Origin of the sequence: Vreelandella aquamarina (assembly GCF_900110265.1) — a bacterium.
Classification (GTDB): Bacteria; Pseudomonadota; Gammaproteobacteria; order Pseudomonadales; family Halomonadaceae; genus Vreelandella; species Vreelandella aquamarina.
The window spans coordinates 1-55,501 of record NZ_FODB01000021.1 but is presented as its reverse complement, the minus strand read 5'-3'; the positions used below and the strand labels follow the sequence as shown (position 1 = coordinate 55,501).

General features: G+C 58.4%; 50 protein-coding genes, 2 pseudogenes and 1 riboswitch. Of the genes and pseudogenes, 27 read left to right on the top strand and 25 right to left on the bottom strand.

Translation table 11 applies throughout. From position 1 onward, the window contains the following. Positions 1 to 219: pseudogene (locus BMY49_RS07685) on the bottom strand (IS1380 family transposase); the annotation flags it as partial. Positions 220 to 231: 12 nt separating this feature from the next. On the opposite strand from BMY49_RS07685, the gene BMY49_RS07680 reads away from it, so the two are divergent. The 4 genes from BMY49_RS07680 to BMY49_RS18245 all read left to right on the top strand — a co-directional run bounded on the left by BMY49_RS07680 (position 232) and on the right by BMY49_RS18245 (position 4,312). After that, on the top strand, positions 232 to 1,125 hold the full coding sequence (locus BMY49_RS07680; protein WP_244154935.1) for an integron integrase: 894 nt from the start codon (positions 232 to 234) through the stop codon (positions 1,123 to 1,125). A gap of 91 nt (positions 1,126 to 1,216) precedes the next feature. Further along, a riboswitch (TPP riboswitch) is annotated at positions 1,217 to 1,348 on the top strand. Between the two features lie 85 nt (positions 1,349 to 1,433). Beyond that, complete coding sequence (gene tenA / locus BMY49_RS07675; RefSeq protein WP_089675344.1) at positions 1,434 to 2,102, top strand: thiaminase II; 669 nt, start codon at positions 1,434 to 1,436, stop codon at positions 2,100 to 2,102. A gap of 25 nt (positions 2,103 to 2,127) precedes the next feature. Further along, a complete protein-coding gene (thiC, locus tag BMY49_RS07670; protein ID WP_089675343.1) occupies positions 2,128 to 4,044 on the top strand; it encodes a phosphomethylpyrimidine synthase ThiC in 1,917 nt (638 codons plus the stop codon). 4 nt (positions 4,045 to 4,048) lie between these two features. Beyond that, positions 4,049 to 4,312: a hypothetical protein gene (locus BMY49_RS18245; RefSeq protein ID WP_457853252.1), complete on the top strand. Its 264-nt coding sequence runs from the start codon at positions 4,049 to 4,051 to the stop codon at positions 4,310 to 4,312. Here the strand turns inward: BMY49_RS18245 and BMY49_RS07660 are convergent. The 4 genes from BMY49_RS07660 to BMY49_RS07645 form a co-directional block, all read right to left on the bottom strand. Then, complete coding sequence (locus tag BMY49_RS07660; protein WP_058575968.1) at positions 4,290 to 5,348, bottom strand: DUF2955 domain-containing protein; 1,059 nt, start codon at positions 5,346 to 5,348, stop codon at positions 4,290 to 4,292. The genes BMY49_RS18245 and BMY49_RS07660 overlap by 23 nt on opposite strands. A 49-nt stretch (positions 5,349 to 5,397) precedes the next feature. Beyond that, positions 5,398 to 6,459 (bottom strand): HlyD family secretion protein, encoded by a 1,062-nt coding sequence (locus tag BMY49_RS07655; RefSeq protein ID WP_044629023.1) that lies wholly within the window; start codon positions 6,457 to 6,459, stop codon positions 5,398 to 5,400. Positions 6,460 to 6,644: 185 nt separating this feature from the next. Next, positions 6,645 to 7,154 carry a porin family protein gene (locus BMY49_RS07650; RefSeq protein WP_058575966.1) on the bottom strand — a complete coding sequence of 170 codons (510 nt, stop codon included), beginning with the start codon at positions 7,152 to 7,154 and terminating at the stop codon, positions 6,645 to 6,647. A 132-nt stretch (positions 7,155 to 7,286) separates the two neighbouring features. Continuing rightward, positions 7,287 to 8,207, bottom strand: a complete 921-nt coding sequence (locus tag BMY49_RS07645) for an EamA family transporter (RefSeq protein WP_058575965.1) — start codon at positions 8,205 to 8,207, stop codon at positions 7,287 to 7,289. Between the two features lie 153 nt (positions 8,208 to 8,360). Here BMY49_RS07645 and BMY49_RS07640 point away from each other — a divergent pair, with 153 nt between their 5' ends. Further along, positions 8,361 to 9,545, top strand: coding sequence for an acetate/propionate family kinase (locus tag BMY49_RS07640; RefSeq protein ID WP_062374788.1), 1,185 nt, complete (start codon positions 8,361 to 8,363; stop codon positions 9,543 to 9,545). After that, entirely contained in the window at positions 9,542 to 11,725 is a 2,184-nt protein-coding gene (pta, locus tag BMY49_RS07635; RefSeq protein WP_089675342.1) for a phosphate acetyltransferase, read from the top strand. Before BMY49_RS07640 ends, pta begins: the two co-directional genes overlap by 4 nt. A gap of 116 nt (positions 11,726 to 11,841) precedes the next feature. Here the strand turns inward: pta and cyoE are convergent, their stop codons facing one another. From cyoE to BMY49_RS07605, 6 genes are all read right to left on the bottom strand, one after another. Then, positions 11,842 to 12,765 (bottom strand): heme o synthase, encoded by a 924-nt coding sequence (gene cyoE, locus BMY49_RS07630; RefSeq protein ID WP_089675341.1) that lies wholly within the window; start codon positions 12,763 to 12,765, stop codon positions 11,842 to 11,844. Further along, a complete protein-coding gene (gene cyoD / locus BMY49_RS07625; RefSeq protein ID WP_044629017.1) occupies positions 12,723 to 13,049 on the bottom strand; it encodes a cytochrome o ubiquinol oxidase subunit IV in 327 nt (108 codons plus the stop codon). Before cyoD ends, cyoE begins: the two co-directional genes overlap by 43 nt. A gap of 1 nt (position 13,050) precedes the next feature. Further along, positions 13,051 to 13,662, bottom strand: coding sequence for a cytochrome o ubiquinol oxidase subunit III (gene cyoC, locus BMY49_RS07620; protein WP_058575962.1), 612 nt, complete (start codon positions 13,660 to 13,662; stop codon positions 13,051 to 13,053). Continuing rightward, entirely contained in the window at positions 13,662 to 15,689 is a 2,028-nt protein-coding gene (gene cyoB / locus BMY49_RS07615; RefSeq protein WP_089675340.1) for a cytochrome o ubiquinol oxidase subunit I, read from the bottom strand. Before cyoB ends, cyoC begins: the two co-directional genes overlap by 1 nt. A 2-nt stretch (positions 15,690 to 15,691) precedes the next feature. Then, on the bottom strand, positions 15,692 to 16,738 hold the full coding sequence (cyoA, locus tag BMY49_RS07610) for a ubiquinol oxidase subunit II (RefSeq protein ID WP_089675339.1): 1,047 nt from the start codon (positions 16,736 to 16,738) through the stop codon (positions 15,692 to 15,694). A gap of 289 nt (positions 16,739 to 17,027) precedes the next feature. Continuing rightward, positions 17,028 to 17,795 carry a DeoR/GlpR family DNA-binding transcription regulator gene (locus BMY49_RS07605; RefSeq protein WP_044629013.1) on the bottom strand — a complete coding sequence of 256 codons (768 nt, stop codon included), beginning with the start codon at positions 17,793 to 17,795 and terminating at the stop codon, positions 17,028 to 17,030. Between the two features lie 280 nt (positions 17,796 to 18,075). Between BMY49_RS07605 and BMY49_RS07600 the strand changes: the two genes are divergently transcribed. From BMY49_RS07600 to cdd, 7 genes are all read left to right on the top strand, one after another. Then, positions 18,076 to 18,921, top strand: a complete 846-nt coding sequence (locus BMY49_RS07600; RefSeq protein ID WP_044629012.1) for an outer membrane protein OmpK — start codon at positions 18,076 to 18,078, stop codon at positions 18,919 to 18,921. Positions 18,922 to 18,955: 34 nt separating this feature from the next. Beyond that, positions 18,956 to 20,239: a NupC/NupG family nucleoside CNT transporter gene (locus BMY49_RS07595; protein ID WP_089675338.1), complete on the top strand. Its 1,284-nt coding sequence runs from the start codon at positions 18,956 to 18,958 to the stop codon at positions 20,237 to 20,239. A gap of 83 nt (positions 20,240 to 20,322) precedes the next feature. Continuing rightward, positions 20,323 to 21,129 carry a deoxyribose-phosphate aldolase gene (deoC, locus tag BMY49_RS07590; protein ID WP_089675337.1) on the top strand — a complete coding sequence of 269 codons (807 nt, stop codon included), beginning with the start codon at positions 20,323 to 20,325 and terminating at the stop codon, positions 21,127 to 21,129. Beyond that, positions 21,130 to 22,482 (top strand): thymidine phosphorylase, encoded by a 1,353-nt coding sequence (gene deoA / locus BMY49_RS07585; RefSeq protein WP_089675336.1) that lies wholly within the window; start codon positions 21,130 to 21,132, stop codon positions 22,480 to 22,482. Continuing rightward, a complete protein-coding gene (locus BMY49_RS07580; protein ID WP_089675335.1) occupies positions 22,482 to 23,726 on the top strand; it encodes a phosphopentomutase in 1,245 nt (414 codons plus the stop codon). The genes deoA and BMY49_RS07580 overlap by 1 nt, the downstream gene beginning before the upstream one ends. A gap of 93 nt (positions 23,727 to 23,819) precedes the next feature. Then, positions 23,820 to 24,545, top strand: a complete 726-nt coding sequence (gene deoD, locus BMY49_RS07575; protein WP_089675334.1) for a purine-nucleoside phosphorylase — start codon at positions 23,820 to 23,822, stop codon at positions 24,543 to 24,545. A 37-nt stretch (positions 24,546 to 24,582) separates the two neighbouring features. Continuing rightward, entirely contained in the window at positions 24,583 to 24,990 is a 408-nt protein-coding gene (gene cdd / locus BMY49_RS07570) for a cytidine deaminase (protein WP_044629006.1), read from the top strand. Between the two features lie 139 nt (positions 24,991 to 25,129). Here the strand turns inward: cdd and BMY49_RS07565 are convergent, their stop codons facing one another. The 5 genes from BMY49_RS07565 to BMY49_RS07545 form a co-directional block, all read right to left on the bottom strand. Further along, positions 25,130 to 26,113, bottom strand: coding sequence for a LacI family DNA-binding transcriptional regulator (locus tag BMY49_RS07565; protein ID WP_089675333.1), 984 nt, complete (start codon positions 26,111 to 26,113; stop codon positions 25,130 to 25,132). An 84-nt stretch (positions 26,114 to 26,197) separates the two neighbouring features. Further along, positions 26,198 to 27,460 (bottom strand): ABC transporter substrate-binding protein, encoded by a 1,263-nt coding sequence (locus tag BMY49_RS07560; RefSeq protein ID WP_089675332.1) that lies wholly within the window; start codon positions 27,458 to 27,460, stop codon positions 26,198 to 26,200. Between the two features lie 63 nt (positions 27,461 to 27,523). Next, positions 27,524 to 28,573, bottom strand: coding sequence for a Gfo/Idh/MocA family protein (locus BMY49_RS07555; RefSeq protein ID WP_054641373.1), 1,050 nt, complete (start codon positions 28,571 to 28,573; stop codon positions 27,524 to 27,526). Further along, positions 28,570 to 29,349 (bottom strand): ThuA domain-containing protein, encoded by a 780-nt coding sequence (locus BMY49_RS07550; protein WP_089675331.1) that lies wholly within the window; start codon positions 29,347 to 29,349, stop codon positions 28,570 to 28,572. Before BMY49_RS07550 ends, BMY49_RS07555 begins: the two co-directional genes overlap by 4 nt. A gap of 140 nt (positions 29,350 to 29,489) precedes the next feature. After that, complete coding sequence (locus BMY49_RS07545; protein WP_044629001.1) at positions 29,490 to 30,899, bottom strand: hypothetical protein; 1,410 nt, start codon at positions 30,897 to 30,899, stop codon at positions 29,490 to 29,492. Between the two features lie 111 nt (positions 30,900 to 31,010). Between BMY49_RS07545 and BMY49_RS07540 the strand changes: the two genes are divergently transcribed. Together BMY49_RS07540 and BMY49_RS07535 are read left to right on the top strand one after the other, a co-directional pair. Continuing rightward, positions 31,011 to 32,024 (top strand): DnaJ domain-containing protein, encoded by a 1,014-nt coding sequence (locus tag BMY49_RS07540; protein WP_089675330.1) that lies wholly within the window; start codon positions 31,011 to 31,013, stop codon positions 32,022 to 32,024. A 31-nt stretch (positions 32,025 to 32,055) separates the two neighbouring features. Continuing rightward, entirely contained in the window at positions 32,056 to 32,487 is a 432-nt protein-coding gene (locus BMY49_RS07535; protein WP_054641371.1) for a hypothetical protein, read from the top strand. Here the strand turns inward: BMY49_RS07535 and BMY49_RS07530 are convergent. Then, positions 32,404 to 34,830, bottom strand: a complete 2,427-nt coding sequence (locus BMY49_RS07530) for a mechanosensitive ion channel family protein (RefSeq protein ID WP_089675329.1) — start codon at positions 34,828 to 34,830, stop codon at positions 32,404 to 32,406. The two genes, BMY49_RS07535 and BMY49_RS07530, sit on opposite strands and share 84 nt — an antisense overlap. A gap of 126 nt (positions 34,831 to 34,956) precedes the next feature. On the opposite strand from BMY49_RS07530, the gene BMY49_RS07525 reads away from it, so the two are divergent. Beyond that, positions 34,957 to 35,955 carry an amidoligase family protein gene (locus tag BMY49_RS07525; RefSeq protein ID WP_089675328.1) on the top strand — a complete coding sequence of 333 codons (999 nt, stop codon included), beginning with the start codon at positions 34,957 to 34,959 and terminating at the stop codon, positions 35,953 to 35,955. After that, a complete protein-coding gene (locus BMY49_RS07520) occupies positions 35,948 to 36,616 on the top strand; it encodes a gamma-glutamyl-gamma-aminobutyrate hydrolase family protein (RefSeq protein ID WP_089675327.1) in 669 nt (222 codons plus the stop codon). The genes BMY49_RS07525 and BMY49_RS07520 overlap by 8 nt, the downstream gene beginning before the upstream one ends. Here BMY49_RS07520 and tpx read toward each other — a convergent pair. Continuing rightward, a complete protein-coding gene (tpx, locus tag BMY49_RS07515) occupies positions 36,613 to 37,116 on the bottom strand; it encodes a thiol peroxidase (protein WP_044628995.1) in 504 nt (167 codons plus the stop codon). The genes BMY49_RS07520 and tpx overlap by 4 nt on opposite strands. A 112-nt stretch (positions 37,117 to 37,228) precedes the next feature. Between tpx and BMY49_RS07510 the strand changes: the two genes are divergently transcribed. After that, the gene (locus BMY49_RS07510; protein WP_089675326.1) at positions 37,229 to 37,939 is read left to right on the top strand and encodes a glutamine amidotransferase; all 711 of its coding nucleotides are present in this window, start codon (positions 37,229 to 37,231) and stop codon (positions 37,937 to 37,939) included. Here BMY49_RS07510 and nfi read toward each other — a convergent pair. After that, positions 37,923 to 38,645, bottom strand: coding sequence for a deoxyribonuclease V (gene nfi, locus BMY49_RS07505; protein ID WP_089675325.1), 723 nt, complete (start codon positions 38,643 to 38,645; stop codon positions 37,923 to 37,925). The genes BMY49_RS07510 and nfi overlap by 17 nt on opposite strands. A gap of 144 nt (positions 38,646 to 38,789) precedes the next feature. Continuing rightward, on the bottom strand, positions 38,790 to 40,502 hold the full coding sequence (locus BMY49_RS07500; protein WP_089675324.1) for a DEAD/DEAH box helicase: 1,713 nt from the start codon (positions 40,500 to 40,502) through the stop codon (positions 38,790 to 38,792). 571 nt (positions 40,503 to 41,073) lie between these two features. Here BMY49_RS07500 and BMY49_RS07495 point away from each other — a divergent pair. Continuing rightward, complete coding sequence (locus tag BMY49_RS07495; protein ID WP_044628991.1) at positions 41,074 to 41,556, top strand: PRC-barrel domain-containing protein; 483 nt, start codon at positions 41,074 to 41,076, stop codon at positions 41,554 to 41,556. A gap of 81 nt (positions 41,557 to 41,637) precedes the next feature. On the opposite strand, the gene BMY49_RS07490 is transcribed toward BMY49_RS07495, so the two are convergent. After that, positions 41,638 to 42,630, bottom strand: coding sequence for a glutathione S-transferase family protein (locus BMY49_RS07490; RefSeq protein ID WP_044628990.1), 993 nt, complete (start codon positions 42,628 to 42,630; stop codon positions 41,638 to 41,640). 81 nt (positions 42,631 to 42,711) lie between these two features. Beyond that, positions 42,712 to 43,632: a LysR family transcriptional regulator gene (locus BMY49_RS07485; RefSeq protein ID WP_044628989.1), complete on the bottom strand. Its 921-nt coding sequence runs from the start codon at positions 43,630 to 43,632 to the stop codon at positions 42,712 to 42,714. 593 nt (positions 43,633 to 44,225) lie between these two features. Here BMY49_RS07485 and BMY49_RS07480 point away from each other — a divergent pair. Further along, a complete protein-coding gene (locus BMY49_RS07480) occupies positions 44,226 to 45,920 on the top strand; it encodes a peptidoglycan DD-metalloendopeptidase family protein (RefSeq protein ID WP_089675323.1) in 1,695 nt (564 codons plus the stop codon). Between the two features lie 101 nt (positions 45,921 to 46,021). Here the strand turns inward: BMY49_RS07480 and BMY49_RS18095 are convergent, their stop codons facing one another. Continuing rightward, positions 46,022 to 46,261, bottom strand: a complete 240-nt coding sequence (locus tag BMY49_RS18095) for a hypothetical protein (protein ID WP_332102945.1) — start codon at positions 46,259 to 46,261, stop codon at positions 46,022 to 46,024. An 11-nt stretch (positions 46,262 to 46,272) separates the two neighbouring features. Next, positions 46,273 to 47,652 carry a L,D-transpeptidase scaffold domain-containing protein gene (locus tag BMY49_RS07475; protein WP_332102944.1) on the bottom strand — a complete coding sequence of 460 codons (1,380 nt, stop codon included), beginning with the start codon at positions 47,650 to 47,652 and terminating at the stop codon, positions 46,273 to 46,275. A 172-nt stretch (positions 47,653 to 47,824) separates the two neighbouring features. Between BMY49_RS07475 and BMY49_RS07470 the strand changes: the two genes are divergently transcribed. The 7 genes from BMY49_RS07470 to BMY49_RS18165 all read left to right on the top strand — a co-directional run bounded on the left by BMY49_RS07470 (position 47,825) and on the right by BMY49_RS18165 (position 54,317). Next, complete coding sequence (locus BMY49_RS07470; protein ID WP_089675322.1) at positions 47,825 to 48,544, top strand: murein L,D-transpeptidase catalytic domain family protein; 720 nt, start codon at positions 47,825 to 47,827, stop codon at positions 48,542 to 48,544. A 175-nt stretch (positions 48,545 to 48,719) separates the two neighbouring features. Continuing rightward, positions 48,720 to 49,142 (top strand): hypothetical protein, encoded by a 423-nt coding sequence (locus BMY49_RS17785; RefSeq protein WP_244154934.1) that lies wholly within the window; start codon positions 48,720 to 48,722, stop codon positions 49,140 to 49,142. Then, complete coding sequence (locus tag BMY49_RS17780) at positions 49,139 to 49,816, top strand: CZB domain-containing protein (protein WP_244154933.1); 678 nt, start codon at positions 49,139 to 49,141, stop codon at positions 49,814 to 49,816. The genes BMY49_RS17785 and BMY49_RS17780 overlap by 4 nt, the downstream gene beginning before the upstream one ends. Positions 49,817 to 49,903: 87 nt before the next feature. Beyond that, complete coding sequence (locus tag BMY49_RS07460) at positions 49,904 to 50,923, top strand: patatin-like phospholipase family protein (RefSeq protein ID WP_044628984.1); 1,020 nt, start codon at positions 49,904 to 49,906, stop codon at positions 50,921 to 50,923. 316 nt (positions 50,924 to 51,239) lie between these two features. After that, positions 51,240 to 52,592: a NarK family nitrate/nitrite MFS transporter gene (locus tag BMY49_RS07455; RefSeq protein WP_044628983.1), complete on the top strand. Its 1,353-nt coding sequence runs from the start codon at positions 51,240 to 51,242 to the stop codon at positions 52,590 to 52,592. Positions 52,593 to 52,671: 79 nt separating this feature from the next. After that, positions 52,672 to 53,928 (top strand): nitrate regulatory protein, encoded by a 1,257-nt coding sequence (locus BMY49_RS07450; RefSeq protein ID WP_044628982.1) that lies wholly within the window; start codon positions 52,672 to 52,674, stop codon positions 53,926 to 53,928. Positions 53,929 to 54,017: 89 nt separating this feature from the next. After that, a complete protein-coding gene (locus BMY49_RS18165; protein WP_371827819.1) occupies positions 54,018 to 54,317 on the top strand; it encodes an SDR family NAD(P)-dependent oxidoreductase in 300 nt (99 codons plus the stop codon). On the opposite strand, the pseudogene BMY49_RS07440 reads toward BMY49_RS18165, so the two are convergent. Further along, positions 54,232 to 55,179, bottom strand: a pseudogene (locus tag BMY49_RS07440) (IS256 family transposase); the annotation flags it as partial. The gene BMY49_RS18165 and the pseudogene BMY49_RS07440 sit on opposite strands and share 86 nt — an antisense overlap. Between the last annotated feature and the right edge of the window lie 322 nt (positions 55,180 to 55,501).

Sequence of the window (55,501 nt, the reverse complement as noted above, 5' to 3'; positions counted from 1 at the left end):
GTCGCGGCGGAAGTTCTCGACAGCGTCATAGTCGCTCATGCCCAGACACAGCAGGCCCAGGTAGCTCTTGATCACGTCACTGGTGCGCATGCCCAGCGTGGTGGGGAAGCGGCTGTCGATGCTGTCGACGCCAGCGATCTCGAAGCATTGCCCGATGATGGACAGCCCGGCGTGGCTGGTGAGGGTGCGGCAACTGGCGCGGAACTTTATGTTGGGCATGGCACTGTCTGGGTGAATGGCGATAATGGCTATATTGCCATGCAGGTCAGTGGGTTAGAAGTGCTTCCGGGGGCCGGTCTCACGGATTCAGGAGGTCATGAAGTACGGCAATTTTTGGAATATCTGGCAATCGAAAGGCACGTGGCAGCGGCTACACAGAATCAAGCACTCAATGCCATCGTCTTCCTTTATCGCCATGTGCTGGACCAGCCGCTTGGCGAGATTGGTCAATTTAGCCGAGCTAAGCGCCCTCAGCGCTTACCAGTGGTGCTTTCCCATCAGGAAGTAATGGAGGTATTTCAGCACTTGTCTGGCTCTATGCTTCTCATGGCCTCACTTATGTACGGCTCAGGTTTACGTGTCTCCGAAGCTTGTCGGCTTCGCGTCAAAGATATTGATTTCTCAAGGCAAATCATCACGGTGTATGCAGGCAAAGGCAACAAAGACCGCACCACGCTACTGCCGCCTTCTTGCGTCCAGCCATTACATACGCATATACAAATGGCAGAACAACAACTGAACGCTCGCCTTGAAGCCAACGCTACTCCTGTGTCACTGCCATATGCTCTGGACCGTAAATACCCGAACGCGGGTATTTCACTTGCATGGCAGTGGCTTTTCCCTTCCTCTAGGCCTTGCTTCGATGAGAGGGGGCGCGTCGTTCTACATCACATTCATGCCTCTGCCGTCCAAAAAGCCGTCAAATATGCCATGCGCTCATCTTCTTTAACACGCCCTGGCTCATGCCACTCTTTGCGGCACAGTTTCGCCACTCAGCTACTAAGCCAAGGTACTGACATTCGCACTGTTCAAGAGCTGCTGGGCCATAAAAGTATCGAGACCACCCAAATATATACCCATGTGCTAGGCAATGGGTTTGCGGGTGTCAGAAGTCCATTGGGTTAGTGAAGGGCAGTTATGCTTCCATGAACCCCGTGTGTTCGATCAAGCTAACGCCCCTTGCATCTCCCCCTCTCGCCTCCTACACTGCGCTGAATACTGCTTGACGGGGTGCCGGTGGAACCGGCTGAGATCGCTATACGGCTGGCTGCTGCAGCAAGTCGTCACGGCGGGGCCCGTTGAACCTGATCCGGCTAGTACCGGCGTAGGAATCAAGCGGTGGTTGGGGTGCGCCGTGTTCACCTGATACCTTGCCCCAACTCACTCTCCCTTCGCCCGTGCGCCGGTTCGCTGTACCACCGGAGGCATCCAATATGGGCTACCGCTTTACCGATCTCACCACCGCTTGCGAGCAAGATTGGCGCGCGTATATCGAGCACGATTTCGTGCACCAGCTGGGCAACGCCACGCTGCCTGAGGCATCGTTTCGCCACTACCTGAAGCAGGATTACCTGTTCTTGATCCACTTCGCCCGTGCTTACGCGCTGGCCGCCTACAAAAGCCCCACCCTGGCGGATCTACGCCAAGCCCACGAAGGCATGAAAGCCATCGTGGATGTAGAGCTGGGCCTGCACGTGGGCTTTTGCCAGGAGTGGGGGATTTCCGAGCAGGAGCTTGCCGAACTCCCCGAAGCCCGCGCTACGCTGGCCTACACCCGCTATGTGCTGGATACCGGCAACCGCGGCGACCTGCTCGATTTGCACGTGGCGCTGGCCCCGTGCCTAGTCGGCTATGGCGAAATCGCCAACTGGCTGAACGCGCAGCCTTCCACGCTGCGCGGCGCGCAAAACCCGTTTGATGCCTGGATCGCCATGTACGAAGGCGAGGAGTTCCAGGCCGCCATGCAGGCGGAGCTTGCGTGGCTCGATGCCCGCTTGGCGGATGTCACCCCCGCCCGCTTTGCTGAGCTAAGCAAAATCTTCCGCGATGCCACCCGTCTGGAAATCGACTTCTGGCAGATGGGTTTAGACCTTTCTGAATAATCTCCTACAACATAGAGCAACCGTCATGACCAAGACCGTCAAAAGCAACACCGCACACTTTTTAGCCGAAACCGCCCAGGTCGATGCCGCCGCCGTGGCGCCGCTGCCCGGCTCGCGCAAGGTGTATGTGGAAGGCTCGCGGCCAGATATTCGCGTGCCGTTTCGGGAAATCACTCTCTCGCCCACCAAAACCAGCGGCGTGGATGAACAGAACCCGCCGCTGCTGGTGTACGACACCTCCGGCCCCTACACCGATCCCAGCGCCAATATCGATTTGCGCCAAGGCCTGCCGGAGCTTCGCCGGGCCTGGATCGAAGAGCGCAACGACACCGAGTTTTTGGATGGCCCTACCAGCCAGTACGGCCAGCGCCGCGCCAACGACCCCACCCTTGCCCAGCTGCGCTTTGATTTGACCCGCACACCCCGCCGCGCGAAAGCAGGCAAGAACGTGACCCAGCTGCACTACGCCCGCCAGGGCATCATCACGCCGGAAATGGAGTTCATCGCCCTACGGGAAAACCAGCGCCGCCAGGCGTTGGGTACGGCGGAGGTGGAGCGCATTCTGGGCCATCAGCATGCAGGCCAGAGCTTTGGCGCCAGCCTGCCCAAGGAGATCACGCCGGAGTTCGTGCGCGATGAGGTGGCCCGTGGCCGGGCGATCATTCCCAACAACATCAACCACCCGGAAAGCGAGCCGATGATCATTGGCCGCAACTTCCTGGTGAAGATCAACGGCAACCTGGGCAACTCGGCGGTCACCTCTTCCATCGAAGAGGAAGTGGACAAGATGACCTGGGGCATCCGCTGGGGGGCGGATACCATCATGGATCTCTCCACCGGCCAGAACATCCATGAAACCCGCGAGTGGATCATCCGCAACTCGCCGGTGCCGATTGGCACGGTGCCCATTTATCAGGCACTGGAGAAGGTCAACGGCATTGCCGAAAACCTCACCTGGGAGATCTTCCGCGATACGCTGATCGAGCAGGCGGAACAGGGGGTGGATTACTTCACTATCCACGCCGGGGTACTGCTGCGTTACGTGCCGCTCACCGCCAACCGCGTCACCGGTATCGTCAGCCGTGGCGGCTCCATCATGGCGAAGTGGTGTTTGTATCACCATCAGGAGAGCTTCCTGTACACCCACTTCGAAGAGATCTGCGAGATCTGCAAGCAGTACGATGTGGCGTTCTCCCTCGGCGACGGCCTGCGCCCCGGCTCGATTGCCGATGCCAACGATGAAGCGCAAATGGCGGAGCTGAAAACCCTCGGCGAACTCACCCACATTGCCTGGAAGCACGATGTGCAGGTGATGATCGAAGGCCCCGGCCACGTGCCCATGCACCTGGTGAAAGAGAACATGGACAAGCAGCTGGAGTACTGCGACGAAGCGCCCTTCTATACGCTTGGGCCGCTGGTGACGGATATCGCCCCCGGCTACGACCACATTACCTCCGGCATTGGGGCGGCGATGATCGGCTGGTTTGGCTGCGCCATGCTCTGCTACGTGACGCCGAAAGAGCACTTGGGCCTACCCAATAAGGACGACGTGAAAACCGGCATCATCACCTACAAGATTGCCGCCCACGCGGCGGATTTGGCCAAGGGCCATCCGGCGGCGCAGCGCCGTGATAACGCGCTCTCTAAAGCGCGCTTCGAATTCCGCTGGGAAGACCAGTTCAACCTGGGCCTGGACCCGGACACCGCCCGGGAATTCCACGATGAAACCCTGCCGAAGGACTCCGCTAAGGTGGCGCACTTCTGCTCTATGTGCGGGCCGAAGTTCTGCTCCATGAAGATCAGCCAGGAAGTGCGCGACACCTACCGCGACCGCACGCCGGAAAACGCCAGCGAAAGCGATGCCGAAGCGGTGAAACGCGGTATGCAGGAGCAGGCGGAGAAGTTCCGCCGGGAAGGCAGCGAGCTGTACCAGGAGGTGTAGCCCTGTGACACCCCAACCGGAGCCATGGGCTCCGGTTGTTCCTTTTGCGCAACAAGCATCACTTTTTCTTCTTGTTCTTCTTGGCCCCTTCCTTGGCATCGCCTTTACCTTTTTGCAGTTCGCCTTTGGCTTGCTGGGCTTTGCCTTTGACTGCGGCTTTGCTGCTGCCGGTGGCCTTACCGGCGGCTTCTTTAGCTTTCCCGGCGGCTCTTTTCAGCGTAGTCCGTCGTTAAAAATCACCTCAACTACTTTTCGAGCAGGCGAGTAGGTTCCCAGCGGTTGAGCAGATAGTGCAGACAAATCATCACCGATAGCGTGCCGATCAGCGCTATGCTCATGGACGAAAAGCGATACAGCGCGCTGTAGACCAAGTCCTGCTGTGGCCCCAACGACTGGCCGAACAGAATGCCCATGGTGGTGAGCCCGCCAAACCCGATGCCGGAACCGCCGCCTTCCAAGATGTGCTCCCGCGCAAACAGCATCAAACCCAGCCAATAAAGCAGAATCACCAGCACAAAGTGGTGGCTTTGGGTGTAGAGCGCCAGCTGCATCACCAGCGCGAGGTTACAGCCCAAGAGCGTGCCCACCGCGCGCTTGGCCGCCGACACCTGCGCGCCAAAGTAGCCCAGCGTAAACAGAATCAAGATGGTGGCCATTTGCGCCGAGAGCGACCCGCGCAGATCGAGCACCTGAAACACTACGAACGAAAGCGTGGCGGTGATGCCGCCAATCAGGGTTTCATGGCGGATTTGCGCCGTCGATTTGCTGCCTCTGGGTGGCGGTTGGCGGGGTTCCCTATCGGGGAACAGGGTGTACATCAGCATGGCGATGAACACCGCCAGCACACTGGCCATGAGGTTGCTGGCCAACAGGTCGCTCAAATCCACACTGGGGTAGCTGGCAAAGTGCAGCAGTATGCTGAGCGTCAATACTCCGTTGGCACCAAACAGAAACAGCGGGCCTTTGGCCATTAAGTTGAAACGCAGCAAAAACAGCCCCAGCACTACCAGCGTCATCACCACGGGCATGTGTTTTAACAGCCCGACCACCAGGCTCACCTCCAGCACGTTGAGGCTCACGTTGGAGAGAAACTGGCGAATGATCGAGCCATTCAGCACCGGCACCAACCCCAGCAAGAACATCGGGAATACGGTAAAGAAGACGCCGTAATTCCAGCCCATCAATTGGCTGATGATGAACCCCAAGGTGCCGCCGCCCGCGACCCGCAGGCACTGGCGCAGTCCGTTTTGGCTAAGTCCGTTCTGGCTAAACCCATTCTGACTGAGCGCCGAGGAAGCGGGCACTGAGCGCGTAGCGGATGTTCCCGTACGCGCACTTGATTGAGTAGGCGATTTAGTAGACATAATGAAGCCAGCTCACGAGCCGAGCCTGCAGCCAGGCAAACGGCTTGGCCAGCGCGTGCTCGCCGGGCACTAGCTGCACCGTGGCCCGCGCGCCGCTGGGCGGAAGCTCGTCCAAAGGCTCGTCCAGCGTGATGTGAATACGCACCCGCTGGGCATCGCGCACCCAGCGGTCGGAGGTCGGAATGTCCACCAGCTGCCCGTCGGCCACTTGCTGCCCTTCCCGCACACCGGCATCGAACGCGCTCACGTGGCCTGCCAACAGTCGTCCCGGCAGCGCATCGAACACCACCGTTGCTTCGTCGCCTTCCTTCACGTGGCGCAAGCTTTTCTCGCGAAAATCGGCCACGACGTCGACACGGCTGGCCACCAGCGCCACGGCGGGCTGGCCGGCCTGTACGTAATCCCCCGGCTGTAGCTGCAGGTTGGTGACTTCGCCCGCCTCCCGCGCTCTTACCGTGGCACGGGCCACGTTTAACTCGGCTTGGGCGAGCGCATTGTCGGCCTGGCGCAGCCGCAGGTTGGCGTCGCCCTCTTCACCTAGCTGCACTTCTAGGCTATCGATTTGCGCGCGGGCAAACGCCACGGCAGCTTGGGCCGTATGCTCGGCGGCCACTTGCTGCTCGTACTGCTGGCGGGAGATGCCCTGCCGCCCTAACAACGCCTCAGCGCGGTGGCGCTCACCGCTGCGCTCTTCGAACGTGGCTTGAGCTGATGCCAGCGAGGCTCGCGCCGCCGCCAATTCGGCGGTTAGCCGAGCGTTCTCCTGCTCGGCCTGCTCGCGATTCAGCGCAGCCTGCTGGCGTGCCAGCTCGAACGGCGTCGTATCTAGCTGAAACAGCACATCGCCCGCGTTCACCCGCTGATGGTCCCGCACCACCACGTCTTTCACCGGCGCGCTGAGCTCCGGCGCAATACGCGTCACGGGCCGCATCGCGCGCGCTTCCGGAGTCATGGGCATAAAGCTATCGGCGAGTAAGAAATAGACGAACAGCACTACAAACGCCGCCAGGGCTATTTTCACCCAGCGGGTAAATCGTTGATCAGGGGTCATGGGTATTACTCGTTCACTGGCCCCCAAGCGGTCACGTGCACTCGGGGTAGCGTTAGATGGAATACCTTAGTCTAACAAATTTATTAGCACGCTAACAATAATCGTAAAAAAACCCCGCTGCCGAGTCTGTGCTCGGTCAGCGGGGTCCTATTCCCTTGATGAATAAGCGCTAAACGCTTGCCGTGTTAGAAGCGGTAGCGAAGGCCTACGCTCGCCGCATCGAAATCGTAGGCGGACTCGTCCAGGTAGCGCATGTAGTCGGCACCAATCGAGACGTTGTTAGCAATATCCATCTCGGCACCCGCGCCGTAAGAGAGACCACTTTCGCGATTATCGCTGATCTCGACCTCGGAGAAACCCGCTAAACCGTAAAGACGGAAGTTGGGCGCTACCGGGAGGATGCCTTTAGCATACGCACCCGCCAGATGGTCTAGATCGGCGCCGCGATCCGAACCGCCGGTGCCTAGGTGGCCCTCGAGGGCGAAATAATCGTTGAATTGGGCACCACCGCGCAGGCGTAGGCCGACATCGTCACGGGAGTCGCCACGGTCAGGGTTGAGGCTCCAAAACATGGCATCGCCACCCACGTATCCTTGTGGGTATTGGAAAGATTCTTGGGCTTGGGCGGATGCCGCAAACGCACCTGCACCTAACAGAAGCGCTGCAGAGGTCAGTGATAGTACGGTCATCTTCATGGGGATCACCTCAGTTAAAAAAACAGTGTTTCCTTACGCTTTCGAAGTGTGGCCTAGGCCCATGAAGAACGCAATTCACCTACTGGCACTTGCATCGAGTTTCCTTTTTTCTTGCGCTGTTGATGACGTTTTCTAACGCCCTTTGGAAAGGCTCAGTACGACGATGCCCCCAACCACCACCGCGCCGCCCACGAGTTGGCTAGGGCTGAGCATTTGGCCCAGTACCAGATAGGCTATCAACAGCGACGCCACCGGCTCGAAGTTCATCACTGGAGCGTTGCGGGCCATATCCAGCCGGGGTACGAAAATAAACAGAATCGAGAACCCGCTACCGTACAGCAACGCCAGCAGCGTTAGACCTACCCAGCCGGTGCTGTTGTCCGGCAGGCTCATACCGCCCGGCACCGCCCCTAAAAACCCACCAATAATCATGGCGATAAACACGGTTTGCATAGTCAGCAGGCTGCGCAGCGTGCTGCCTACCCCGGCCAAGCGATGCTCGGTCACCCACAGCGCACAGGCAAACGCGAACGCGGCAAACAGACCAAAGCCAATGCCTGCCAGCCACTCCGGCCCCATGGCATCGGCGTTGGCCACCCAGCTAGGAATATCCAGCACCACCAACAGGCCAATCAGAATGGTGCCCATAATCAAGCAACTGCGCAGCGATGGCCGAGGGCCGCCCAGCGCCCAACTAATCAGCGCCAGTTGAATAGGAAAGGTATTCACTAGCAGCAGCGCAATCACCACCGGCAAGCGCGCCACGGCGGAATATAAGCTGACACTTTGCAGCGTAATAAGAAGCCCCACCGCGAGCTGCCAGCGCCACGCTCCCGGAGGCAGCCAAAGGCGTTTTTTCTGAAGAATCACCAAGGAAAGCAGAATCAAGCAAGCCACGCCTGAGCGCATCAACACCGCTAAGAGCAATCCTGTGCCATTATCAAACGCCAGCCGAGCTGAGACGTGGTTAGCAGCGAACATCGTCGCCACCGTCATCATCAGCAGAATAGCGAGATGTCGGGGTAGCAGTGTGGGGCTTGAAATTGAGGACATAGGAACAAAACGGCTCACGATTGGTTATATAAGGAACAGGATGCCGACATTTTACATAGAAGGCTAACTAAATTCTTCGCTGATTTTCCGCGTCGCAGCATGTTAAACTAAAGTCTATTCCCTTAACTTCCTCATTACGTTACAAAGGTGGTTATGAACGCACCGGTGCTGGTCATTAACTGTGGCTCTTCTTCTATTAAATACGCTTTGATCGATGCGGACCCGCAGGCACCACGCTTGGCCGGGCTAGCGGAGCGCTTAGGCAGCAGCGACGCCCGCTTGAAAGGTAAAGACAGCGCCGGTGAAAGCTTTACCCAACCGCTGCCGAATGCTGACCACGCCGACGCCTTGAACGCCATTCTTCAGCGTTTGGAAGGTCGCGTACCGGGGGCCGTGGGCCACCGCATCGTTCATGGTGGCGAGCACTTCACCCAAGCAGCGCTGATCGATGACAGTGTGATCGAGGCCATCGAGACCACCGCTGCCTTAGCACCGCTGCATAACCCCACCAACCTAGCGGGCATTGCCGCGACTCGTAAGGTGTTTCCGGACCTGCCTCAGGTGGCCGTGTTCGATACGGCGTTCCACCAGACGCTGCCGCCCCGCGCCTATCGCTATGCACTGCCGGAAGCGCTGTATACCGAGCACGGCATTCGCCGCTACGGTTTCCACGGTACCAGCCACGCCTTTGTTAGCCAGCGCGCTGGCGAGCTGAGCAGCCGTGGCGCAGGCGGCTGGCTTACCGCTCACCTGGGCAACGGCTGCTCCACCAGCGCCGTGTGGAACAACCAGAGCCTGGATACCAGCATGGGCCTTACCCCGCTGGAAGGCCTGGTGATGGGCACCCGCAGCGGCGACGTGGATCCCGGCCTGCATGCGCATCTGCACCGCCAGTTAGGTTGGTCGCTAGATGAAATCGATAACGTACTGAACAAGCAGAGCGGCCTGCTGGGGCTTTCCGGCCTGACCAACGATATGCGCGAAGTAGAAGACCAAGCCATGGCCGGGCACCCTGGCGCCAAGTTGGCGCTGGACGTCTTCTGTTACCGCATTGCCAAATCCCTGGCGGCGCTGTCTTGTGCATTACCTAAGTTAGACGGCGTGATCTTCACTGGCGGTATTGGCGAAAACTCGCCTATCGTACGTCGTGAAGTGCTGGCCCTGCTGCCCCACTTTGGTTTCAGCTTAGATGAAGCGGCCAATGAAGCCACCATCCGTGGCAAAGAGGGCAAGCTGGATAGCGCTGGTCATCAAGGCCCGGAAGTGTGGGTGATCCCCACCGATGAAGAGGGCCGCATTGCCATGGAAACCCGCCACTGCGTGGAGACCCCTGAATGAACAGCTCCCCCGAGCAACCCCAAGCCATTCTGCTTGTCCCCACCAGCATGGGGGCAGGCTTGACCTCGGCCTGTCTGGGCCTGATTCAGGCGCTGGACACCATTGGCCTGAAAGCCGGCTTTCTGAAGCCGTTCATGCAGAACGAGCTGAACGGCCCGGGCCTTGACCGCTCGACGGCGCTGGTCTCGCGGACGCTGAACCAGCGCCCGCCCTCGCCTATTTCCCAGGCACGCCTGGAGCGGCTGCTGCGCGACGACCAAACCGACGAGCTGATGGAAAACGTCATCGAGCTCTACGAGCAGGTGGTGCAGCAGGCCTACCGAGACGGCAGCGCGCTGGATCTGATCGTGGTGGAAGGCGTCGTGCCGACCCAGCACACCACCTACGCCACTCAAACCAATGTGCAGCTCGCTCATGCGCTGAACGCGCGGATCATTCTGGTGGGCTCCGGGGATCTCAACGAGCCCCAGACGCTGGCGGAAGAGCTGGATATGCACGCTCGAAGCTTTGGCGGCGTCAGCTCCAGCCGCACCTTGGGCGGCATTCTGATGCGCATGAAAAACCTGCCCTACGGTCAAGAGGATGACCTTTCGGCCGCGCCGGGCACCATCAAACCGCAGTTGGAAGAGCCGGTACTCAACGAACTGCGACGCTACTCCCCGGCGCTAGCCACCGACCGCTTCCACCTGATTGGCGTGGTACCCTACAGCAAGACCCTGAGCGCTCCGCGCACGCTAGACGTAGCCCGGGCGCTGAATGCCAAGATGCTCAACGAAGGCGAAGCCGCCAGCCGCCGCGTGCTATCTACCAGCCTGTGCGCCCGAAGTGCGGCCAATGCGCTGCATATCTTCACCCCGGGCAGCTTGGTCGTGGCCTCCGGCGACCGTGACGATGTGGTGCTGGCCTCCGCGCTGGCCACCATGAACGGCACCCAGCTGGCGGGCGTTTTACTCACCAACGGTTTCTTGCCCAACGAGGGCATGATCGAGATGTGCCGCCCAGCGCTGAAAACCGGCTTGCCGGTGCTGGCGGTAGAAACCGACAGCCTGACCACGGCGCAGAACCTGAGCCAGCTCAGCACTGAAATCCCCATGGATGACTTCGAGCGCGCCGAGCAGGTGGCCCGCTTCGTGGCGGCACACATGGACCTGGAGTGGCTGAAAGCCAAGCTGAGCCGTAGCTACACCCGCCGCCTCTCGCCGTCGGCGTTCCGCCACCAGTTGGTGAAGCTTGCTCAGCAAGCCAAAAAGCGCATCGTGCTGCCGGAAGGCGACGAGCCGCGCACCATCGAGGCGGCAATCATCTGCCAGCGCCGTGGCATTGCCGACTGCGTACTGTTGGGCAAACGCGAAGATATCGAGAGCGTCGCCCATCACCGTGGCCTCACGCTGCCCGATGCGCTGACCATCATCGACCCGGAAAGCACCCGCGCCAGCTACATTGGCCCGATGGTGGAGCGCCGTCGCGGCAAGCTCAACGAGCTGACCGCCGAAGCGCAGCTTCAGGATAACGTGGTGCTGGGCACCATGATGCTGCAGCTCGATGAAGTGGATGGCCTGGTGTCTGGCGCGGTTCACACCACTGCCAACACCGTTCGCCCGGCGTTTCAGCTGATCAAAACGGCCCCTGAGTACAATCAGGTATCGTCGATCTTCTTCATGCTGCTGCCGGAGCAGGTGGTGGTGTACGGCGACTGCGCGGTGAACCCAGACCCGGATGCCGAAACGCTTGCCGAAATTGCCCTACAAAGCGCCCGCTCTGCCGAGGCCTTCGGCATCGAGCCGCGCGTGGCGATGATCAGCTACTCCACCGGCGACTCCGGCACCGGCGCCGACGTGGATAAAGTGCGCGAAGCGACCCGCATCGCCAAGGAGCGCGCGCCGCACCTGGCTATCGACGGCCCGCTGCAGTACGACGCCGCCGCCATCGAAAGCGTGGGCAAGCAAAAAGCCCCCGACTCCCCCGTAGCGGGCAAGGCCACCGTGTTCGTGTTCCCCGACCTCAACACCGGCAACACCACCTACAAAGCCGTTCAACGCAGCGCCCGAGTGGTCAGCGTGGGCCCGATGCTGCAGGGTTTGAACAAGCCGGTGAACGACCTGTCCCGCGGCGCCCTGGTGGATGACATCGTCTACACCATCGCCCTCACCGCAATCCAGGCCAGCCAGCGGCAAGGCTAGGCACTCGCCGAGCCCTGTATACGTATCCGCTGAAAGCCACGCTAAAAAGAACGCCCCGAACAGTTCACTGTTCGGGGCGTTTCAGGTTTTGCGTCAGGTTCAATCGTTGTTAGGCATTACACCCACATGGGCACCATGGCTTCCAGCACCATCACCAAACTCATCGCGGTGATCGTCAGAATAGAGACCCCAAACACTTTCCTGGCCCAACGAACATCGTCATCTAACCGATAACCGCGCAGTGCGAGGTAGAGCCAGTAGCCGCCCATGACCAGCGCCACACACAGATACCCCATCCCTGCCTGGCTGGCCAGGACCAGCGCCAGCGAGGCGGGAATGAACGCCACGATATAGCCCAGGATGTGATGCTTGGCCATTTTGATCCCGTGCACCACCGGCAGCACCGGAATTGATGCCCGCTGATAATCCGCATAGCGGAAAATCGCAATGGCATAGGAGTGCGGCATTTGCCACAGGCAGAAAATCACCAGTAGCATCAGCGCACCGCTATCGAACTGCCCCGTGACGGCACAGTAGCCCACCACAGGGGGCATGGCCCCGGAAAGGCTGCCCACCAGCGTGCCGTACTCGGAGTGGCGCTTCATGTAGAGGCTGTAGACCCCGACATACACGCCCCAGCCAATCACCGCCAGCGCCACCGTCAAGCCATTGGTGCCCAATGCCAGGCACACGATCCCCGCCACGCCCAGCAGCGCCGAAATACCCAGTGCCTGGGTAATCGAGATACGCCCCTTGGCGAGCGGGCGATGGCGCGTACGCGCCATCAGTGCATCGATATCCCGGTCGATGACGTTGTTGCAGGCACAGCCCGAGGCAATGACCAGCGCAATGCCCAGCATCACCGAGGCAAACGTGACGACATCGAAGGTGCCGTGGGCGGCTAGAAAATAGCCCCCCAGCGTGGCGATCAAGTTGCCACCAATGATCCCCGGCTTGGTAAGCGCCAGCACGTCGCGCCAGCGGCTCGGCGCCACGTTTAGCCGATCATCATGTTGAGATGCAGATGCTGCATGATCCATAACGAGCCCCCTACCACCAGGACGAGTATCGTCAGTGTGAAAACGAAGGACATCACGTTCCAGCCTTCGTCGGCTTTGGTATTCATATGCATAAACATGACCAGCTGGACCAAAATCTGCAGCACGGCTGTTATAGCGATGACCACCACCGTCGTGGCGGTGCTCAACGCACCGCTCATAACGACCGCGAACGGAATCACGGTTAGCACTAAAGATAGCAGAAGCCCCGTCACATACGATTTAACGCTGCCGTGGGAAGACGTTGAAGATGATGAATGACTCATGTCACAGCACTCCCATCAGATAAACGAACGAGAACACGCAGATCCACACGATGTCCAGGAAGTGCCAGAACAGGCTCAGGCACAGAATCCGCGGACGTGTCATCGGGGTGATGCCCATGGTCGAAAGCTGCACCAGCATCACTAGAATCCACACCAAACCAACGGTCACGTGGAGGCCGTGGGTGCCGACCAAGGTAAAGAAGGACGAGAGAAACGCGCTCTGATCAGGGCCGTAGCCCTGATGAATCAAGTGCTGAAACTCGTACACTTCCATACCGACGAACGCGGCACCGAGCAAGAAGGTGATCGCCAGCCACGCTTTTACTTGGCCGACGCGCTCGGCATTCATCGCCAGTACGCCCATGCCAAAGGTGAAACTACTGAACAGCAGCAGAAAGGTTTCCACCAGCACAAAGGGCAGCTCGAAAATATCTGCCGCCGTTGGCCCGGCGGCCGTGCCTTTCATCAGCACGGCGTAGGTAGCGAACAGTGACCCGAAGATCACCAGGTCACTCATCAAGTAGACCCAGAAGCCAAATACTTTCGTGCCGGTCGCGTCGTGGTGCTCATGGGGCTCGGACGCGGCGCCATGATGTAGGGTATCGGTGGCCATTACGCGCGTGCCTCCACATAGTTGGTCTGTTCACGGTCAGACGCTGCGCTGCTCGGCGCAGACGTTTTGCGCTTTTCATGCGCGCGCTCGATGCGCGCCACTTCGGCGGCGGGCACGTAGTAGTCGATATCTTCGTTGAATACACGGGCGATGAAACTGACGACGACGCCCAATGCACCCACGGCTGCCAGCCACCAGATATGCCACACCAGCGCAAAGCCTAGAATCAGCGCGAAGAAGCTGATGACCGGCCCCGCCACGGTGTTACGCGGCATGTGAATATCGGTGTAGGGCGCTTCGTCCAACTGCTCGTTACCCCGCTGCTTTTGCGACCAGAAGCTGTCGATGTCACCGACTTCCGGCAGGCGAGCAAAGTTGTAGAACGGCGCAGGAGAAGAGGTCGACCACTCCAGCGTGCGGCCATCCCAGGGGTCGCCGGTTAGATCTGCATTCAGCTTGCGGTCGCGGATACTGACCCAGAACTGAATGATGGTGCAGGCAATCCCCATCATGATGATCACGGCACCTACCCAGGCCAGAATCATCCAAGGTTGCCACTCAGGATTGGCGTAGGACTGCATACGGCGCACGGCACCGAAGAAGCTCAAGACATAGAGCGGCATGAACGCGACGTAAAAGCCAATGAACCAGCACCAGAACGAGCGCTTGCCCCACTTCTCGCTCAGCGTGAAGCCGAACGCTTTCGGGAACCAGTAGGTCAGGCCCGCCATCATGCCGAACACCACGCCGCCAATGATCACGTTGTGGAAGTGGGCAATGACGAACAGGCTGTTGTGCAGGACGAAGTTGGCTGCTGGCAGCGCCAGCATCACGCCGGTCATACCGCCTAGAGTAAAGGTGATGATGAACCCCAGGGTCCATAGCACTGGCGAGGTCAGCTCCAGGCTGCCGCGGAAGATGGTAAACAGCCAGTTGAACACCTTCACCCCGGTGGGGATGGCAATGATCATCGTCATGATGCCGAAGAAGGCATTGACGTTGGCCCCTGCACCCATGGTGAAGAAGTGGTGCAACCAGACGATGAACGACAGCAGCGTAATGGCCACCGTGGCCCAGACCATGGTTTTGTAACCAAACAGGCGCTTGCGGGCGAAGGTGGCGATGACTTCAGAGAACACGCCAAAGGCCGGCAGAATCAGAATGTACACTTCCGGGTGACCCCAGGCCCAAATGAGGTTGACGTACATCATCATGTTGCCGCCAAAGTCATTGGTGAAGAAGTGCATGCCGAAGTAGCGATCCAGCGTCAGCAGGGCAATGGTCGCGGTCAGAATGGGAAACGAGGCAATGATCAGGATATTGGCGCACAGCGATGTCCAGGTGAAGATCGGCATGCGGAACAGCGTCATGCCTTTGGTGCGCATTTTCAGGATCGTGACGAAGAAGTTGATACCGGTGAGCGTCGTGCCTATCCCGGATATCTGCAAGGCCCATATCCAGTAATCGACCCCCACCCCAGGGCTGAACTCTATCCCCGATAAAGGCGCATAAGCGAGCCAGCCGGTCTTGGCGAACTCCCCTACCACAAGGGAAATATTAACCAAAATAGCTGAGACAGCGAACAGCCAGAAACTCAGGTTATTCAAAAACGGGAAAGCAACGTCGCGGGCGCCGATTTGCAGCGGCACCACCAGGTTCATCAGGCCGATGACCATGGGCATCGCAACGAAGAAGATCATGATTACGCCGTGGGCGGTAAAGATCTGATCGTAATGTTCAGGAGGGAGATAACCTGCGGCACCCCCGGCCGCCATGGCCAGTTGGGTACGCATCATGATGGCATCGGCAAAGCCACGCAGCAGCATGACCAAGGCCACCACAAAGTACATAATGCCGAGCTTTTTGTGGTCAACGGAGGTGAACCACTCGTTCCACAGCCAGCCCCATTTTCGGTAGTACGTCAGTGCGCCTAGTAGCGCGGCACCCCCAATCGCCATAAAGGCGGCAACGACCATAATGATCGGTTCGTGGTATGGAATGGCTTCTAACGTGAGTTTTCCAAACATGCTTAACCCCCCGCTTCAACGCTTGTGGGATGGCCGCCCATGGCGTGTTCATCACCCGCATGCTGATTGGTAACATGGCCGATCGCGGCCTGCTGTTGAGACGCGCTGGCGCTCTCTAGCTCGCTGGATTCACCGTGGCTATCGTGGGCATCACTGATGGCGTCACCGTGGCTTGCATGACCGCCGTGCCCGCTGCCTTCACCGCCGTGGAAGCTGCTGACAATCGACTCATACAGCTCGGGCGTGACCGCCGAGAAGTACTCCACCGGGTGGTATTCACTCGGCTCTGCCAGGGCGTTGTAGCCCTCAGGGAAGGTTAGGGTGTCATCGGCTGTGCGCACGTTTTCCACCCAGGCATCGAATTCCGCCGGAGAGGTGACGTGGGCATCGAAGGTCATCCCAGAGAAGCCAGCGCCGCTGTAGTTGGTGGAACGGCCGGGGTAGACGCCCTCTTCGTCGGCAATCAGGTGAACGTCGTTATCCATGCCCGCCATGGCGTAAATCTGGCTGCCTAAACGTGGAATGAAGAACGCGTTCATTACCGAGCCAGAACTCACTCGGAAGCGCACTGGGGTATCTACCGGGAACGCCAGTTCATTGACGCTAGCAATGCCCTGTTCGGGGTAGATGAACAGCCACTTCCAATCCAGCGCCACGGCTTGAATCTCCATGGGCGCCACGTCGCTCTCAAGCGGTTTGTGGGGGTCTAGGCTGTGGGAGGTTTTCCAGGTGAGGAACGCCAGAACGGCAATGATCAAGCAGGGAACGGTCCAAACGGCCGCTTCGATGGCATTGGAGTGCGCCCAGTCCGGCAGATACTTGGCAACGCTATTGCTGCGCCGGTAGCGCCAGCCAAACAGTAGCGTCATCACAATCACCGGAATGACCACAATCAGCATCAGCCCAAAGGAGGTCAGAATCAGCGAGCGCTGCTCAACGCCAATCTGCCCCTTGGGATCCAGCAATGCAGAACTGCAGCCCGTTAACAGCAAGCACAATACGGCGAGCACAAAAGTGCCTCGCCTGCGCCAGTGGGTAGGTAGTTGCATGGTGTGATCTCATCAGAGAGTTGTCTAAAACAGCCCACTATCTAGCCGACTAAATAGCCAGCTAAGTAGCAAGCTAACTATCGCCCCATACTTTTCCCAGAACAGTGAGCGCAACTGCGTTGCACCGGGAAAAATATGCGCCACCTTAGGGGTTGGTGGCGAGCCTTGGCCGTGCACCTTGCGTGCATCAACTAAGACTAAAGTATTTTCTATTGATCTGGGTCAATCAGAAAGAGACGTTATGCCGCACCCTGCGCACCCGTTGGGTGCCAAGCAGCATCCTCTCTGTTTAGGCGAGCGTGACGCTCAAGGTGGGCAGTGGATGGCGCTCCAGCAGGCCAGGGGCACGCTCGTCGTCGGTGACGACGATATCGAAATCCTCCAGCGAGGCAAAATAGGCCGGACGCACCACGCCGAACTTACTGGCATCGACAATCAAAAGCCGCTGCATCGCGGTGGCAATCGCCGCCTGCTTAGGCCCGACTTCATGAAAATGGAAGCAGCTTACTCCCCGTTCGCAATCCACCCCAGCGGCGGAGATCAGCGCTTTATTGATGCCCAAACGCTCGATAGCTGCGCCCATACCGTCGCTGCCAAATGATTGGGAGGAAGCGTAGAACAGCCCGCCCAGCAGCACTAGGCGCACATTGGGCAGCGCTGCCACGGCGTTGGCAACGTTAAGGGCATAGGTGACCACCGTTAATTCATGAAAACGGCTTAGCTGGCTGAGCAGTGGAATCAACGTCGAGCCGCAGTCGATAAACAGCGTGTCGCCCTCTTCAATAAAGCTGGCCGCACGCTGGCAAAGACGCTGTTTGACCTGATAGTGGCTCGATTGCTGCTCAGTAAGGTCGTATACCGGCGTCACGCCGGGGCAGCTTGCCATCACTAGCCGCCCACCCAGCAGGCTAATGGCTGAAGGTTGCGTTGAAAGATCCCGACGAATGGTCATTTCGGAGACTCCGCACAGCTCGGCGGCATCGCGAAGATGCAGTGTTCCCCCGCTAGCCAACGCTTCTTGCAACATCGCCATGCGCTGTGCGCTCCGGTCATTCATAGCAGGCATCTCCTTATGATGCATGTTGTTATCGATGTTAGACCCAACTGGGCTACCTATGCTGCGTCAGCCCCTTACTGATTTCCACTGCGACACAGCGTTAGACTCCGCCATGATGCGCTTATCACATTTAAACAGCGTTGATGTGACAATGCTTGCAAATCAACGTTAAAAAAATAACACTCAATGTTATAATTTTAACATTACGCCAGCCTAGACGACCCACAACGTCGGTACGCCAGTTGCTCTGGTACCGTAATATAACCCTGTTGAGGCTTCCATGACTGCTTTATCCCACTCTCGTTCTTCTTCGTTCGTCACGCTTGGCGCTGGCGTTTTACTGACAAGTGCTGCCTTGGCAACTCCAGCGTTTGCCGACGATGCCGAGCCGCACACCCTTGACCGCCTTTGGTCGTTTGCCAACGTTTCAGTCAACTACCTGGACTGGTCGAACGGCACCGAAGCGCGCACTGCTAGCAACGCAGCGAAAAGCGACTTTACGTATGTTGAAATCGAAGGCGGCGTTGGCTTTAGCTGGGGCGAATTTTACGGCTTCTTCGATTTCGAGAACCCCACTAACGATCAGTTCGACCAAGCCAGTGGCGGTAAAGACAACTTCCGTACCTCCGGCCAAGTGACCTCGCACATCTACCTGGGTGACAGCCCACTTTCGCTGTACGCCCACCTGTACGATTTCCGCGACTACGGCTATGAACTTCGCGAGCAAGACCAAATTCTGGGTCTTGGCTACCGCACCACGTTCGATAACGGCCTATGGTTCAAACCGTTCATCGGCGCCGCGCGGGTACAGAGCAATAGCTACACTGGCATGAACGGCTTTATGGCTGGCTGGGTCGCGGGCTACGACTTCACCGCTCTGAACCAAAACTTCAGCGTGACCAACTGGCACGAGCAGACCTTCGGCCGTGATGACGAGTACCTGACCCAGAACTACGTGGGCGATAAAGCAGGCAGCGTAGGTACCAACGGCGCACTGAGCCTGTGGTGGCACCCGTCTGATCTGATCACCACGGGCGTGCAGTACCGCTACTCAGAGAATAAACTGGGTACCCCGGACGCTTACCAAAATGCGATGATCTACTCAGTTAAGTTGAACTTGCTGTAATCGCTCCCACTCCTCACGATCCGAAGGTACTCCCATGACCCTCATCATGAGCTTGGTTGGTATGGTCACCCTGGTGGCCATCGCCCTAATCTTCTCTTATGACCGCAAGTCGATTCGGCTGCGCACCGTACTGGGTGCTTTTGCTATCCAGGCCGGTATCGGTGCATTCGTGCTCTACGTGCCGTTCGGCCAGGCGGTGCTGCAAACCATTTCCGCCGGTGTTAGCCAGGTACTGGTGTTTGCTAACGACGGTATCGGCTTCCTGTTTGGCGGCCTAGCCGATGTGGAAAACGTCGGCTTTGTCTTTGCTATCAAAGTACTGCCGGTCATCATCTTCTTCTCGTCGCTGATTGCCGTGCTCTACTACCTAGGCATCATGCAGTGGGTCATTCGGATTCTGGGCGGCGCACTGCAAAAAGCACTGGGCACCTCGCGCACCGAATCGCTCTCTGCGACTGCGAACATCTTTGTCGGCCAAACCGAAGCACCGCTGGTGGTGCGTCCGTTTATTGCTCGCATGACGCCTTCGCAGCTATTTGCGGTGATGTGTGGTGGCTTAGCCTCGGTAGCCGGTTCCGTTCTAGCAGGCTACGCAGCGCTGGGCATTCCCATGGAGTATCTGGTGGCGGCCTCGTTCATGGCGGCGCCTGGCGGCCTGCTGTTCGCCAAGCTGATCATGCCGGAAACCCAGAACGTGGAAGATAGCGACAGCGTTTCCAAGGTCGATGAAGAGCTGAAAGAGCAGGACGACAAGCCTACCAACGTACTGGATGCCGCGGCGTCCGGCGCGACCTCCGGCCTGATGCTGGCGGCCAACGTGGGTGCCATGCTGCTGGCGTTCATCGGCTTGATCGCGCTGATCAACGGCATTTTAGGCGGCGTTGGCGGCTGGTTCGGCTTTGAATCGCTGAGCCTCGAGCTGATTCTCGGCTGGCTGTTTGCGCCGCTGGCGTTCCTGCTCGGCGTGCCGTGGGAAGAGGCAACGCTGGCAGGTTCTTTCATCGGCCAAAAGCTGGTGGTCAACGAGTTCGTAGCCTACATCAACCTGGCCCCCTATATCGATGGGGAACAGGTGGTGGCGGCAACGGGTCAGATGATGACCCCGCACACCATGGCGATTCTCTCCTTTGCGCTATGTGGCTTTGCCAACCTGTCGTCCATTGCGATTCTGCTGGGCGGCCTGGGTAGCATTGCGCCCACGCGCCGCAAAGAGATTGCCCGCTTCGGTGTGAAAGCCGTATTGGCCGGTACGCTCTCTAACTTGATGTCGGCATCCATTGCTGGCTTCTTTATTGCGCTTGGCAACCTGACGGCTTAACGCAGCGAGCACCACACCATTCAACGGGCGCTGCTATGTTTTCGCAGTGCCCGTTTTGTCTTTTATCGATTTGCGAGAATTTCATGAACGCGACTGCCTTCCCCCAGCTCACTCAAGCCCAACTCACCCAAGCCGCTCGCCAAGCGTTGACGCTGATGGATTTGACCAGCCTGAACGACAGCGACACCGACAGCGTGATCGAAGCGCTGTGCCAGCAGGTGAAGACGCCGTTCGGCAACCCGGCGGCGGTGTGCGTTTATCCGCAGTTCATCGTCACCGCTGCCCGCGCGCTCAGCGCCCACAAGCTGGAGAGCCAAGTCAAGATCGCCACGGTCACCAACTTCCCCCACGGCGGCGACGATATCATGGGCGCTGCCCGTGAAACCCGCGAAGCCGTGGCGTCTGGCGCTCACGAAGTCGACGTGGTGTTTCCTTACCGTGCGCTGATGGCAGGCGATGAAGAGACCGGCCGCGAGCTGGTAGAAATGTGTAAAGCCGCCTGCGGCGGACAAGCCCAGCTAAAAGTCATCATCGAATCTGGCGAACTCAAAGAGCCTGCGCTTATCCAACGCGCTAGCGAGCTGGCCATCGAAGGTGGCGCGGACTTTATCAAAACTTCCACCGGTAAAGTACCGGTCAACGCTACCCTGGAAGCCGCCGAGATCATGCTAAAAGCCATCAAAGCCAGCGGTAAAAATGTCGGTTTCAAAGCCGCTGGTGGCGTTCGCACCGCCGAAGAAGCGGCCCAGTACCTGGCGCTGGCTGCCGACATCATGGGCCCGCAGTGGGTGACGCCCGAGTACTTCCGGTTCGGTGCATCCAGCCTACTGACGAACCTACTGAACACGCTAAACGGCAATGCCGATGCCGCGACCAATGGAGGCTACTAAATGTCGTCAAACGCATCTCACCACGCCCTGCTCCCCCAAGAACTGATTCGCCTGAAGCGCGACGGCCAGCCGCTTCCCGCTGAAGAGATCAAAGCCTTCGTACAGGGCATCGCCGACGACCGCATCAGCGACGCGCAGATTGGCGCCTTCACCATGTCGGTGTTTTTAAACGGCATGAGCCGCGAAGAAGTCGTGGCATTGACCACCGCGACGCGCGATTCTGGCCACGTCATGCAGTGGGATTCCCTCAACCTGCCCGGCCCGATTGTGGACAAGCACTCCACCGGCGGCGTGGGCGATCTGGTATCGCTGGTGCTCGGCCCCTGGGTCGCTGCCTGCGGCGCGTTCGTGCCGATGATTTCTGGCCGTGGCCTGGGCCACACCGGCGGCACGCTGGACAAGCTGGAATCAATCCCCGGCTACGACCCCTACCCCGCGCCCGAGCGCTTCAGCGATGTCGTAAAATCCACCGGTGTGGCGATTATCGGCCAAACCGGCAACCTCGCCCCGGCGGATAAGCGCATCTACGGCGTGCGCGACGTGACCGCCACCGTGGAATCCATTCCGCTGATTACCGCTTCCATCCTGGGTAAAAAGCTGGCCTCTGGCCTGGACGCCCTGGTCATGGACGTTAAGGTCGGCAGCGGCGCATTTATGCCCACCCCGGAAAAATCCCGCGAGCTAGCGAAAAGTATCGCCAATGTCGCGACCCAAGCGGGCACGCCCACCACCGCGCTGCTCACCGATATGAGCCAACCGCTGGCCCCCTGTGCCGGTAACGCGGTAGAGATCGTCGAAACCCTGGCGCTACTGCGCGGCGAGCGCGCCAACAGCCGCGTGATGCAAGTCACCCGCGAACTCGCCGTTGAGATGTTGATTGCGGGTAAGCTGGTGGCTAACCGCGAAGAAGCCCTCACCAAGCTCGATAAAGCGCTCACCTCTGGCGCGGCGGCGGAAGTCTTCGCCCGCATGGTGCGCGAACTAGGCGGCCCCGCCGACTTTATGGAGCGCTCGGACAGCTACCTGGCCACCGCCCCGGTGATTCAAGCGGTGTACCCCGAGCAGAGCGGTATCGTACAGCGCTTCGATACCCGCGCCGTAGGTATGAGCGTGGTGGAACTGGGCGGCGGTCGCCTGCGTAACGACGCCAGCGTCGACCACAGCGTCGGGTTTAGCGATATCGTCGAAATCGGCGACCGCGTGGATAGCCAGCGCCCGCTGGCCATCGTCCACGCCCGCACCGAAGAGGCCGCCGCCCGTGCCGCCGCCCAGCTACGCGCGGCGGTCACCATCGGTGACGCTGAAGCCACCGCCGACACACTGCTGCAAGAGACCTTCCGAGGAGAAGCCTAATGCGCCGTGCCATTGTTTTAGTACTCGACTCTTTTGGAATCGGTAGCGCGCCGGACGCCGCTACCTTTGGCGACCAAGGTGCCGACACCCTGGGCCACATCGCCGCGGCCTGCGCCCGTGGCGAGGCAGATACCGCCGAGCGCTCCGGCCCGTTGAAGCTGCCTAACATGGCCGCGCTCGGCCTGTTCCACGCCCACCGGGATGCCACCGGTAGCGTGGCGGAAGGCGTCAGCCTGCCCGAGCAGTTGAACGGCGCTTACGCCCACGCCAAAGAGATCTCCAGCGGGAAAGACACCCCTTCCGGCCACTGGGAAATTGCCGGTGTGCCGGTGCGCTTTGACTGGGGCTACTTTCTCGACAAAACCAACAGTTTCCCCTTGGAACTGCTGGATAGCATTGTTCAGGAAGCGGATTTAACGGGCGTGATCGGCAACTGCCACGCATCGGGCACCGAGATTATTGCGCGCCTGGGCGAAGAGCATATCGCCACCGGCAAACCGATCGCGTACACCTCGGCCGACTCCGTGTTCCAGATTGCCGCCCACGAAGAGCACTTTGGCCTGGAGCGCCTCTATGCGCTGTGCGAAACCGTGCGCGAGCTGCTGGAGCCCTACAACATTGGCCGTGTTATCGCCCGCCCGTTTATCGGCGACGACCGCGAAAGCTTTGCCCGCACCGGCAATCGCCGCGACTACAGCATCGAGCCGCCGACCCCCACCGTGCTGCAAAAGCTGGCTGAAGCCGGCGGTGAAGTGGTGTCGATTGGCAAGATCGCCGACATCTACGCCCACTGCGGCATTACCCACAAGGTCAAAGCCAGCGGCCACGACGCGCTGATGGAGGCCACCCTGGCGGAAGTGGCGCGCACCGCCAACGAAACCAGTGACCGCCCGACCATGATCATGACCAACTTCGTCGATTTCGATTCGGTCTATGGCCACCGCCGGGACGTTCCGGGCTACGCCGCTGCGCTGGAGCACTTCGATGCCCGCCTGCCGGAGCTGCTTGCCGCCCTTAACGACGACGACCTGCTGCTGCTCACCGCCGACCACGGCTGCGACCCTAGTTGGGAAGGCACCGAGCACACCCGCGAATACGTGCCGATCATGGTGCGCGGCGCAGGCTTCGCCCCCGGCCCGCTGGGCGAGCGCGGCACCTTTGCCGACATTGGCCAAACCCTGGCGGATTTCTTTGCCGTCGACGCCATGGCCGATGGCGAGAGCTTTTTACCGAACGCGGCATAAAAGCCGACAACCCCATTAGCACGCTGATGTGCACAGCCTGAATGCCACTGATTGGGTTATTCAGGCCAAACATTTTTTAGAGAGGAGTGTTCCATGGCTACCCCACATATCAATGCCGAGAAGGGCGATTTCGCCGATACTGTACTGATGCCCGGCGACCCGCTGCGCGCCAAGTACATCGCAGATACCTACCTGGAGAACGTGCGCCAAGTAAACGACGTGCGCAGCATGTTCGGCTACACCGGCACCTACAAAGGCCGCGAGATTTCCGTAATGGGCCACGGTATGGGCATCCCCTCCGTCTCCATTTACGCCAAAGAGCTGATTACCGATTACGGCGTGAAGTCGATCATTCGCGTCGGCTCCTGCGGCGCGGTACGCGACGATGTCAACGTGCGCGACGTGGTGATTGGCATGGGCGCCAGCACCGACTCCAAAGTGAACCGCATGCGCTTCAATGACCACGACCTGGCCGCCATTGCCGACTTCGAGCTGGCCAGCCACGCCGTGGCGGCCGCCAAAGCGCAGAACGTCGCCGTGAAAGTCGGCAACATCTTCTCGGCGGACCTGTTCTACAACCCGCAAACCGACATGGCCGAGCTGATGAAGCGCTACGGCATTGTCGGCGTCGAGATGGAAGCCGCTGGCCTGTACGGCGTGGCAGCTGAGTTCGGTGCCCGCGCACTGACCATCTGCACCGTGTCTGACCACATTCTGAAAGGCGACTCGCTCTCCAGCGCCGACCGTCAAACCACCTTCAACGACATGATGGTGATTGCGCTCGACACCGTTCTACGCGACGACGCTGCCAGCGCTTAACCGCTTGGAATCAAGCGCCCACTGAGAGGATAACGCCATGAGCCAAGCGGATCAGGCCCTGGTAGACACGCTGTTGACCACCCTGGGCAACGCCTACGCGCCCTACTCCAACCACCCGGTTGCAGCGGTCATGGAGTGCCCGGATGGTCAGCAGTTTGCCGGTAGTAACGTGGAAGTGGCCCACTACAAAGGGCTATGCGCCGAAGCCTCGGCCATTTCCGCCATGATTACCGCTGGCCAGCGCGAGCTTGCCAAGGTATACGTGATGGGCCCCGGCGAGCATCTCTGCACGCCCTGCGGCGACTGCCGCCAGCGCATTCGCGAGTTCGCCACCCCCAGCACGCAAATCATGGTGCTCTCCAAGCAGGGTGAGGTGCTAAAAACCTACACCATGGACAGCCTGCTGCCCGATGCTTTTGGGCCGGAGCAGTTGCCGGGGCGTTAGAAGGCCATGATTTACGTTATGAGCGCAGGCCAGACAAGGCGAAATTAACCGAAAAAGCGGAGTTTACAGATAGTAAATGAGCATTTTGAGGTTAATTTCAACGCAGTATGGACAAGCGTAATAGTAAATCGGGGTCTTCTTAGCTCGTTTCTCGCAACACAAGCGCCACCGGCAGCGACACGTGCCGGGGCGCTTTTCTCGCCAGCGCTTCGCTCAACAGCTCGACACTCATCGCCGCAATGGCCGCAATATCCTGGCGCACGGTGGTTAAGCCTGTAGCTAAGGTAGGCAGGTCGTCAAAGCCGGTAACGGCCACGTCTTCGGGCACACGAATATCGCGATCTTCCAGCGCGGCGACACAGCCGAGCGCCAGCTCGTCGGTAGCGCAGACCAGCGCATCGAACGGTAGTGGATCGTCATGGTTGAGAATACGGTTAAGGTAGCGGTAGCTAGTGAGCGAGTCGGACGTAAACCGATAGGGCAGGCTGAGTAGCTGCTCGCTAAGCGCTGCCTCTGCCATCGCTTGCTGGTAACCGGAAAGGCGGCTGTGGGGGCGCGGTACGTCCAACTCTCCGCCCACAAAGGCAATCCGCGTTCGCCCTTGTTGAATCAGATGCTGAGTGATCTGGTATAGCCCGGAGACATCGTCCGGAGCCACCGAAAAGCCTTCCCCCGCATTGCCAATGCGTACAAACGGTATGTCCGCCGCGCGCAGCACGCCTGGGCGCTCGTCTTCACCCGTTTCCCCTAGCAAAATCGCCGCGCCCGCCCGTTCGGGCAGCTCATGGGTTTGGTCGTGGTGGAAAAAGATCGGCACCATGCCCTGCTGGTGCAGCGCGACGGTCAGGTGCTGGTAGAGCAGAATATAGTAAGGGCGCAGCTCGATATCTTGCCGCCCAAGGGAGATTCCTACGACGGCGGCTTTGCCGCTGATGAGCTGCCGCGCCGCCGCGCTGGGCTGATAGGCCACTTCGCGGCTGATGGTGAGGATTTTGTCGCGCAGCGCGTCGCTGATCCCTGGCTTGCCATTGAGTGCCCGGCTTACCGAGGCAATCGAGACCTCGGCACGCCGGGCGATTTCACGAATGGTGGCGGTTTGCGCGCTCGGTTTGTTCTGTTTCATGCCATGCCTCAGCCAGTCGGGCCCTGATTGTACAAAAAGCGGGGCCGAAAATCGCTGAATGCACGGACGCTAATGCCGCTTGCGCTACCAGCCACGCCGCCCCAATCGCGCCAGCTCGCTATCCAACTGCTGCACCGCCTGCTCCGGCGTGACGCTGCCAGACAGCGCGTCGTGCACGCGGTTGAAGATCGCGTTGGAGACCCGCGGGTAGGCATCGCCGGTGACGCTGGCCGGACGCGGTACGCCGTTCATCACCGTCTCATATAGCTCGCCGATAAACGGCTGCGCGGCCAGCACGTCTTCATCCTCATAGAGCGCTGGGCGCGTGGGGTTGCGGCCAAACTCGATGGCGTGGGCTTTTTGCTGCGCTTCAGCGGTGAGATAAGCCACCAGGTCAGCGGACGCCTGCGGCTCATCCGAATAGCGGGACACCGCCCAATTCCAGCCGCCCAGCGTCGCGACGGACTCGCCCTCTGGCCCGCTGGGCAGCGGCGCTACGCTGAACTTGTTCTGGATCGGCGTGCCGTCCGCTTGGCCCAGCGACCACACGTAGGGCCAGTTGCGCATAAACACCGCGTTGCCCGCCTGGAAAACGCCGCGAGCCTGCTCTTCCATGTAGTTACGCACACCTTCTGGACTGATATCCCCCACCCAAGAAGCCGCTAACGCTAGGGCTTCCACCGCCTGGGGATTGTTCACCGTGACCTGCCCCTCGGCATCCACAAAGGTACCGCCGCCGTAGCTCGCCACCCACTCCAGCGCGTTGGTGGTCAGTCCCTCGTAGGCACGCCCTTGAAAGACGAAACCATGCATGCGCTCGTTACCCGCTTCCCGCTCGGCGTTTTGAATGCGCCGGGCAGTGTCGGTCAGCGCTTGCCACGTCTGCGGCACGTCAGCGCCGTACTGCTCGAGCAGATCATGACGGTAGTAGAGCAGTCCAGCATCGGTAAACCAGGGCAGCGCGACCAGCTTGCCCTGCACGGTGTTGTTCTCCATCAGCGAGGGAATAAATCCTTCTGCTGCGCCTTCCGGCAGGTAATCGTGCAAATCCACCAAGTGCTCTGCCAGCAGGCCCGGCCAGACGATATCCACCATCAGCACATCAACATCTTGGGATTGGCTGCCCAACAGCTGTTGATAAAGCGAAAGCTTTTCCGTAGGCGAGGCTGGCGTGGTGACGATATTGACCTGATGGCCGTTGGCCTCGGCCCAGCGCTGGGCAAGCGCCGGGCAGAAATCCGCCGCCCCGCCATCGCCACAGGCCACGGTGATCTCGGCGGCCATAGCAGGCAGCGCCGTGGGCAGCAGGGTCAGTAGTAGCAGCGGTGTTTTCAGTGGTTGGCGCATCGTCGCGTCCTTATCTTGTTATTGGGTGTCGTACGTTTAAAGATGCGTGTTGCAACGTGCTCGTTAGCTGGCAATCGCCATGCTGCGATCTTCCAGACTGGACACAAAGCAGGCGTCTAGCACGGTTTGAATGGCCGCACCGCGAGCAAAATCGGGCTGGTCGTTCTCCCCCGTGCGAATGCTCTCGATGAAGCGCTGATAAATGCTGGGCGTGGGCGGCGCCTTGACCGTGCTCCAGCGGGCAGGATGCACATCGTCGTTCAGGCACACCTGTACCTCGTCTTTGGAGGCATCCAGATCCACGCGGATGGCGCCTTTATCACCGTGAACGCTCAGCGTTAACGAGTTGTGGTGGCCGGTGGCCCAGCGGGTCGCCTGGATGGTGCCCATGGCACCGTTAGCAAAACGTACGCGCATCAGCGCCGTGTCGTTGGCGTCCAGCACGTAGTCGCCAATGCGGTTATCCGGGGCTTTGTCGAAGCAGGTGAGTTCGCAGTTGACGCGAGTGATATCGCCCACCGGGAAGCTGGCAAAATCGACGATATGCACGCCCACATCGCCCAGCACGCCTTTGCTGCCGTGGGCTTCCGAGAGCCGCCAGAGCCATTGGCTCTCTTGGTCCCAGCGGCCCCAGGCGTTGCTGACCAGCCAGCTTTGGCGGTAGCTGGCGTCCACATGGCGCACGGTGCCAATGGCGCCGCCGGTGACGAGCGCGCGGGCGTGCTGAATGGCAGGGGCGTCCCGGTAGCTCAAGTTGACCATGTTGATGACGTTGGCGGCCTGGGCGGCGGCGGCCATCTCATGGGCATCCTCGGCGTTGGTAGCCAGGGGCTTTTCGCACAGGATATGTTTGCCCGCCGCAATGGCGGCCAGCGACGTGGCCTTGTGCACGCCATCCGGAGTGACATTGCTCACCGCGTGGATATCGTCCCGGGCCAGCATGTCGTCCAGCGACTGGTAAACATCGGCAATGCCATGGCGCTCGGCGAAGGCCTGGGCCTTGGGGAAATCACGGTCGCATACGGCAACCACTTCGACACCTTCGAGTCGGCCATAGTGCTTGGCGTGCTCGCCCGCCATGCTGCCCGCGCCAATAATCGCGATACGGATCATTTGAACCCCTCCTCACCGGGTTTGTGCAGGCTTTCGCCCTTGATCTCGACCGGGTTGGGCGCCTGGTCGGCGGGGACGTTGGGGCAGCTGTCGATCCACCGGGAGCCTTCCGGCTGCGCCCAGACCACGGCATTTTTGAGCACCCGCTTGACCTGCTCGTCGTAGTAGATCGGGTAGGTTTCGTGGCCGGGGCGGAAGTAGAAAACCTTGCCGTTGCCACGCTTGTAGGTCAGGCCGGAGCGGAACACTTCGCCGCCTTCGAAGGCACTGATGAAAATCACTTCGTCCGGGTTGGGTACCGCAAAGGGTTCGCCGTACATTTCGGTATGGGGCAGTTCAATGTAATCGCCGAGCCCTTGCACGATGGGGTGGCCAGGATTCACTACCCAGAGCCGCTCACGCTCGCCGGCTTCTCGCCATTTCAGCGAGCAGGTGGTGCCCATCAGCCGTTTGAAAATTTTGGAGTAGTGGCCGGAGTGCAGCACAATCAAGCCCATGCCCTGCAGCACGCGTTTTTGCACCCGATCAACGGTCTCTTCCAGCACGTCGCCGTGGGCGGCGTGGCCCCACCACAGCAGCACGTCGGTATTCTCCAGCGTCTCTTCGTCAAGCCCCTGCGCCGGGTCTTGCAGCGTGACGGCGGTGGCGGACAGCGCCTCTGACTCATTCAAACCGTCGGCGATGCACTGGTGCATGCCGGTGGGGTAAATGCGCGCTACCACCTCGTTGGTTTGCTCGTGGACGTTTTCGCCCCACACGGTGACTCGCAGTGTCATCGCTCTCTCCCAAGCGTGTTCGTGTATGACTTCACCAGCCGTTTCGACCGGCGCCTGGGCAAAAAGTAAACGTTTACGCGATTAGAGTAAACGTTTACTTATTAGCTTTTAGTCGCATCTTCAATGTCGTGCCACAGAGATTATTTATCGGTGTTTTCCGCCACGCGTTCTACATCCACGATGCCCGAGCGGCTGACCACGACCTTCCAACGAGCAAGATAGGGCGTGTCCTCGCTGCCGGTTTCACGTATCACTAGGTTGAATAGATGACGCCGCTCCACACTCTCGCGCACCACCTGACCATCTTTGAGCCGGTAGATGTGATGTTTCTCTTTGCTCATTAGGCGGGTCAGCATCGAGAGGTCGATATGCAGCGTTTCGCGGGTGTGTTCATAACCACTGAGAAAGCGCGTTGGCGACATGCGCGAGCTGGAGCGATAGTGCATCACCACCTCGTCACGCTGGGCCACGGTGCGCCGCCGCATCTGCTGAATATCGTCATCCAGAGCGGAATAGCGCTTGTAGTCGAACCACTCAAGTTGCCGCCCTACCAGGGCGTTGCGGGTGGGGTCGATGTATTGGCGACGCCATTTGGGGCGGCCACGGCGTAGCCAGCGCCATAGCGTGTTACGCAGGTCATCTTTGAAGACTTCCCGCAGCGCATAGAGCAGCGCCATGGCCAGCACAAACAGTGCGGTAATATCCCCCAAGGCGTTGCGTAGCTGCAGAACACCCAGCGACACAAACGCCATCACCACCGCCGTGGCCAGCGCTTTGACCGCCTTTTGTTCACCGCTACCCAGCTCCAGGGTACGCTGCTTGAGGGTGATCGGTTGCTCAATCAAGAGCCGCAGCAGGCGCATTTTATTCGACATGCGAGTCGGATCTTCCATGACCCGTTCGGCGTTGTACTCCTGGGCCTGACGGTACTCCCCTTCGCGCTGGCAAATGGTAATAAAGCGCCGCTTGATATCACTAAACGGCCCGCCCCGTGGCATATGCGCGACTAGAGCTAATAGCTGCTGCTCGGTGAACCAGGAGAGGTAGTTGTCGATATTGGCAAAGTATTTATAAAGACGTTCGTCGCTGGGCGGGTTGCGCCGCAGGCGTTTGAGAATGCCGTCACTCAGGTCACTCATTTCCGCGAGCCGTTCGGTCAGTGCGTTGGCCTTCTCATTCCAGGCGTCTGGCTCATCGGTTGGCTCGCGACGCAGCTTACGGGCGTCAGCCAGCAAGGCTTGGGTGGTGCGCTCCAAGGCCCCCACGTATTGATAGGCGTAAAGGCTGAGGCTCAAGCGGTAAGAGTCGCTACCCAACTGGTTACGGCTAGCCAATCGGCTATGCACCAGCGGCAAGTGATACTCGTCGCTGTAGTAAGTGCGCGAGACACTGATCGCACCATGATAAAATGCCTCTTCGGAAATGACGTGAGTGCTCAACCCAAGCTCTTTGGGCACGAACAAATACACATCGAGCGTATGCGAGGTTTCTTCTTTTAGCCGCCGCGATAGGCGCAGTTGGAAGCTATTTTTACGCTCAACGTTGATCACCTCACGAATCTCCTACTTCATTGCCAAACACGATGATATACCATGGTGAGCTCGCCATAGTGGTCTGCTAAACAGAGGCTACGGTTTACTACTTCGCCTTGGAGCTAGGGAATGTCCACCGCCCGTTTTTCACCCTTTGAGCTGCTGCTGCTCAAAAGCCGCAGCCAAGTGGATACGGCCACACTACTACTGCTGGGCTGGGTGCTGGTGCACCGCCAGCACGTCTCGGAAGGCCAGCGGCGTCGCCGCTTGGCCCAGGTGACATCGCAGTTTCGCCACGGACACGAACTGGGGCCGGTGATGAGTATTGCCCACAGCCAAGACCTGCACGCCATTCAGCTGGCCGCCGAGGTGGTACGCAAAGAGTGTTCTAAAGAGCGTAGCCTGAGTGTGATGCACCAAGCGATTACCGTGGCCACGGACGACGGCGATATCTCGCTTGCCAACCATTATATCCTGCGTTTTTTAGCCGATTTGCTAAACGTAGCGCCGGCCACCTTGGGCACGCTTTTTCAGGAACTGACTGGCCAGCCGCTGCGTCAGCCGGAAGACCCGAGCCGCGACGCCTATTGGCAAGCTCACGACCCGGACTACTATGCCCGCAAAGCGCGGGAAGAAGCCGAGGCTGCACAACGCGCCAAGGCATCGCAGGCCGAGCAAGAACAGCAGCAGCGGGCCAAAGCGGATAAACAGCAGGAAAAACAGCAGGAAAAGAAGCAGAAGCAGCAGGAAAAAAAGCAGCAAAAAGAGGACGCCCGCCGTGCCAAAGCGCGGGCGGAGCAGTCCAGCGCCGAACAGGCCAAAGCGGAGAAGGCCAGAGCCGAGCAAGCGCGTCAGGAGCAGGCACGCCAAGAGCGAGCACGCCAGGAGCAGGCGCAAGAGGAGTCACGACAACGCCAGCAACGTAGCAGCCCACCGCCTCCCGATCGCACCACTCGCGCCCTCGCCGTCCTGGGGCTGACGCCAGGGGCGAGCAAAACCGATGTACGCCGCGCCTATCGCCGCATGGCCCAGCTTCACCACCCAGATCGCTTCTACTCCGATAGCGAGCACCAGGTCGCTCTAGCGTCGGCGCGTTTTCAACGCATCAAAAATGCCTATGATTATTTGATGCAAACCTACTAATCACTACGCTTGGAAAGAGACTTCCTGGATTATGCGCGACCTGTATCAACGCCTCGCTCTGTCGCCTGACGCGAACGACCATCAGATCAACAGTGCCCTGGCCCGCTGCCCCAATAGCGCACTACGCCAGGATGCTACCTCCGTGCTCGCCGTTGCCCCACACCGGGAAACCTACGACACCCTTCACCACACCCTGAGCGACATTGGGCGCCTGCGCGCCCGGTTGGGCCTAACCCACGGTGCCCATTGGCAGGGCGATGTGGCCAATGATTTTTCGCTGCCGCCGGATAACGCGATCTCACGCCACGATGAGCTAGTTGACCGCGTCAGTCACGCGGTCTCGCTCTATAACCGCTGGCGTCGCCTGCGGGGGCCATGGTTACTCATCGCCGTTTTCACCGTGGGGGCGGGCATAGGCCTCGCTTTGGGGTTTGCCTTGAGCTTGGGGCTTGGCTTGGGCTGACGTGCCGTGGCGCTCCCGCTCGTCTTGACGGATTTCCGCCTGAGTGGGGCGTGGTGCGGGCTTCGGGGGCGCGGGCTTTTTATGTGGCTCTTCATTGGAAGAAGAACGGCTCTCCTCGCCCCGCTCCATGCTTAAATCGGTGCCGGAGGTGTCTTCCATACGCGACTCAGAGCGCGCTTCCATGCTGACACTCAAACGCGGTACACCCAGGTCGATCTCTTGTGCTTCCATGCGCTGCTTCAGCAGCAGGTTAAAGGCGCGGGAAACATCCCACTGCATTTCCGGCGCAGTGCGAAAACGCATCCGCAGGATGGGGCAGCCCTCTTCAAAGCCCTGCACGCCCTGCATCTCCAGCGGCGACCAGATGTAGTGGCGCATCATCGGGTCTTTACGTAGCTCCTGGGCGGTCTCCTGCATCAGGGTAATCGCATCGTCGATTTTCATATCGTAAGGAATGCGAATACGCATCAGCGCAATACCGAACTGGCGGGACATATTGTGGATCGATTCGATACGACTGAAGGTGATGATGTGCAGCACGCCGTCCAGGTCACGCAGCCGCACGGTGCGCAGTGTTAACCCTTCTACTGTGCCCATATGGCCGTTGATCTGCACAAAGTCATCCACCGCCAACGAGTCTTCAATCAGAATAAAAATACCAGTGATTAAATCCTGCACCAGGGTTTGGGCACCAAAACCAATCGCCAGACCGATCACACCGGCACCCGCCAGCAGTGGCGTGACGTTCACCCCAAGGTTGGCTAGCCCCGCGATCACCGCGATGATCAAAATAGCGACAAAAATCACGTTGCGAATCATCGGCGTAATGGTTTGCGCACGGGCTTGATTTACCCGCCGCCCGCGGGAGCGAGCCGAAGAGGTCAACGCCCGCTGAATGGCCGTATCGGCAAAGATCCATACCAGCCAGGCCAGCAAAATCGTAGCACCAAGGCTCACCAGCGCTTGCCCGATGCGGGCGCTGGCCACCGCCTGCTGGCCTAAACCAAACAGCGAACCGCCCCACACTTGCATAGAGAGCTCGGCGAACACCATCCACGCGCAAATATGTGCCAGCACGAACCCGAAACGTTCCAAACGCTTGCGGTACTGACTGAAGCGGCGGCGATGGCGGCGCTTGTTGAGCCGCTCGGCTTGGCGGCGCAGCAGCCCGGTCACGACTAGCGTCAGCACTAGTAAACTGGCAGAGACAATCGAGCGCGCCAGGGCCGTGCCCACATCCCCTACGGTAATAAAAATCGCCAGCAGCGAGCCACCAACCATTAAAAGCGCCGGGATATGCCACAGCCCTCCCAAGGTACGAATCATCTCAACCGCGGCGCTGGCATCGCGGCGCTGCTTATAAGGCCGGTTGCAAATCAGATGACGTATGGGGCGCTTAAACTTAAAGATAAAGCGCGCCGATAGCAGCGCTGCCAGCATGTTCGCCAGCACCGATACCAAGCCGGAAAGCTCTGCGCCCAGTAGTTCTACTAAGCGCGTGGAGTTCACCGCATCGCCCAAGGCAATCAGCGCGCCAATCACAAACAGGCCACGCAGCGCTTTGTGCTGTAACACCTGCACTGCCGGGAAGCGATGGCCCCGACTGAAGAAGGCGATCACGGTCTCAAACACTACCGAGAGCGCGCGGCCACATAGGCAGATATATGCCACCACCAGCACCACGGCACGCCCTGGGCTGTAAGGCAGGATTTGACCGATGCCGAGGGTAATGGCGAAGGCCAGCGTCCACGGCAGCATGCGACGTAAAAAGTGCACCGCCAGCAGCCACGCTTTGGGGTCGCGGGGAAGATCCAACGGCCAGTGGCGACGCGTGGCGACTAAGCGGCCAAAGGCAATCATCACTACCAACAGCGCGCTCCATACAAAGGCCAGCACGGCGCCGTCGGCCACCGCGCGAATGACCTCCCCTTGGTCAGCGCCCTCATGTAAAGCGCGTAAGTCATCCGCCCCCTGCACTAGCTGGCGTGACCACTCGTCGATGGGCGAATCCCCGGCCTGGGCCTGTTCACCGATGTCGGAAAGCGTATCAGCCAAGGCGCCCAGCAGCCCTTGGCGCACCACGCCATCCTCCTCGGCGGCCTCGGTGCTCACCTGCAGCTCGCGCAGCGAGTCCAGTAGTGCGGTGCGCTGCTGCTCGTTTTCGAGCATGGAGATCACATTGCCAAGCGAGCGCTGAAAATCTTCGTTACTTACCTCGGACTGTTCCGACGAGTCGCCACCCGTCAGGTTAGGCAAGGAAACACTCTGCGCCAGTGCCGCCGCGCTGAGCAGCATGCTGAGCACTACGCCTACGATGATTTGGGTTATCCAGTGCTGTCGCACACGTCACTCCCGACATAGACCGGCCACAGGTACCGGTGATTAACATTTACTTCGTTGATTACGCTCAGCCTCAACGCGTGACTATGATAGGCTGACCCTTCAAACGTTCCTCTCAAGGATACCGAGATGACGCTGCAAGCCCCACCCAAACGCGTAAATAAAGATGGCCAAACACGCTGCGTCGGCGTTGAAATCGAGTTTGCCGGGCTACCGCCCCGCGAGACGGCTGAGCTGGTGCGCACGCTATTTGGTGGGGAGCTTAACGTGGTCAGCCCTCATCGGCTACAGGTGGAAGGCACACGTTGGGGAGAGTTTGGCATTGAGCTGGATACCCAATACGCCCACCCTGATAAAGCACTGCTGGAAGAGCACCATGAAAGCGACAGTGAATGGGCGCGCCAGCAGCACCAGCGGCGAGTAGAGTTTCACCAAAAAACCCGCGAGCTAATCGGCGATATGGTGACCGGCTTGGTGCCCACCGAAATCGTCTGCCCGCCTATTCCTTGGGACGAGCTAGAAACACTCGATACGCTCTTTGAAACGCTGCGGGAAAAAGGCGCCAAAGGCACCGATGCCAGCCTGCTCTATGGTTTTGGTCTACACCTGAACCCTGAGGTGGAAAGCCAGGAGGTGGAGTACCTGCTCGCCATGATGCGCGCCTACCTGCTGCTGGCCAATTGGCTGCGTGAAGAAATTAAGGTGGATATCACCCGCGAAGTGCTGCCTCACGCCAACCCGTTTCCCAAGGAGTACGCCCGTAAGGTGCTGGATCTGCGTTACCAGCCGGACCTCGACACCTTCATCGACGACTACCTGGCCGATAACCCTACCCGTAACCGCGAGCTGGACCTGCTGCCGCTGTTTGCCCACCTGCGCTCGGAACACCCTCACGCGCTGCTGCACGGCCAGTTGACCAAGCCACGGCCCACCTTCCATTATCGGTTGCCCAATGCGCAGCTGTCGCAGCCGGGCTGGGGCAGCGTAATGGAGTGGAACCGCTGGGTGGAGGTAGAGAAGCTGGCCCACGATCAGGACAACCTTCACGCCCGCTGCCAGGAGTACATGGCCGAACAGCGCCAGCCCTGGTGGCAGCGCCTCAAGCGCAGACTGTTTGGCCATGTCTAGACCCCTGATCGGCATCACGACCTCGGATTACAAAAGCCAGCTTGCCTGGTGCTTCGACTGGTTTGCCGTCTGGCGTCACGGCGGCAGGCCGCTGCGGCTTTCCCCTTCCCGCCCCTTGCCAGAGCATCTGGACGGCCTGATCATTGGCGGCGGGGACGACATTCAAGCCCACCTGTACGGCGGCGAAGTGCAGCTCGACGTGCGCTTGGATCCCGCCCGGGACGAGTTAGAATTGAGCTTGTTGAATCGGTTCATTCCGCAAAACACACCGGTGCTTGGCATCTGCCGGGGCGCTCAGTTAATTAACGTACATTTGGGTGGCACGCTGGACCCCGATATTTATACCACCCATGAAGGCTTGAAGCGGCGGCGTACCGTGCTGCCCCGTAAAACGGTCGATATCGTCGGCGGCAGCCAACTGTATCAACTGCTGGGCGTCACTTGGTGTCGGGTGAACAGCCTGCATCACCAGGCCGTTAACCAGGCGGGAAAAGGCATTAAAATCGTCGCGAGAGACAGAGACGGGCTAGTGCAGGGGATTGAGTCCGAAGCCCACGACTTTCTGATTGGCGTACAGTGGCATCCCGAATGGCTAATTTTCAACCGCCCCCAGCAGCGTTTGATACGTGCGCTGGTGAAGGCGGCCACGGCGCCCCGCTAGCCTTTCAGTGCAGCCAATGCCGCGTCGTAATCAGGCTCGTTCTTCAACTCGCTGACCAGCTCGCTGTGCAGCACGCGGTTGTCCGCGTCCAGTACAACGACCGCGCGGGCACACAGCCCTTCCATGCTGTTGTTACACAGCGCCACGCCCCAGGCTTCCTGGAACTCCCGATGGCGGAAGGTGGAGAGCATCTCAACGTTATCCAGTCCTTCGGCTCCGCAGAAGCGCTTGGCGGCGAACGGCAGGTCAGCCGAGACTACCAGTACAACGGTATCTTGCAGGCTGGAGGCCAGCTCATTAAACCGCCGGGTAGACATCGCACAGGTGGGCGTGTCCACACTGGGTATAATGTTCAACACTTTACGTTTGCCTTGGTAGGTGTCCAGCGTGACATCTTCCAGGTCGCTGTTGGTCAGCGTCATCGCCGGGGCAGCTTGCCCAACGACAGGTAGAGTACCTGCTACATCTATCGGCTGCCCTGCACGAGTAATCTGTTGCATATCAAGCTCCTAATGTATGGTAAAACGGTAATTAAACAAGACGTTTCAGCTTACAGCGTAATGACCTGATTCGGCTATCTTTCCACCGCCGCGATACGATAACGAGAATGCCATGGCCTCTTTAGTCATTATTAAAACCGGGGACGCCTTCCCTGAAGTGGTGGAGCAGCACGGGGATTTCGAACAGCTGTTCATCGACCAGGTGCAGGACGCCCTGCCCGACCACCTGACCCTCGACGTATGGGATGCACGCCTCACCAGCCAGCCGCCGGAGGATATCGTGGCAGCCATCATTACCGGCTCCCACAGCATGGTCAGTGAGCAGCTCCCCTGGAGCGAGACGCTGAAGCCCTGGTTACAGCAGGCACTGGCGGACGACCTGCCGCTGCTGGGCGTATGCTACGGCCACCAGCTGATGGCCGCTGCGTTTGGCGGTGTGAGTGATTACCACCCGGCGGGGCGTGAATCCGGCACACGCAGCGTGCGCCTGACCCAGGCAGGCCGCCAGGACCCGCTGTTCGGGCAACTCCCGGAGTGTTTCGTGGCCCACTTGACCCATGCCCAGGCGGTCATGCAGCTTCCCCCCGGCACCAGCATCCTGGCGCACAATTGCCACGATGCCCACCAGGCGCTGCGCTATGGGCCACGCCAGTGGAGCGTCCAGTTCCATCCCGAGTTTTCACCGCCGGTGATGCGCGCTTATATCGAACGCCAGCGCGCTGCCTTGCGCGACCAGGGCGAAGACCCGGATCAACTGCTGCAAGACGTCGCGGAGACCCCCGACGCCACGCGCCTGCTGACCCGGTTCATCGCGATGCTGTAGTGTGCGTTTGCGATGCTGTAGCGCGCTTTTGGTCGCGCCGCGATGCCAGCCGGTCGGCCAGGCGGGTTGGCTCTGGCAGCTTGGTCTTGCCCAGGCAGCGCATGACCCAGTCCAGCGAAGTCGCCAGCGACAGTCGATGCCCCGGAGACACGAACACTGGCTTGACCTGAGCACGGGAGCGCAGCACGGCACCGATCACTTCCTGCCCGGCCATGAGCGGTACCCAATCGCCTCGGGCCTCTCCCACGTCGGCATGGCGCCCAGTGAGTCGCGACTTGGCAATCCCGATGATCGGCAGGTCCAGCCACAGCCCCAAATGCGCTGCCACGCCCAGCCGCCGAGGGTGGGCGATGCCCTGCCCATCCACCATGACCAGCTGCGGGCGTGTTTTCAACTGGGCAAAGGCTCCCAGCGCCGCCGGAATTTCCCGAAACGACAGCAGGCCCGGGATGTAGGGCATGCGCGTGGGTTCCCGGTGAACCACCTGCTCCACTACAGTCAGTGGCGGCGCCTGCTCCGGCGACCACGCCAGCACGACCACCGCCGCCCGGGTAATGCTGCCGTCTTCTTCGAAACCGATGTCGACCCCCGCGATGTGCGTCACGGGGTCGATACGGTCGTCGGCTTCCAATTGCTTGGCAAGCTGGGACTGGAGTGCGATGGCCTGCTTGGGAGTCAGGCTCCAATCGTGTAATGCGGCGTCCATGCGGCCTCCTTGCGGGTGGCTCGAGGTTGGCGCCCAGCAGACGCTGAGCCACCAGGATGACGTTCAGGATAGCCAAAAAACCCCCCCCATGCCAAGGGCATGGGGGGATGGTAGCCAGGGCGACATCAGTCGCCCGGCAGGCGTTTACGCACGTTCGCGGCGGCGAACCGGCGCGTCACCATCGTCACGACGGCGGCGCGGTGCACGCTCAGGCGCACGGTCTTCGCTGATTTCCAGCGGGCGACCGGCCACACGGGCACGAGCCATCTTGGCCAGAATGGTAGACGGCAGACCGCTAGGCAGTTCAACGACCGAGAAAGCGTTGCGAATATCGATACGACCGATACGCGCGCCTTCAATGCCGCCTTCGTTCGCCAGCGCGCCGACCAGTTGACCCGGCTTCACACCGTCTTTATGGCCAACGGAAACACGGTAGCGGGTCATGCCTTCGCTGGGCGCGCTGGAGCGCTCGCGACGAGCACCGCCCGGCTTGCCCGGTGCGCCATCGCGCGGGGCACGCTCTTTGCGCGGTGCCTGAAGACGACCAATCGGCGCTTCGTCAGCACGCGCCATGGCAGCAAAGGCACAGGCCAGGTCGACGGCGTCGTGACCTTCTTCCACCAGACGCTCGACCAGCGCGCGCTGCTCTTCGGCACCCTTGGTCAGGGCTGCCACGACGCGATGGTGGAATACTTCATCACGGTGCGCACGGATAGCGGCTTCGTCAGGCAGCGGCATTTCGGTCATTTTCTGACCCGTTGCCTGCTCCATCCAGCCTACCTTGCGGCCTTCACGGAAGCCCGCAAAGGTGATCGCGATACCGCTGCGGCCCGCACGGCCAGTACGACCGATACGGTGCGTATAGGCTTCGGCGTCCTGGGGAAGGTCGTAGTTCACCACGTGGGTGATACGCGGAACGTCCAGACCACGAGCGGCGACGTCGGTCGCGATCAGGACATCGACCTTGCCACGCTTCAAGCGGGTAATCGTGCGCTCACGCAGGCTCTGATCTAGATCACCCGATAGGCCAGCGGCGTTGACGCCACGAGCAGTCAACTGCTCGACCAGCGTGGTACAGGCCGCACGTGTACGTACGAACACGATGGCCGCATCCACCGGCTCCACTTCCAGAATACGCGCCAGCGCTTCCAGCTTGGCACCACCGTCGACACGCACGAGGCGCTGCTCGATGTTTTCACCTGTGGTGGTGCGCGACTCGATCGCCACCTTCACCGGGTTGACCAAATAACGGTTGACGATGCGCTCGATTTCAGTCGGCAGGGTCGCCGAGAAGAACACACGCTGAGCATCTTTCGGGGTATCGGCAACCACGCGTTTTACGTCGTCGATAAAGCCCATGCGCAGCATTTCGTCGGCTTCGTCCAGCACCAGCGCAGACAGGCCATCTAACTTCAGGCTGCCACGATCCAGGTGGTCAATCACGCGGCCCGGCGTGCCCACTACCACTTGGGCACCACGCTTCAGCGCGCCTAACTGCTCACGGTACTCTTGACCACCGCAGAGGGTAGCCACTTCCAACCCCTGAAGGTTTTGGCCATAACGGCTAAAAGAGACGGCGACCTGTTGAGCCAGTTCGCGGGTCGGCGCAAGCACCAGTACCTGGGGCTCGCGACGCTGCATGTCGAGACGCGACAGCAGCGGTAGTGCGAAAGCAGCGGTTTTGCCGGTACCCGTTTGCGCTTGGCCCAGCATATCGCGACCTTCCAGCAACGCAGGAATGGTCTGCGCCTGGATGGGTGAAGGAGTTTCATAGCCCTGTGCTTCAACAGCAGACAGAACGGCAGGCAATAGAGCCAGATCGCCGAAGCTCGGCGAGGCGACAGAAGTCGAGGTCATTAATCACACCTTGGTAGGCCGGAAGAACCGGCAAAAAACATCGTAAGCGTCTCTGACTCTGTTTTCATGCAGCGCGTAACAGTACGCTGCAAAAGAACAAGGCTCCGCATCGCGGATATCGTCATCAGTGGAGTCGGAGACGCCGGTCGCACCTGGCATTCGGTTGGCAACACCGCATTTGCGGGCCAACCGCTGTGGCGACCTTCTGCGCCGATTTCACCCGTTTGGTGAAATGCTGGAGGCGCGCCATCTTCACAGCAATGAACATCCAGTCGAGGGGATGTTCCTGCAAACGTTCTGCTCAATGCCACAAGGCCACTGAATCAACGCTTGCCGTCGTGATGGAGGGGTCAACACATGCGAGGAGCGCGCATCCTACCACCCCACTGGTGAGCTGACCAGCTTTTTTACTTTAACCAATATCATCCTGAAACTTGCACTTGTTCACTATTGGTCTAACCTGAGAGGTGCCTCACGTTGTTCAAGAACTTCAAGGCGTGATGCACATGAACTGGGATCAGATTATTGTTAGCGTTAAAACGCTACTTTTATAGCCACATGGAGAGAAGCTATGCGTAAATCAATCCTCACGACTGCAATTACAACGGCACTGCTTGGCGGTATGGCCTTTAATGTTCAGGCGCAAACAGAGCCGCAGGGTATGTACTCTGCCGATGATATCCTTGATGCAGAAGTGTTCTTTGCCAATGGGTCAGGCGAAGAGATTGGCGAAGTCGATGACATTTTGTTTGACGAAGAGATGCGTATTTCAGCCCTCGTAATCGAGAGTGGTGCTGTACTTGGCTTAGGCGGACGCGAAATTGTAGTGAACACTGACCAATTTACGCTTGAAACGCATACTGAAAACGATGGCGACACTGAGCATCGCATCATGTTGGAAGCTACATCTGAAGAAGTGGAGTCATTCCCAACGTATGATCGCGACTGGTGGGAACAAACCAAAGCGAACGCACGCGATGCTTGGCAAACCACTAAAGAAGGTGCACAGAGCGCTTGGCAGTCTACTCGTGAAGCAATAGATGCCAACGAGTAACACGTTTGTTTGCTGATACACAGCAATATAGGAAAGGGCCACCCAAGCGGATGGCCCTTTTTCGTACATAGCGTACAGCATTTAGCGGCGACGTATCCCCTGTCCCGGCAAACGCTCCCGGTCGTGCGGGCGCATAAAGTCCAGTAGCGGGCCTGCTGGTACAATACGCGTGGGGTTAATCGTGTCGTGGCTGTAATAGTAGTGTCGCTTGATATGATCCATATTGACGGTCTCCGCCACACCCGGCCACTGGTAAAGCTCACGCACGTAGTTGGAAAGGTTCGGGTAATCTTCAATGCGTTTGAAATTGCATTTGAAGTGGCCAAAGTAGACCGCGTCAAAGCGAATTAGCGTTGTGAAGAGGCGAATATCCGCTTCGGTGAGCCACTCCCCCGCGAGGTAGCGATGCTCTGCCAGTCGCTTCTCAATGCGCTCTAACGCATCAAAGAGTGCGGTCACGTGCTTCTCATACACCTGCTGCTCGGTGGCGAACCCGGATTTGTAAACGCCATTATTGATATGGTCGTATACGTCATCATTTACTTCGTCGATGACGCTGCGCAGATCTTCTGGGTAGAAATCCAGATTATTGCCTGTCAGCTCATCGAAGGCTCGGTTGAAGATACGCAGCAAATCAGCGGATTCGTTATTGATAATCGCGCTGCGCTGTTTATCCCACAATACCGGCACCGTGACCCGCCCAGTGTAGGTCGGGTTGGTCATGGTATAGAGCTGGTGGTGAAACTCAGCGTGATTGATCGGATCGCCGCTGGCGCCTTCGTCTTGATGGTATGTCCAACCGTTGCCCAGCATCAGCGGGCTAACGTGAGAAGTACCTATCAACGGTTCCAGACCTTTCAGTTTGCGCATGATCAGCGCACGGTGCGCCCAGGGGCAGGCGAGCGATACATAAAGGTGGTAGCGATCCGCTTGGGCCGGATAACTGTCGCCTTGCGACTCTTCACTACTGCCCACCCAATCGCGCAGTTGCGCGGACTCACGTACAAACTCACCGCCATGCTTTTTGGTGTCATACCACTGGTCTACCCACTCACCGTTTACAAGCAGTCCCATCAGGCGTCTCCTACGTTGAACGTTTTATACTGTGATTGACGTTCAGCATACCCCCGACTGATTCAGGCTCAAGCGCATGTTTTACGGCTGTTCATTCGAGGGAATCGAACGTTGCTCGCAGACTTCTTTTACTGCCCGCTTTAACGCTGCCGCCATGGCATGGGCCGCAGGGCCTGCGCGGTCACGGTCACGGAAGATCAATTGAACGGGGACTTCGCGTATACCCCCGGCGCTTAGCGGCAGCGGCTTCAACTGACCGCTGGCCAGCTCATCGGCAATACGCGTTTCCGGTATCCAGGCAAACCCTAGCCCGCGACGCAGCATATCTAATGACGTACTCACATGCCCGACCGTCCAGCGCTGCTCGGCTTTTAACCAGCCAGCGTTGGTAGACTGGCGTAGCGCCGAGTCGCGCACCACTAACTGTCGATGCTGCGCCAAGTCGCGCAAATCCAGCGAGCGCCCCAACTGATGCAGCGCATGGCCTGGATGCGCGACGGCCACAAAACGCACATTCACTAGCGGCTCCCCCAGAAATCCCTGCGCTTCGATGCCAGAAATCACCAAGTCCGCCCGGCCGTCGTAGAGCATTTCAGTACCGCCATTGAGCACGCTCTCGTGAAGCTGCACTCTGACCTGCGGGTAGGTGTCAGAGAAGCGCTCCAACGCTTTTGCCTGAGCAGCCGCAGGAAAAATTTGGTCGATGGCCACCACCACTTCAGCCTCTAAACCCGCCGCAAGCCGCGACGCTACATCTTCCAGTGACTCCGCACTCTCGATCAATTGGCGCGCACGGCGAAGCAGCAGCTCGCCTGCTTCTGTTAGGCGTACCTGTCGACCTACCGGCTCAAGCACCTGAATACCCAACTGCTCTTCTAATTTATGGACCGCATGATTAAGCGTGGAGGGACTTTTGTGGATAGCCTCTGCCGCCCGTGCGAATCCACCGTGATCCACCACGGCGGCCAGCATCTGCCACTGCGCTAGTGTTACCCGAGACATTTCGATTTCCTCGACGCCATACAGCGAAACAACCCACTTCATCTTCGAAAAAATACCACTAGAATGCCAGGAAATAGCGTCGAGTACTCGTTCTCTGACAAACACTGCGTAAACGGCAGCGCGCTAAGACAAAAGCTCACTCGCCAAAAATACAAAAAATTACAAAAAACCTGTTCGTTATCTTTAACGCTGCCTCAATTATTTGAGTAATGATCATCGTATAGGCTGCTAACGTGGTGTAGATCCTCTCACTTAGACCCTGTTTGGCTGCTCATTAAAGTCGCAAAAAGAGATAAAAGCCTTTTAAATTAGACACAAGCTGTATAACAGCTTTCGCAATGCCTAACTTACATCCATGGTTAAGAGCAAAATAATGAGGGCCGTCGCACACCAGCATGCACGTTCAACGTTACTTTTGTTAGCAAACGGCGTTCATAAATCCTCACCCAAGTTGAATAATTCCGCTTTTTAGCGAAAGTATGTTTTGTGTATAGATGTACAGTCTATTCACTCCTGCCTCCATGGGGTATGGTTCCCGAGTTTGCTTACTATCATGTTACTTTTATTTCACGAACTTGGCGGCCCATTTACCCATGTTGCGAATCCTTCATTCGCTGCCCCGCACGCATAAATTATTACTGTTACCCGTGGCCACCATGGTCACTGTGCTGGGCGCACAGAAACTTATCACCTCGTACCACGATTTAAACCAACCCCAGACTCCGCTGGAAAGCGTGTTAGTTCCGCTTCCCAGTGATTCTGCCCCAGGCGTGCCTTCGCTTCGCCAAGAGCGAGCGCCCGTTGCAGAAGCGATTGACCGTGCCTCGCGCGCGCTCGACGCTACCCGGGAACATATCCCCTTAAGTGAATTAGCTGCCACCGAGATCGTTGATCTCGACGTGATTACCAGCGCAGAAGCCTCTATGGCGAGTGAAGCTGAGCCACGCGATGCCCAATCTCAGGTAGCGCTGCACGAGGGGGCACTGGATGACGGCGCCCTTCATATGGCCATCGTGTTAGGCACGATTACAAGCGGCATGCTCAATGTCGACGACTCCGTCGAAATCGCTGATGCCACTTCTTACGAGGATTATGGGGTCGAACTCTACGAGGACGATGTCTCGTTCCTGGAACTGGAGCTGGCAGCCGAAGAGCCGTTCGTTCCTGAGTGGGAAACTCATATCGTCGAGCCTGGCGAGACGTTTGCCGTGTTAGCGCAAAACGAGCTGGGCTTGGGGTACAGCGAAGTGCTCGCCCTGCTGGACGACCTACCCGATCCTCGTATGTTGACGCATTGGCGTGCAGGTCACAGCTTCGACTACCAGCTGGACGAAACGGGCCGGTTGTTGGCACTGCGCATGATGAAGAACACGCGCGAAGGCGTTCTACTAGAGCGGGATAGTGACCAATACGCCATTACGGCTATCGAACGTCAGGGTGAGCCCGTACAGCGCCTTTATGCCGGTAGCGTAACGGGCAGCTTTGCTCGCTCAGCCCAAGCCACCGGCTTGAGCAGCAGCTCCGTCACAGAGCTTACGCGCATCTTGCAAAAAAAGCTGGACTTCCGTCGTGACAGCCGCCGGGGGGATCAGTTTCAGGTCTTGGTCGAATCTGACATGATCGATGGCGAGACACTTGATTCGCGTATACTGGCCGTTAAGTATGACGGCGAACGTATGGACCTGACCGTCGTGCGCAATACCACCGACGATAATTTTTACACGCCCGAAGGCAGCAGCCTCGATCCAGCCTTTGCGCGTCATCCTTTCGAAGGTAATTATCGTCTTAGCTCCAATTTCAACCCACGCCGCCTACACCCGGTCACCGGTCGAGTGAGCCCGCACAACGGCACCGACTTTGCGATGCCCATTGGCACCCCTATCACCGCGCCTGCGAATGGTCGCGTCGAGCGTGTCGGCAACCACCATGCTGCCGGTCGTTACATCGTCGTGCGCCATGACAACGGCTACCGCACCCGCTATTTGCATTTGTCGCAACCATTGGTCAGCCAGGGCGAGCGCGTCACGATGGGCGATCGTATTGCGCTGTCCGGTAATACCGGCCGCAGCACAGGCCCCCACCTGCATTATGAAGTCATCGTCAATAACACGCCGGTGAACGCGATGACGGTCGAACTGCCCGAGAACACTAGCCTAAGCGGCGACACGCTGATCGCGTTCCAACGCCAAGCCGAGCCGATGTTGGCCGCGCTGGAGAGTGGCGAAACCGGCACCATTAGCGTGGCTAACTACGAGCGCGATAACGACAGCGACGAAAGCCTCCAATAAGTACTCTCCACGGCGATACGAAAAAGCCGCTCCACACGACGTGGGGCGGCTTTTTTGATACTACCCGTAGTGATGAACAGTAGTGATGAATGACGAGCGACTTACACTGCTTTGAGCGCTGCGAGCAGCGCCGCATCGCGGTGATAGATATCCTCTCTAAACACTACATCGCCTTGCCCGTTGGGCCAAGCAGTCAGATAGTGCAGCGCTACCGGAATACGGTTAGGCAAGTTCACGTTTTGATCGCTGCGGCCATTCGCGATCAGCGTATTGAGTTGATAACGGCTGCCGCTGTCATGCAGTAGGAGCTGGGCAAATTCCGTTACCCCCTCAACCCGCACACAGCCAGAGCTCAGCGCCCTGTGCTCACGCTGAAAGAGCCCTCTTGCCGGGGTATCTGCAAGTAAATCATGTCGTTATTGGGAAAACGCACCACGACACGTCCCAGAGGATTGCTGCTCCCTGCCACTTGGCGAAGCATCACGCCTCCAGGACGCTGCCAATCGATCGTGCTCGCATCCAGCGTTTCTCCAGATAGGCTCACTACCTGAATGTTCTGCCGCGCCAGATACTGCTCGTCCCGGCGGATCCGTGGTAGCACATCTTCCCGCATAATCGTAGGCGGAATCGTCCAGCTCGGATTAACCGTTAAATGGCTGATGGAGGAGTGAATAATCGGCGTTTCACGGCTGGGCGAGCCCACCACCACTCGGGTATCCCAATGCTGGCCATTGGGGCGCGTATAATGCAAGCGATAGCCTGCAATATCGACCCATACGTTGGGCGCCCGCTCCAGCGAAGGGCGAATCCAGCGGGCGCGCTCCAGGTTGATGCGCAATTGGTTCACTCGTGCGGAGACGGGCATGTTCAGTGCCAGTCGTGTGCGCTCTCCCACTACGCCATCTTCTTGCAACTGGTGGCGTCGCTGAAAACGCATGACCGCTTGCGCTAACTCTCGGTCGAAGCTGCGAGGGTCAGCTCCTGACGCCTGCACGTCGACCATGGGGTAAGCGCTACTATCTGCTGCCAGCAGGTGGGGCTCGCCCCATAGCGTCAGGCGCTGGCGTAGCGTTTGAACGTCGTCATCAATATCGCCGGGACGCAGCGACTCCTCACGCCCCGGTAAGTAAGGCACGCTGCCCTGCTCTGCCAAACGGCGGTAATGCGTCAACGCTTCGCGCAGCTGAGCATACTCAGGAGATGCGGGGCGAGCGAAAGCCAGCGCCTGATGCACATCACCCTCTTCAACCGCCTGCACTACCCGAGGAAGTACATAACTCCGCTCAGGGCGTGGTAAGTCCCAGTTGGGCTCGACGTCTTTAGGGTTCACTTTACCTAGCGATAAATGATCCAGTGCTAACAGCAGCGAACGGGTAGCGCGCACATCGAAGCTTGCTTTCGCTTGGGCGTCTAGCTGCTGGCTAAGCTGAAAATCATCCAACAGCGAAGCGGCTTGATAATCACTCGGCGTTAAACCGTCATCCACGAGGCTATTCAATGCGCTGACCAGCGCTTCAACACGGTTGATAGCCTGCCAAGCAGGCTGCCCATCCCTCAGTTGGTAAAACGACTCTACCGGCAGCGTTTCTCCGCTTTGCTGAATGCGCTGTGTCAGCGCTTGCTGTAACGCTTCGCTAGCGGGTTCGCTTGAGGTGGCCATCAGTGGGTAGGTTAGCGTCAGACAGAGCGCGGCCCCTATCGCCCATCGTCTTAGTGGCTGATTGTCGTTCATCGCCCCTCCTTGCGTTACTATGCAGCGTTGTGGTGTGGCTTCACTCTTTTTGCTTAACGTCATATCAGCTGTTCCCGTACCGATACGCGTTTTTTATCATAGCCGTTTACGTTTACTCGTGATGACTCTACGTGTGTACCCTTTTTTCGCCACTTTAGTCAGGATTGCACCCATGTTTTTTCGCTCACGCATAACCACTGTACTGTTTTCTTTACCTATCGTGTTACTTTCTTACCCGCTTCAAGCGGCGAGTTTTTTCTCCCAGGTGGCAACAGCACCGCCCGCGGGTGTTTCTCCTCTTCACCACCAGTTACTCCAGTTAGCACCAGGGGCCACGCCCGAGGCACTGCGCCTTGCTGCCCAGGCACTAAGCTGTGCAGACCCATCAGCAGAGCGCCTAGCCGTAATTGATTACTCGCTCCCCTCTTCAGAGCCACGCATGTGGGTATTTGACCTTCACCAGCATACCCTGTTGTTTGAAGAGCTGGTGTCACATGGCCAGGGCTCTGGCGATGCGGTGGCTAGTGCTTTCTCGAATACACCTGACAGCCATCAGTCCAGCATTGGCCTGTTCCGCACTATGAATAGCTACTACGGCCGTAATGGCTATTCGCTGCGCCTGGACGGCCTGGAGCCAGAAGTGAACGATCTAGCTTTTGAGCGAGCAATTGTTATTCACGGCGCCGACTATGTTAGCGATGACTTTATTGCGCAAACCGGCCGCCTTGGCCGTAGCCACGGCTGCCCCGCCGTGCGTGAAGACATCACATATCCGCTGATTGATAGTTTGAAAGAGAACCAGTATGTCTTTGCTTACTACCCTGATGAGGAGTGGTTAGCTACTTCTCAGGTGATTAACTGCCCTACCGCACTGTCGTTAGCTCGCCGCTAAAGGGTAGGTAACAATTAAGAAAAGCAGTCGTGAAGCATGAAAATACTCCCTCTTTTTATATGCAAGAGGTTGATTTTGATCGTGAATCGATACTCTTTCCAGGCAGACATGGAAACCCTCTGCAATACTCTGTGACAAAAGATCACACAACGCTCCGCTACTGCAGGTATTGGTCATGTTTGCCTTTATGCACCCCTTTCAAACGATCCGCCGTTTAGAGCATGAAGTTACCGAGCTGCGTACTCAGCTTGCGACTGAAAAAAGCGTTCATGGTTGCCGTGCTATTAGCCTGATGACACCGATTGAATCGATCAGCATGCTCCAGTCCAAAGGAGCAGATATGCTGACTTCATTAAGCACGGGGGCCGAACACCATGCCGAGCAGTTAGCGAGTGAACGGGCCACTTTGTCAGACTTATTTGCGCGGCTTCATCATGCTGAACAAACGGCTCAGACGATCAAACACCAGTGTCAACGCTTCCAACAGGCAGATGTTCACTATGCAGCCCCGCTCGCTAGCGAACAGGCGCTGCACGAGCTACGCAAAATCGGTGTAGAGCTATCCCGTAACGCCGGGCAACCCGTGCACTTGCCATGACCACGGCGCTAGAGGAGGCTCATATACACCAGGAGCCCTCTGGCTTACCTGCTATCGTCAGCGATATCCAGCACCTTGCCGACCATACGCAGCATCTAGGCCACCAATTGGATCACTGGATTGAGCAGGTTGCCATATTGCTAAAAGAAGATGCTCGCGTGCAGGCCCATCAGCGGGAAACATCTAAGGCGCTGGCCAATGCAGCCCAAGCGGCAGAGCAGGTGATAGAGCAACTCATGGGTCAAGCACGTCATATGTATAAAGTGATTCACCACAGCACCACGACGGCCTGTTTGCACGCTGCCAAGCTAGAGCACGCCGTTTGGAAAAATCGGATCTACCACCAGCTACTTTCCGCCTATTTCGAGGACCACATGGTGGATCATCAGCACTGTACGCTAGGCCGCTGGTACTTTACGGGCGAGGGGCGGCGCTACAAACATACCGAGGCGTATCGCTCGCTGGCGGCTCCTCACCGCCGCTTCCATGAAAGCGGCTTGGACGCTTTGCGCTATGCAAGACAAGGGGATCATACGGGTCAACTGGCCTCCCTAGCACTAATGGAGGAAGCAAGCGTAGCACTTGCTAAGCGACTTGATCAGCTTATGGAGCAGGCTGTTTATGAGATACCGATGTCAGCAAGTCATCCTTCACCGCTTGCTGATGCGCCTTAAATTGCTCCCCATATAACACTCCTCCCGTAATGCGTTATTTATGCCATGCTGAGCATGGAACTCATAACGCAGACGGTAAGGATGACGATGGCAGCTGCAAAGAAGCTAGATCTCGCGCTACAAGGCGGTGGAGCCCATGGTGCTTATACCTGGGGAGTTATTGATCGACTTCTGGAAGATGACCGTATTGAGATTGAGGGCATTAGTGGCACCAGCGCAGGCGCTATGAATGGCGTAGTCATGGCAGATGCCCTTACCCGTGGTGGTAAACAGGCCGCCCGGCAATCTCTCAGGGATTTTTGGAAGGCGGTAAGCCGCGCGGGCATGGCAAGTCCTATCCGCCGCTCGCCGATGGATGTACTAACCGGCAATTGGAGTTTGGAGCACTCCCCCGGCTATATCGCCATGGACTTGATGACTCGCCTGGTGTCGCCCTACCAACTCAACCCGCTCAATTTGAATCCATTGCGCGATATTGTGGCGGCCCACATCGACTTTGAGCGGGTACGCCAGTGCGACCAGCTAAAGCTCTTTGTGGCAGCTACTAACGTGCGCACCGGCAAACAGCGTGTGTTTCGTCGAGAAGAGATGAGCGTCGATGCGGTCATGGCATCGGCTTGTCTGCCCTTTATGTTCCAGGCTGTGGAAATCGACGGCGAAGCATATTGGGACGGCGGCTACATGGGCAACCCAGCCCTCTTCCCCTTAATGGAAGAGTGCAGCGCAAGGGATATTCTGTTGGTACAGATCAACCCGATTCGCCGTGATGAACTACCCACCTCCGCTTCGGCCATTATGAACCGCCTTAACGAAATCACCTTTAATGCCGCGCTGATTAAAGAAGTGCGCATGATCGCGCTGTTGAAACGTACCCTTGAAGAGCAGGGTATTGAAAACTGCTACCAGCAGTCGCTTTTTCACCGCATTAGTGGCGATCAGGCACTCGATAGCTTATCGGTTTCAAGCAAACTCAACTCTGAATGGCCATTTTTATGCCACCTGTTTGACCAAGGGAGAGAAGCCGCCGACAACTGGATCACGGCTAACTTTGATGCCATCGGCCAACGCTCAACCCTGGATATTGATGCAGTATATCTGCACGAATAACTCCCTTCAGCCATCCAGCACTGCCCCAACTTGGCGCACTCTGCTCATGAGGAGTGCGCTCACTTGATTAATCTAGTGATTTTATTTCCCTTAGCACTGCTTTGAAAAAACAGTAAGCAACTGATTTAAATATTTAAAAAGACAGATGGCGGAGTATTTGCTTATTGCTATGCAGTAGTAGTAGGCGTGGACCAGGCCCGCAAGGGTACGAGTGCGTCGAACCTGACCTTCAATGGCGAAGGCATGTTCTCGTAACCACGCAACGCCTGATGCGTTGTGTCTCGGCAAACTCGTTCTATGCTCTGTGAGGCCATCCATGGACATTCGCAATAAAGCCAACCGCATTCGACTGTTGAACTTCTCAACACCGCAAATGCGCGCGTTTCACCTCTCCTGGTTCGCATTTCATATCTGCTTTTTCGGCTGGTTCGGCATTGCGCCGCTAATGGCGGTGGTTCGCGAGGATCTATCACTCACCCAAACCCAAATCGGCAATACCATTATTGCCTCGGTGGCGATCACCGTGGTGGTGCGCCTGTTGATTGGCGTGCTGTGTGATCGTATTGGGCCACGTAAAACCTACACAGGCCTACTGATGCTCGGGTCCATTCCGGTTATGGGCATTGGTCTGGCTAACAGTTTTGAAACGTTTTTGCTGGCCCGCCTAGCGATTGGCGCTATCGGCGCTTCGTTTGTGATTACCCAGTACCACACCACCATGATGTTTGCGCCCAATGTGGTTGGCACAGCTAATGCCACGAGCGCAGGTTGGGGCAACCTAGGCGGCGGCACCACACAAATTGTTATGCCGTTGATTTTTGCGGGCATGCTGATGCTAGGCGTTAATGAGGCGCTCGGCTGGCGTCTGGCCATGGTCGTGCCTGGCGTAGTGCTATTTTTTACCGGTATCGCTTACTGGCTGTTCACTCAAGATGCCCCAGACGGCAACTTCAGCGAGCTGCGCGCCCGCGGTGAACTACCGCCAGCCACCGGAGAGCATGGCGCAGCCCAGAGCTTTTTAGCGGCGGCAAAGGATATCCGCGTTTGGGCGCTGTTTGTGGTGTACGGACTCTGTTTTGGGGTCGAGCTGACCATCAACAATATCGCGGCAATCTACTTCTTCGATAAATTCGATCTTACCCTGGCAACCGCCGGCTTAATCGCAGGCCTGTTCGGCTTAATGAACATTTTTGCTCGTACCCTTGGCGGCGTTTTTTCCGACCTATTCGCTAAACAGGGTGGGCTAAAAGGACGCGTCCGCTGGCTCTTTATCGCCCTACTATGCGAAGGCATCGCTCTCGTCACCTTCTCGCAAATGCATGTACTCAGCTTGGCGATTGGCATCATGCTGGTATTTAGCCTGTTCGTGCAGATGGCGGAAGGCGCCACCTTTGGTGTGGTGCCCTTTATCAATAAAAAAGCCTTGGGCGCAGTGGCCGGTATCGTCGGTGCAGGCGGTAACGTGGGCGCTGTATCGGCAGCGTTTCTATTCCGTAGCGAAAGCCTCAGCTACCAGCAAGGCCTCTTTTACCTCGGCTTAACCGTATTGGTACTTGCCTCCTGTGTACTGGTCGTTCGCTTTAGTGATGCCACCGAAGCAGAAGAAGCCAGCGCCTATCGTGATGCGGTAGGCAAAGACACAGGGGCAGGCGCGCTGTCACTGCGTTAATATTAATTAACACCGCCCCTGCATGCGCATCGCTGTGGGGGCTTTTTACCTTTAGGCGGCGAGTAATAAGGAAATCAACATGTCTTCTGCCCAACAGCTACTCTTAACCGCCCTGCGCTGCGACATTGATAACCTTAACCACCTAGCAACCACAGCAGATATCGTCAGCGATGTCAGCCAGTTTATTCATGTGCTTCAACGCGAGCGAGGAGCCTCGACGATTTACTTAGCCTCAAAAGGCAAGCGTTTTAAAACTCGACGAGCCACTTACCTGCAGCATAGTCAAGCGGCGGAAGCCTCGATGCGTCAGCGTCTCGAAGCGCTTAGCCAGGAGTCACGGCCACAGGCGACAGCGCGCTTATTACGCCGCATTGCTGCCGTCTGGCTGTCACTGGATGAACTAGATGTATTACGGCATGCAATTGAGACCTTCAACATATCGCCAGATGCAGCAACTCAAGCGTTTAACCATCTCATTAGCAATCTCTTAGCGATTGTTTTTGAAGCGGCCGACACAGCGGTCGACCCAGACATTACCCGTGCCCTGGTCGCTATTTTTCATCTTATGCAGGGTAAAGAGCTGGCGGGGCAAGAGCGCGCCTGCGGCGCCTTTGGTTTTACTCTCGGTCATTTCGACAATGCCCACCGTACGCTGCTGAACCAGTTGGTTGACGCCCAACAGCGCTGCTTTGACACCTTTGTAGAATTTGCCACCCCAGAGGCTCTGGGGACTTGGCAACAATCCCTCTCTCCTAGAACACTGGCGGACATTTGTCAGTTGCGAGATATTGCTTGCCAGCGCTCTCACCACCAAACGGCATCAGGCAATACATTAGGTGAAACCTGGTACGAGCTCACCACCCTGCGTATTGATACGATTAAAACGGTTGAAGACACCCTGAATACCCAATTAACGGCCCTTTGCCATCATAAAATTGTCCAGGCTCAAACAGAGCTAGAGCAGACGAAGGCGAAGCCTGACAGACCGCTGCCTGCGCCCTGTGAACAGTTACTAGCCCTTCACTCTACTCAGCCGCTTGGAGACCTAACCGCCAACGCCCTCAACTCTCCGCTTAGCCGCTCACTACTGGAGCTCACTCATGCTCAATCCAGCCGCTTACAGGGGCTAAGCGACGAGCTGGAGAATACCCGCAAGGCTCTCCGTGAACGCAAGCTAATCGAGCGGGCAAAAGGATTAATCATGGCGCACCAGTCCATGAGTGAAGAGGAGGCCTACCGCTTTCTGCGAAAAACCTCAATGGACCAAAGCAAAAGCATGGCGGATATGGCACAGTCGATTCTTGACCTCTCTGCCATGCTGCAACGTAAAGAGTAAAAACAGCAGCGCTGAGCCCGATTTGCAACCTGATTAGGTTTTAGCCATGCTGAAAGCTCACCCAGTTTAATGAGCAAGGAGAGCAAGCGATGCATGACCGCGTACTGTTAATTACCGGCGCTTCCAGCGGCATTGGTGCGGCCACCGCTCGTGCAGCGGCTCGTGAAGGCTACCAGTTGGTACTTGCCGCTCGTTCAGCCGATAAGCTGACATCGCTTGCTCAAGAGCTTGGTCCAGAGAACGTACTCACCTGCGAAGTTGATGTCACCGACTTGAGTTATTGTCAAATCTGGTGTATGAGCATCAGGCGGCGTCTCTGCCGGATTGATCATCCACCCGTTCTCCATCCCGAAACTGAACGTTATTCACGACCAGCTTCAGTTGGTTAAACCCCTTGATCCGCTTCCAGCGTTTCTGGGCGGATTGGAGCAATTTAAATACCATCGATAACGTAGTGTCGCGGTTGCCACAGGACCGGCTTCGCTTGGTCCTCAGCCTGACTGTGGCGAAGGTGGACTCAATGGGATTCGTGGTCCTCAAGTGAATCCAGTGCGCTGCCGGGAAATCGTAAAAGGCCAGCAGTTCATCCCGGTCTTTTTCGAGGTTTTCCATGGCCTTCGGGTACTTGTCCCGGAATCGCCTTAACGTGCTGTCAAAGGCTTTGTGAGCGCCATCACGGGTCTCCGCCAGATAGATCTCATGCAGGTCTGACTTCACCTTCGGCTGTACGGACTTGGGCAGCTTGTCCAGCACGTTGGCAGTCTTGTGAACCCAGCACCTCTGGTGCCGGGTATCCGGAAACACCTTGCTCAGCGCTTTCCAGAAGCCCAAAGCCCCGTCGCCTACGGCCAGCTTGGGCGCATTGTCCAGGCCACGTTCACGCAAGCCGGTGAGCAGCTCTCGCCAGCTGGCTTCGGACTCGCGGTGGCCATCTTCCACCGCGACCAGCTCCTTGTGGCCATGCTCTGTGACCCCGATAATCACCAGCAGGCAAAGTCGATCATCCAGACGAACATTGCTGTAGACACCGTCTGCCCACCAGTAGACGTAGCGCTTCTGGCCCAGGTCACGGCGACGCCAATCCTCGTGCTCCTTCAGCCACCGTGCCTTGAGCCGTGACACCGTGTTGGCGGACAGGCCCTTGGCCTGCTCGCCGACCAAGGCACTCAGGGCCTCCTGGAAATTGCCAGAGGAGACACCGCGCAGGTAGAGCCAGGGGATGAGTTCATCCAGACTCTGGGCCCGCTTCAACCCGCCTTATTCATGAGGGCGCTGGCTGAGTGGATTGTCAGCCCTCGCTGCCAACACCAGCCCACCGGCACCGCGTTGGCAGCATGAGACCCCGCTGTTATATGCAAAAAAGCGCAAATTTTAGTTCTTCTTATAGCCTACAGGAATGAATTGCCCTCATCCGTGCAGCCGTCACCGTCAGCCGAAGTGGGGCTGCTTGGCGCAGGGATCGGTGGTGGTATCGCCGACGAGTCAGCCTAGCGCGGTCAGTTTCGGTAGCCCCTTCAGCAAGGCAGGCCACCATTTGTCAGCCGCATCGCCGAGGTGAACGGTGATGCGCCGG

Coding starts and splice junctions, on each gene's coding strand:
- tenA (WP_089675344.1), top strand. CDS start 1,434: ATGGGCTACCGCTTTACCGATCTCACCACCGCTTGCGAGCAAGATTGG.
- thiC (WP_089675343.1), top strand. CDS start 2,128: ATGACCAAGACCGTCAAAAGCAACACCGCACACTTTTTAGCCGAAACC.
- BMY49_RS07655 (WP_044629023.1), bottom strand. CDS start 6,459: ATGACCCCTGATCAACGATTTACCCGCTGGGTGAAAATAGCCCTGGCG.
- BMY49_RS07650 (WP_058575966.1), bottom strand. CDS start 7,154: ATGAAGATGACCGTACTATCACTGACCTCTGCAGCGCTTCTGTTAGGT.
- BMY49_RS07645 (WP_058575965.1), bottom strand. CDS start 8,207: ATGTCCTCAATTTCAAGCCCCACACTGCTACCCCGACATCTCGCTATT.
- BMY49_RS07640 (WP_062374788.1), top strand. CDS start 8,361: ATGAACGCACCGGTGCTGGTCATTAACTGTGGCTCTTCTTCTATTAAA.
- pta (WP_089675342.1), top strand. CDS start 9,542: ATGAACAGCTCCCCCGAGCAACCCCAAGCCATTCTGCTTGTCCCCACC.
- cyoE (WP_089675341.1), bottom strand. CDS start 12,765: ATGGATCATGCAGCATCTGCATCTCAACATGATGATCGGCTAAACGTG.
- cyoD (WP_044629017.1), bottom strand. CDS start 13,049: ATGAGTCATTCATCATCTTCAACGTCTTCCCACGGCAGCGTTAAATCG.
- cyoC (WP_058575962.1), bottom strand. CDS start 13,662: ATGGCCACCGATACCCTACATCATGGCGCCGCGTCCGAGCCCCATGAG.
- cyoB (WP_089675340.1), bottom strand. CDS start 15,689: ATGTTTGGAAAACTCACGTTAGAAGCCATTCCATACCACGAACCGATC.
- cyoA (WP_089675339.1), bottom strand. CDS start 16,738: ATGCAACTACCTACCCACTGGCGCAGGCGAGGCACTTTTGTGCTCGCC.
- BMY49_RS07605 (WP_044629013.1), bottom strand. CDS start 17,795: ATGAATGACCGGAGCGCACAGCGCATGGCGATGTTGCAAGAAGCGTTG.
- BMY49_RS07600 (WP_044629012.1), top strand. CDS start 18,076: ATGACTGCTTTATCCCACTCTCGTTCTTCTTCGTTCGTCACGCTTGGC.
- BMY49_RS07595 (WP_089675338.1), top strand. CDS start 18,956: ATGACCCTCATCATGAGCTTGGTTGGTATGGTCACCCTGGTGGCCATC.
- deoC (WP_089675337.1), top strand. CDS start 20,323: ATGAACGCGACTGCCTTCCCCCAGCTCACTCAAGCCCAACTCACCCAA.
- deoA (WP_089675336.1), top strand. CDS start 21,130: ATGTCGTCAAACGCATCTCACCACGCCCTGCTCCCCCAAGAACTGATT.
- BMY49_RS07580 (WP_089675335.1), top strand. CDS start 22,482: ATGCGCCGTGCCATTGTTTTAGTACTCGACTCTTTTGGAATCGGTAGC.
- deoD (WP_089675334.1), top strand. CDS start 23,820: ATGGCTACCCCACATATCAATGCCGAGAAGGGCGATTTCGCCGATACT.
- cdd (WP_044629006.1), top strand. CDS start 24,583: ATGAGCCAAGCGGATCAGGCCCTGGTAGACACGCTGTTGACCACCCTG.
- BMY49_RS07565 (WP_089675333.1), bottom strand. CDS start 26,113: ATGAAACAGAACAAACCGAGCGCGCAAACCGCCACCATTCGTGAAATC.
- BMY49_RS07560 (WP_089675332.1), bottom strand. CDS start 27,460: ATGCGCCAACCACTGAAAACACCGCTGCTACTACTGACCCTGCTGCCC.
- BMY49_RS07555 (WP_054641373.1), bottom strand. CDS start 28,573: ATGATCCGTATCGCGATTATTGGCGCGGGCAGCATGGCGGGCGAGCAC.
- BMY49_RS07550 (WP_089675331.1), bottom strand. CDS start 29,349: ATGACACTGCGAGTCACCGTGTGGGGCGAAAACGTCCACGAGCAAACC.
- BMY49_RS07540 (WP_089675330.1), top strand. CDS start 31,011: ATGTCCACCGCCCGTTTTTCACCCTTTGAGCTGCTGCTGCTCAAAAGC.
- BMY49_RS07535 (WP_054641371.1), top strand. CDS start 32,056: ATGCGCGACCTGTATCAACGCCTCGCTCTGTCGCCTGACGCGAACGAC.
- BMY49_RS07525 (WP_089675328.1), top strand. CDS start 34,957: ATGACGCTGCAAGCCCCACCCAAACGCGTAAATAAAGATGGCCAAACA.
- BMY49_RS07520 (WP_089675327.1), top strand. CDS start 35,948: ATGTCTAGACCCCTGATCGGCATCACGACCTCGGATTACAAAAGCCAG.
- tpx (WP_044628995.1), bottom strand. CDS start 37,116: ATGCAACAGATTACTCGTGCAGGGCAGCCGATAGATGTAGCAGGTACT.
- BMY49_RS07510 (WP_089675326.1), top strand. CDS start 37,229: ATGGCCTCTTTAGTCATTATTAAAACCGGGGACGCCTTCCCTGAAGTG.
- nfi (WP_089675325.1), bottom strand. CDS start 38,645: ATGGACGCCGCATTACACGATTGGAGCCTGACTCCCAAGCAGGCCATC.
- BMY49_RS07500 (WP_089675324.1), bottom strand. CDS start 40,502: ATGACCTCGACTTCTGTCGCCTCGCCGAGCTTCGGCGATCTGGCTCTA.
- BMY49_RS07495 (WP_044628991.1), top strand. CDS start 41,074: ATGCGTAAATCAATCCTCACGACTGCAATTACAACGGCACTGCTTGGC.
- BMY49_RS07490 (WP_044628990.1), bottom strand. CDS start 42,630: ATGGGACTGCTTGTAAACGGTGAGTGGGTAGACCAGTGGTATGACACC.
- BMY49_RS07485 (WP_044628989.1), bottom strand. CDS start 43,632: ATGTCTCGGGTAACACTAGCGCAGTGGCAGATGCTGGCCGCCGTGGTG.
- BMY49_RS07480 (WP_089675323.1), top strand. CDS start 44,226: ATGTTGCGAATCCTTCATTCGCTGCCCCGCACGCATAAATTATTACTG.
- BMY49_RS07475 (WP_332102944.1), bottom strand. CDS start 47,652: ATGAACGACAATCAGCCACTAAGACGATGGGCGATAGGGGCCGCGCTC.
- BMY49_RS07470 (WP_089675322.1), top strand. CDS start 47,825: ATGTTTTTTCGCTCACGCATAACCACTGTACTGTTTTCTTTACCTATC.
- BMY49_RS17785 (WP_244154934.1), top strand. CDS start 48,720: ATGTTTGCCTTTATGCACCCCTTTCAAACGATCCGCCGTTTAGAGCAT.
- BMY49_RS17780 (WP_244154933.1), top strand. CDS start 49,139: ATGACCACGGCGCTAGAGGAGGCTCATATACACCAGGAGCCCTCTGGC.
- BMY49_RS07460 (WP_044628984.1), top strand. CDS start 49,904: ATGGCAGCTGCAAAGAAGCTAGATCTCGCGCTACAAGGCGGTGGAGCC.
- BMY49_RS07455 (WP_044628983.1), top strand. CDS start 51,240: ATGGACATTCGCAATAAAGCCAACCGCATTCGACTGTTGAACTTCTCA.
- BMY49_RS07450 (WP_044628982.1), top strand. CDS start 52,672: ATGTCTTCTGCCCAACAGCTACTCTTAACCGCCCTGCGCTGCGACATT.
- BMY49_RS18165 (WP_371827819.1), top strand. CDS start 54,018: ATGCATGACCGCGTACTGTTAATTACCGGCGCTTCCAGCGGCATTGGT.